Source organism: Thalassobacillus cyri (genome assembly GCF_900107755.1).
Lineage (GTDB): Bacteria > Bacillota > Bacilli > Bacillales > Halobacillaceae > Thalassobacillus > Thalassobacillus cyri.
Genome location: NZ_FNQR01000012.1, coordinates 57,672 through 115,342, shown reverse-complemented (window position 1 = coordinate 115,342; position 57,671 = coordinate 57,672). Strand labels below are relative to the sequence as shown.

The window sequence follows — 57,671 nt, the reverse complement described above, 5'->3', positions numbered from 1 at the left end:
GAAGGGTTGCCGGAAAGACCGAATAACAGCTTGCCATCTTTCTCAGCTACAGTAGTGACACTGCCCGGGCGCATGGCTATTTTATTGAATAACACTTCTGCCCCTAATTTGTCATAAATGTCCGGCATCAAATCAAAATCACCGACAGAAACTCCACCGGTAGTTATTAAAGCATCCACTTCAGAAAAAGCTCTGGAAACAGCCTGATAGCACGTATCGAAATCATCTTCCAGCTTGCCATAATATTTCACATGGCCGCCTGCCCGCTCGATTTGGGCAGCTATCATATAAGCGTTCGAATTTCTGATTTTACCTGGCTGTAGCTCTTCATCAACATCCAGTAATTCCGTACCTGTCGCAAACAAACCGATCACCGGCTTTTTTCCTACCTTCACAGTTGGATAGCCAAAAGTTGCAAGTAGCGCCTTTACGCCAGGATTAATTCGTGTCCCTTTGTTAACGAGCACATCACCGAGTGATGTTTCCGATCCTTTCTCGATGATGTTCTGTCCTTTTTCCATTTGCCGCTTGATCGTCATATAGTCCATACTATCTTCTTCATAGGTCTGACAAATTTCAAACATGGCGACACAGTCGGCGCCTTCCGGGATTTCTGCGCCAGTCATGATGCGAACGGCTTCCCCATGTTCAATCGCACGGCTGGACTGATGCCCTGCCCCCACTTGTTCGATGACGCGGAAAGTCACAGGTTTGTCAGAGCCGGCTTCTGCCGTATCTTCTGCCTTAAGCGCAAATCCGTCATAAGGTGATTTATTAAAAGGCGGGATTGGATGCGAGGCAGTGATTCCTTCAGCTAAGATTCTATTTTCACACTGATCGATGGCCACCTCTTCCCAACCACCGAATCGTTCATACTCCATGACTTTTGCTACTGCATCCGTTACCGGAATCGGTTTGCGATCGAATTTCATTAGTAAAACAATCCTTTCCCTTTGGCCCATCTATTGGTAATTCTTCTTATCTGTCATTCTAACGTAAATCTGCTTTATCTTGTAAAGATATGATTCATAGCAACATTTCCCTCATTATAACAGCCGCTATCTTTCTTCCGAACGGTGAAATTTTAACGTTTCATGAACACTTTAGACCTGTTGGAGCTGTTTTTTCTTAGGCATTTAGGGGTAGATTACTATTAAAAGGATTGATGGAGGGATGGAACATGAACACTACATACGATATGATCGTCATCGGTACCGGTGTAGCTGGCAGTACAGTAGCAACAAAAGCTCAGAAAGCGGGCCTCGAAGTGGCCATTGTTGACGAACGGCAATACGGCGGAACATGTCCTCAGCGCGGATGTGACCCGAAGAAAGTGATGGCGGGAATCAGTAAAATCGTTGATGATGCCAAACGGGTGAAAGGTTTGGGATTAGATGGAGACGTAACATTAAACTGGAAGGACCTCCAGGCATTTAAAAAGAAATTCACCGAACCGGTCCCTGAAGGTACAGAAGAGAAATTCAACTCTTTGGGCATCAGACGATACCATGGCACAGCGAGTTTCCTCGACCCTCACACTTTAAAAATCGGGGAACACAATGTGACAGCTAAATATATTGTAATAGCAACGGGGGCCAAACCAGCTGACCTTCCATTTGAAGGATTTGAACATTTGGTTACCAGTGACCAATTTTTAGAGATGGAAGAATTGCCAGACCGTCTCTTGTTCGTCGGAGGAGGCTATATTTCATTTGAGTTCGCTCAGCTGGCAGCACGTCTGGGAAAAGACGTCCTCATTGTCCATCGTGGTCGTAACGTTCTGGAGAATCATGATTTTGAGATGACTAATAAACTGATCGAGCACACGAAAGATTTAGGTGTGGAAATCCATACCAACACCGAAGTGACAAAAGTTACAAAGCTCGACTCCGGTTATAAAATAGATGTAAAAAAGTTCAATCACGAACATGCATTGAAAGCAGATATGGTGTTCCATGGCGCTGGACGGGCGCCCAATATCGAGCACCTGGAACTTGCCAACGCGGGAATCGAATTTTCGAAACAAGGAATCAAAGTGAACGAAAACCAGCAATCGCTGCCACATCCTCACATATACGCAGCGGGAGACTGTGCGGATACCGTGCTTCCACCACTTACGCCGGCTGCAGGAGAAGAAGGAACACGCCTGGTCAGTCATATTCTGGATGACAAACCCATGGCCCCTGTCCAGAAACCGGTACCTTCCATCGTTTTCACTTATCCTGTACTCGCTTCGGTAGGATTAAGTCAGCAGGAAGCACGGGAAAAGAATATCCCATACGAATCGGAGTCAAAAACGATCACGAAATTTTTCACGTACCAACGAACGAAAGAGCCAGGAGCCTATGTAAAAATATTGCTGAACCCTTCTACAGGGGAAATTCTTGGAGCACACTTTTTATCAAGTGAAGCCGAGCACCTGGTCAACATTTTCGCGTTAGCTATCCAGCAAGGGCTGACAAAACACGATTTGAAGTCTGTTCTCTGGGGCTATCCGACTGCGGAAAGCGATATCCCAAGCTTTTTCTAATTGTATAGTCCTCTCATATAAAAGAAGGCGGGATCCATCAGCATTGGATCCCGCCTTCATATTATCAATAATTAATTTGTTTTAATTTAATATTTTCCAATCGCCGCTGCACTTGTTGCTGATGCAGTTCTTCTTTGACTATCTCATGCTCCGGGCGTTTGACGATAGAGATATTGAAAAATAATATACTTAATTTCATGAGAAAATTCCCCTTCCGATCGTTTCATTATTCCAGCTAAGCGCTATCCTTCTCCACATTTAACCATTCCATAAACCTTATCAATTTCATCATCGTCATTCATCCTTTCTGTTGTTCTTTAGTTTTATAGTTGAAAATGTTTCTGCTTGACATCTTCGATACGCTTACTGATTGCTTGTTGGCGTTGCTCTTTTCTTTCAAGTACTTCCCTTGGTTGTTTTTGAATGATAATCGTAAAAAATAACATATTAAGTCTCATGATTTTACCTCCCTTCTATCAGGGAATATCTAATCCGAATCCATCTCCTCTTGCGACCAGCCTGTGAAATTCATCAAGTATCCGTTCATGTTAGTCACTCCTCTCCCTTGTGGGTTAGAATTTTGATAAATACATCATTTTACGGTCAAACAATTCTTCTTCCGGTGTTCGATGGTACTTCGGATCTTTCGTCCCCTTCACTTTTTTTCTTTTTTCAATTCTAATAGTGAATATGAAAAATGGAATCGTCATAACACTCACCTCCTAAAAGTTGATATTTATAGTAAAAGATGTTTCCTACATCCTTTTACACACGTACAAAAGCGCAAGCGCCTTGCTAATAATTAATTTCCCACACAAGAAAAAGCCACAGGAGAATCCCGTGGCTTTTAACAAGCATCCCCATCAAACTGCCAAAATAGACAGTTGGGCATACTTACATTAAAAAACCACAAGTCAATCCTATGATCGACCTGTGGCTGATATGCACATTTTCATGATAGTCAGAATATTAAAACTTACCGCTCAGCTGAGGTCGATCGTATCGCTTTATTTAATTGATGGAAGTAAAGAGTGATGTTTTTCATTGGATTCGACCTCGCTTTCTGAGAAATTTTTCTTACAAAGGAAATTATATATAAAGACTCAATAAAAGTAAAGCCTATTTTTGAAATAAGTTATACTATTTATCCTGTTGTAGGATGCCTGGCATCTCCTGCCAGGTAATCAGCAATCTTTATATCCAGCTTTCGCAGCAGCTTGATTGCTTCTTGGCGTGACATTTCTTTGTAGTGATGCATCCCGCCGGGCTGTTCGTCCATCGTATCCGCCTCCGCCACCACTTTCTGTAGTTCCGTCCGTTTTCCTTCCACGTCAAATGGCAGATAACTATCCGTGTGAAGAAGTACCGCCAATGACACTTCTTTTGCCACCAGACGATCCTCACCAAGACGAATCAATAGTTTATGGGCGCGCTCTGCTCCTTTGATCGCATGGATATCATGTCGCCGGTATTCCTCATAATCCCATTTTCCATCACGATACCATTCGTAGTGTCCCATATCATGAAGCAATGCCGCTTTTGCGGCTAAATCGACGCTTACTCCCCGCTCTGCGGCAAGATCGAATGCATTATATGCAACGGAGACGGCATGATTGACACCCGATCGTTGCAGATATTTCTGTGTCACGCGATGTTTGAATATCGTCTCTAATGTTACCTTCGACATAGAAACCCCTCCGCCTGAATTTTTTATAGACAAATATAGCATGCTGTTTGCAGTTGAACAAGTTATTTTATCTATGCCCGTGAAACAATACTTTAAACGCTTTTGTGAAAAAGAGAACAAAGGGGGCATTCCCTTCTCCACTGCTTGAATTTTATGCAAACTTGTCAGGAAGGGTTACGGCATCTACCTCTATACGGGCAGATAGTACTATTTGCTGTTATTGATGTTTGACAGCCACTCATGCAGGGTAACTTTTAACCAACACAACAAAAAGCGTTAAATAAAATATGAGGTGATTAGATTGAAAGAACTAACATCCTATCAAGTACATTTGAACCAGGCGGTAACTACATCTGAAATTATAAATATCCATAAATTTGTAAGTAACAGTGATTATGAAATTTATTTGCATCAGGATCAACTGATTGCCGATGTCACCATTATGCCAAAGTTAATGTCCTTCTTTTTACTGGCAAACACAAAGAAGCCGATCAAAATGATTATTGATGGCGACAACACAGAATTTGCTTATCAAAAACTCCAGAATATTTTAAGTAAACATATCAAGCAGTCTGATCAACGTGTGAAGTACAGTGCCTCTACGGCAGACAAACAAATTTCTATTGTGGTATAAATCATTAATTGGTTAATAGGTCGATTACAGTGTAGCAGCTATGAAACATTGATTTACTCGGTATCATATTAATTTATTCTCAGCGATAACTCCTCTGAAGAGGGGATTATCACATAAATCATCCTTTTCTCCATCTTAAGGACAACGCCCGGCTGGATATCCAGTCGGGCGTTGTTCATGTTGCTAAGGGTTAATATTTTCCAAAAAAAACATGGTTCGTTATAATAAGAAAAGAATACGCTTACACAAAGGAGAGAGGTATATGGTTGATATAGCAATTATTGGTGCAGGACCAGCCGGCGCAAGTGCCGCATTGTTTGCAGCAAAAGCAGGAAAAAATACGGTGATGTTCGACCATGGGAAAAGCATCACAGCAAAAGCATGGGTGGAAAACCATTATGGGGTAAAAGAAATGGAAGGTCCGGAACTTTTGAAAACCGGGCAGGATCAAGCAAAGAAATTCGGAGCTGAGCTCAAAGATGAAGAAGTAATTTCTATTGAAGAAAGCGACTCCGGTTATACGGTAAAAACGCAAAACGACAGCTATGAAGCGACACACGTTATTTTTGCAACCGGCATGTCAGCTAAACTCGCAGAAGAATTCGGCCTGTCTATTGAAGAGGGAAGCGAACCACGGGTAGCGAAAGTCATTAAAGCAGACCCTCAAGGCAAGACAGATAAGAAAAATGTCTGGGCAGCAGGTACCGTTGCAGGAGTAAGTGTCCATACCATCATCACTTCCGGACATGGTGCTCATGTTGCTATCAACGTCATTAGTGAATTGAACGGCGAACGCTACGTCGATCATGATATCCTGAAAAAATAATCCGGGCTAAATTGAACGTCCAAGCCTATCAAACATAAATAGACCGCTCTGTTGAGCGGTCTATTTGGATCATCTACCCTTTATATTTCTTCGATATCCCAGTCATGCTCAAATTGGACGCACCCCTTCAGGGTTTGAGCAACCGGACAACTTTGCTCGAATACAGCTAAAGCTCTTTCAGCCGCATCCCGTTTTCCTTCCGGTATCTTTAATTGATAATGACAGCGGATTTTGGTGATTTTCAACACCCCATCTGGTGCTTCGATCACCCCTTCAAAGCTGCCTCGCAGTTTATCAGGAAACGTTGGTATTTTACGCGCCTCCAGCGCGCCAGATAATGTTCCAGTCAGTCAGCCACCTGCTGCTGAAACAATGTGATCCAACGTGGATGGATGTTCTGTTTCAGGGACTGCCTTGTAGAAATCCTTGACTCCGCCGTGTACCCCATAATGGACCGGCTCCTCAAAATCTGCAATATAAGCACGTCGGTTCGGCCGTTCCTCCTGAATGATCGTTATCCTGGAAATTTCGATAGGATCGCTCACTTTTTAGTATACCCCCTTGAACATTCATAATAATAGAAATATTCCCTTTCCAGGTGAGGAATAAACATCCAATTTTCATTCGGATTCCAACGCGTGCAAGTCAATGACATAAGACAGTTATTATGGCACAAAAAAACAGTATCTCCTGTTCAGAAGGTACTGCCTTTTTAGAGATCGCTCTCACCTTTATACCGGCCAGACGACTTTTCTTAAGAATTCATGAAATACAAGTACCACGAAGCAAAATAAAAATAATTTGTTATACGACTCACTATCTTTTGCCAAGGAGATGAACAGCCAGCCAGTCATTAAAATGAAAGAAATCAGCGATAAAATCTCCAGATACTGAACTTTTTCTTCTGTACCTAACATCATCATGACCATCCAGCCCATCAAAGCTGCCATCAACCCGTGCACGATTGCAGGCCACTGCAGGGTATCCTGGAAACCAAAGGCAAGGCTGAGCAGGCCGGCAACCACTCCCCCTATCACCAGCACAACTACGAGGGATGTTAAGAATAAAGATGACAGACTGCTCACATATAAGATGATTACCATGATGACAGCAGTACTGACAGCATGATGGTGACTTTCTGTTTCGAATTTCCTTAATTGAAAAATAACCATAAACGTTACGAGTGATAAGGTTACGATCAACAATATCATTGAAGAATGCATCTGTAATTCCCCCCACTGCATCTTATGCAAGGAGAGTATCGGACATGCACACCGGAAAAACCCACTTGAATATTTATCAAGTGGGCTTCCTGTTATCGGGGACGGCGAGTTTCAACTTGTTTAGAAATTTCATACTCATTGAAATACATAACCTCACATCCTTTTCTTTATTTTTACCAATCAAATGTGCCGTCTTTGCATTTCGATCCAGACATCACGATAGGGGTTAGATTTCGTTTTCTCGATCCATTTTTTTAAAAAGTTCATGCTTATCTCCTCCGTTTGCTTTTCTAAGTCTAAGTATAGGGACTTTTCATCTTTTCCATAACAGTCAGCGGAGTGATTATACTTCAGCCTTTAGACTGAACTTTTTATCGGACCAACAAAAGCGCAAGATCCTTGCTCACCCCCGACAAGCTAAGTCAAGCCTCGCCGTGACGTTCTCTGTCACAGAAAGGATTGACTTAAGACCTCGAGGGGGTAGGCGCTGGCCGATGAAAACGTCACGTCCTCAAAAAAGACTTTGTCTTTTTCTGGGAAGTACTTTCAAAGAAGTAGTTCTAGTGTGGCAACATCGGCACTTGCACGTCCTGTGCGGCGGAGCTGGATGTAACCTGCAAAAAAGGTGCCCGCTTCCTTCTGTAAGGAAACGGGCACCTGGGAGGCATTTGAATTCAGAAGCCGGTTTAACTAAACCAACCTTTGCTTTTAAACCAGATAATCATCGCTATAGACAGCACAATCATGAATATCCAAACAATTGGATAGGCATATCGTTCATCCAGCTCCGGCATGTATTCGAAATTCATTCCATAAACCCCAGCAATAAAAGTCAGTGGCATGAAAATCACGGAAATGACCGTCAGTACCTGCATTGTTTTGTTCTGCTGGTGTGAGGTTAACGATAAGTAGCTGTCCCGGATGTCCTGCGTCAAGTCACGATTGGATGCAATCACATCTGCCAATTTGATCAAATGATCGTGAACATCTGCGAAATACTCTTTCCCCTGCTTCACCCCATCGAGGTGCTGGGAGTTGAGGATACGATACAACAATTCACGCATCGGATGGACAGTCTGCCGCATAGTCAGCAGTTCACTACGCCGGTCGAACATTTGCTCCAGGAGCTTATCAATCGAAAGATTTTTCGTATTTTCTTCAATTTCGTTGATATGGTCTTCAATTTCATAAACAATTGGAAAATAATTATCGACGACGGCATCAAAGATATAATGTAACACATAGTATTCATCCCAGGTCGGCTGTTTTTTCTTGACCATCCGGATGATGTGATCCAATACCGGCAATTCCTGCTTATGGTACGTAATAATAAAGTCTTCGCCGAAAAAGATATCGATTTCCTGTTTTTTAAGTTCTTTGGCATCAATGGCATGGATGACGATCAAGGTATGATCATCATAGTAATCCATCTTCGGCCGCTGCAGGTCATGAATACAGTCTTCGATTGCCAGCGGATGAAAATCAAAATAACTGTCAAGGAGATCCGTCTCTGCTTCACTGGGCTGATCGAAATCGACCCAGTACCAACGGATATCATTTGTTTTCAAAGGTTCAAGCGAATTGTCTTCGATCAGTTCCCCTTGTTTTGTATAAGCGGTCAATTTCAACATATAAAAACCCTTCCTGCTTCTTCCTTTAACTTCTAATTATATTACCCAACTGCTGGTATACAAAACATGATTCCTGGATGGTTAAATACCTGAGCAAGTATGATAGGATAAAGAAGAAGGATTAACCTGGGGGTGGCTGGATGACCGCTAAAGAAAGCTTTCTTATTGGAAAGCGCGTCAAGTTGAGAAGCATCACGGAACAGGATCATGAACAATTATGGAAACTCATTTATAAAGATAAAGACCCGGAATGGAAAAAATGGGATGCCCCATATTATCCCCTCGAACCCCATACCCTGGACAGCTACCGAAGCTACGAACGGGCAAGAAAAGAGCGGCTCTCTCCCGATGAACCAGACTCACGGCTGATCATTGAAGTAGATGGGGATATTATCGGAACAGTTAGTTATTATTGGGAACACAAAGCCTCGCTTTGGCTTGAAGTAGGGATAGGCATTTACCGGCCGGAATATTGGAATGGCGGGTACGGTACTGAAGCATTGATCCTGTGGATCGATCACTTGTTTTCTGTTTTGCCGCTCGCTCGTGTCGGCTTAACGACCTGGTCAAAGAACGAGCGCATGATGCGTGTAGGAGAAAAACTAGGTTTGAAATTAGAAGGCCGGATACGGAAATGCCGTATTTATGAAGGAAAGCATTATGACGCCATCCGGATGGGGGTACTGCGTGAGGAATGGGAAGCGATCCACAGTACAATAGAAAAACAAATAGTTTCAAAGTTGTGAAATCCCGCTGACGCGGGATTTTTTCCTTTTTATTATGGCGGCAGAGCGGAATCTGGTTGCTACGGAGTAAAGCTATTCCTAGCGGGAACTCGCTTTAGAAAAGAACATACTAGACATTCGGTTTATATACTAGACAAACTTCAGTGGTTACTAGACAATAATAAAGATTTACTAGACAATTTCGAGGTTTTACTCGACAAAGTCGAAGTTTTACTAGACAAAATTTAAAATTTACTAGACAACAAAGCTGTTTTACTAGACAAATTAGTTAAGCAGATAGAAATAATCTTTCTGGTAGTCATAATTCAGGAAATATCTTCTACCCTTTATTCCCCCATTATGTTGCAACCCACTTCGCCCCAATATTTTACTCATAACTTGCTGGTCATCTAGCTGGAGAAGCCACCTGGCTTCCCTATTAGAGATTGTATCTTTGAATAACAGCTGAAAATCTTTGAAGGTTTCTAAGTGGCTATTTTTATTTTGATGGCCACACCCCCTGCATTCCCATATGCCATTTTTGCGAATCATAGGTAAGCCGCCACACGACTCGCAAATCACCCCAGGTACTATGTCGCTTGCTGTGAGTTTGTATTTCTTCATCATGTCGAGACGCAGCGGTTGGTTCTGTTTTTTCATACGTATTGCCAATTTTCTAATCTCATGCAATTCGAGGAGCGGGCGCTGATATTTTTGATGCAGGGTCTTAAATACTTCATTGAGTTTACCGGCATGGATGATACGGTCATCTACACAACTCTCTCCCACCCTTGTTAGGTGCACGTTGCTACTGACAAATACGACTAGCGTTTCTATTGGAATGCTCCTGATTTCTTGCTTGATCAGCCAGCTTTGTAATTGGAAAGCCTGGTTGTCAGCCTGGGCGATTGGATCCTTGAACGGACGGTTTTCACCATACCTTTCCTGGGTCATCTGACCGAATCCGTGGTCGAATCGGATAACCCCAGTAAGATTTTTCACTTCTACTATCAGAAAAAACTTATTCGTTAAGACCAGGGTGTCGATTTGAAAAAAGTTGCGGTTTTGCAACCTTACCCCGTGTAAAATGAAGCTTTCTTTCTCGTCCAGAAAATTTAAATGATAATCAAGTGCCAGCTCTCCGCGGTAACCGGACTGATACATAGCCAGGTCAGTTTTCACGCCGGCATATTGTGGATGGTCACTTGCCAATCGACGCTGAATGGCTAATAAATTCAGGAGGGCTTCAGGAACTTCATGGCTTTTGATAAGCATAGGAATCTTCCTTTTTAATAAAAGTAAAACGGACAATCTCCTCAGCGTCAAAAAGCTGAATTTCCAGTTTGGCCGCTTGTACCATCCTAAAAATTCAGCTTTCACCTAAGAGTATTGGCACTTCTCCTAGTCCATCATTCCATGACAAATTTACAATTGCCCATCATACCATTGGAAATATCCCCATCGGACGGAACAATACACACTTACTCCATATAAAGACAGCATCACGCCAAGAAATACCCAATCTTTAGGGGTTACTTTCATATTCCTGTAAAAGGTTCGTTCTTTGCTGCCTGTAAACCCCTTGGATTCCATAGCGATTGCTGTCCGCTCGGCTTTACGAATGGCGCTTGCTAACAGCGGGATGACATAGCGCTTCATCTCCTGCACCCGCCCGCTGATTCCCTTTCCCCTACGCACGCCACGGATGCGGTGAGCCATCCGGATTGCTTTCCATTCGGTCATCATCATCGGCAAAAAGCGATAACCGGCAAGCACTCCATAGGCAATTTTTGGCGACAGTTTCAATTGCTGCATCAGGCTGAGCAGGAATTCGGTTTTATTTGTCGTCAGGATGAACAATAAGGATAACAAAGCAAAACCAAGTACTCTCAATGCCAGTGAGATGGCTACTTGAAAATCAGAGTGAGAAAAAGTTAAAAACCCGAGGTCAACGATAGTTCCTGCCTGGCTGCCGGTATCCGCGAAAATAAGTGTCGTCCAAAAAAAGCCGAAAGCAATAATCAAGAATGGCACAAAATAAAGCGACCAGATCTTCCATGACACACGCCCGAATAAAAATGTGAGGATTACTACCCCACTGGAAAAGAGGAGCGGGGTAATCGGGTCGAATACAAAGGCCAGCAGGAACACAGCCAATACTATCGTTATCGCCTTCATGCTAGGATTGAGTTCCTGTAAATTCATAATTGCCCTCCCTCTTTCTTGCTGCTTCTTCAAGCCTCACGCGAAACGGTTTTTGCAAATGATGCTGTTCCAGCCAATGATTATTTTTTTGCCACAGCTCAGAAGGGCTGCCTTCAAATGCCACTTTTCCCTTATCTACTACAATGACATGATCTGCATGCTGCTCGACGAGCTCCATGTCATGGGTGACCATCACCAGGGTGGTACCGGCTTGATTACGCGCTTCCAGCAAATCGATGATTTCAGCAGCTGCCCGCTCATCCTGCCCGAAGGTCGGTTCATCTAATATCAACAGGCTTTGGTGCTCAACCATCATGGTGGCGATGCTCAAGCGCCGCTTTTGTCCCTGACTCAATGTATAGGGATGACGGTCGGCATGCGTAAGTAAACCGTACCTATCAAGCAGATGGTTTGTTTTTTCAGTCAGTACTTTTTCTGGAATCTCCTGCAAACGCAAGCCAAAGGCAACCTCTTCAAAAACAGTATCAGCGACAAATTGATATTCAGGATTTTGAAAAACATAGCCGATTTCCTGCCATAACAAATGCTCCCGGTAATCAGCCATCGCTTTATTATTCAGCTGGATGTTACCTGTAGAGGAATGCAGCAGCCCTGCCATCAACAGACTCAGGGTAGTTTTCCCGGCACCATTGGCACCAATAATGGCTGCCCATTCCCCCTCTTTGATTTCGGTCGTTATATCTCCAAGGATATGTTTATAACCGATGTTTTGCAGGGACAGATGGGTCTCTCGTGAGGAGTCAATATACTTGGTCTCCGATAATAACTCGGCAGGCTTGTATTCCAGTGTCTCTGGTATATTGCCAGCCAGGGATTCCAGCCGGACAGGATATTCCCCGCCGAGTTCAATCAAGCCTTGATCACTCAACTCCTGAGCTGTCCGGAAAAGCTCAGGAACCCAAATCCCTTCGCTCTTGATGGCTTCGTAATGCTGATAAAAACCTTGAGCAATCGAGCCGTCATAAAATATTTCTCCCCGACTATTTATCAATAGACAACGATCACCATATGGGAGCCATTCATCTAAATTGTGTTCGATAATCAATAAGGCGAAATCATTTTCTTCTTGCAACTTAACTACTGTTTCAATAAACGAACGCCTGGCATGTGGATCGAGTAAGGAAGTCGGTTCATCCAAGATCAATAGTTCAGGTTCCATGGCTAACACACAGGCCAGTGCTAATTTTTGTTTCATTCCCCCGGATAAAGTGGAAATTTCCGCTTCTTTCACGTCCATTAAACCGACCATTTCGAGAGCCCGATCCACCTTTTCCCTAATTATCTCAGGAGCAGTTTTCAAATTTTCCAAACCAAAAGCTATTTCATCTTCGACGGTCAGCATGCAAAACTGGCTTTCCGGATCTTGAAAAACCACTCCAACCCGCTGGCTCAGTTCTCCTGCTTCGAAATTTTCAAAAGGCACACCTTGATAATAGCGTTTACCATTCATGCTTCCATCCAGTTCACCTGGATATAAACCGTTCAGGCAATACGTTAAGGTACTTTTTCCAGATCCGCTTGGTCCAAGGAGCAGTGCGGTTTCCCCGTGTGATAGGCAAAAATCAATCCCGTTTAACGTCGGAGATTTGGCCTCTTCATAATGTAGGGTGAGCTGATGCACTTCTATTAATGGCTTATCATGCGGCGCCATGTTTATTTCTCCTATGCTCTTTGCCAAGCTCAAAGTTGTACAGTACCCCTGTTTTCGCAAGTGCGTCGCTGATTGCTTTTCCAAGCAGTCCGGCGATGACTGCACCACTGATCAAGCGGGCAATAAACATGGCTGCAACATAGGGGCTTGCAAGTGCTGCATAACCAGACAGGAAGTAGCCCCAGACAAAACTGAACACAGCTGACCCCATCCCTGCTGCCATCAACACCCAAACGTTGTACATCCGGTACCTGGTTACAGCAAATACCGCTTCAGCCCCTAGTCCCTGGATCATCCCTGAAATGATCAGCATCGGTCCGACGGCATTCCCGAGCATCACTTCAATGATAGCGGCAATCGTTTCGGATAAAAAAGCGGCGCCCGGCTTCCGGATAATATAGGCAGCGATGATTGATACGATAAACCAAATACCAAAAATCAAATCGTAACCGATCGGACCGAAAAATCCGACCAGCAATTTCCCGACAGGAAGAAATGCTAAATAAACGACTGCGAATACGACAGAAAGTACGGACATGACAACTATTTCTCTCATTTTCCACTTATTCATCGTCTTCCCCCTTTTGATGGGATGGACTATTCGCAGAAATGGATGCCGTCATCACGACATGATCGTTATGTTCCTGGGTTGCAGTGAAGGCGTTTTCCAGTGTCGTAAAAATGTCATCCGCTTCCCCTTTCAGCTTAGTAGCATAATGGATGCCCTCAACAGTGAGTCCTCGTTGTTTGGCAGCTTCAATTTGTTCCATGATCTTATCCATGTAACTGTCAGAACCAAGCGGATACAGCGCAAAATCACAAGCGGCATATTGGTTTATCGCTATTGGGGTGTTTAATTTACGATTGTTTTCTGCCATATAGACATCGCCATCCGTATCACCCGGGCAGCCGATGGAATATGTGCCTGAAAAAGCTACATGATGGCCGGTCTTTGCAGCATGGGAAAAAATAGCTTCGGTGACATCGAAGACATGCGCAATTTTTCCTCTCACACACGTACTGACATCATCCGTTTCTAACCAGACCTTTGAGGTATCGACTTCCTTAAGAGCCGATAAAATGACATTCACGAAATCATCCGTCATCGGGTGTACCGAAAAGCGGCACCCTGCAATCCTGCTTGTTCCTTTACATACGTTATTTGACACGACATTCCCCTCCTTTTTATGCAACAAAAAAACTGCATCCACGGGGAATGCAGTTCAAAGGTTATCGTTGATAAAAAGGATACGTGTCACCTTGTCTCTGCACTTCCCCACGCTGGTATTATCCAGTTCGGGTTCTAAGGGTCAGAGTCTTGTGACTCCTCTCAGCTCAATCGCACCCCTAGTGCTCGAATCTTGCTATGCAGTTTTTTCATCTACTAGTAGCTTAATAGATTTCCAAACCTTTGTAAACATCTATTTTACAGTAATACGTCCCACCAGATTTTGATGGCTGTTCCGACAATTAAAGCTGCCAGAATACCCTGTAGTAACTTGGTATTCACTTTCTGTCCTGCTTTTGCTCCAAGCGGAGAAGCGATCAGACTGGCAATAATCATGATAATCGCTGGTACAAGAACTACCTGACCGGTCATCACTTTACCAATAGTGGAACCAATCGAAGAAAGGAAGGTTACTGCTAAGGAAGTTGCGATGGTGACGCGAGTTGGGATTTTCAGTACCGTCAACATGATTGGAACAAGCAGGAAAGCACCTGCCGCACCGACTATTCCTGCTGCAACCCCTACTGAAAAACCGGCAACGGCTGCAATAGTTTTATTGAAGGTCACCTCTTCAGGTGGTATGTCATCCACATTTTTACGTGGAATAAACATCATGATGGCTGCAAGTAAGGCAAGCACACCGTAGACTATCTGGATTCCATTTTCCCCCATGAACCTGGAACCATAGCTTCCGATGAAACTACCGACTAAAATACTGGCCCCCATATAAATGATGAGATCTTTATTCAAGTAACCGCCTTTACGGTACGCCCAGGCCCCGGCAATGGTAGCAAAGAACACCTGAACAGCACTGATTCCGGATACTTCGTGGGCAGTGAATGCAGCGAAACCTAACATCGGTGGTATATATAAGAGCATTGGGTATTTAATAATTGATCCGCCGATTCCTACCATACCTGATACGTAAGAACCTGCGAAGCCGATAAGAAAAATCGTGACGTAAAACCATAAATCCATTCTTTCTTCCTCCCTTATCTATAATGAAAGCCTTTCCAATTGGAAGGGGACAGCCATCCATTTACTGGAATGTCTGTCCCCCTTATTCTTTCTTAGCCTTTCTTGATCCAGAACTTAAGAACTTCCTCTTCTTCTGTTTGATCGACGAGTTCGTGTCCGCTGGAATCTGTCCAGGCTGCTAAGTCTGCTTTTGCACCTTTGTCTGTTGCGTGGATCTCAAGGATATCTCCTCTGTTCATTTCATCCATCGCTTTTTTCGTCTTTACGATTGGCATTGGGCATGCCAGACCTTTTGCATCTAGTACTTTATTTGCTTCCATGTTAGTACACTCCTTTTGTAAAATTAATGAGGGTTTCCCTCCGGAGTCCGGAGGGTTAAATTCTCAGGATACCGCGCAGCGGTTTGGTCCGATTTCCATTTCACGCTTTTCTTCTTCTTCAGGCGTTAGTTTACCCATGTTTACTTGGCGTATTTCCTGGTATGCGTTTGGTTGGGGCGGAAGATTTTCTGTAACCATCTTACGGAATTCGCCCTCGTCTTCCACATTCAAGCCTGTATTCACTTTGTAAAGTTCACCAAGTGGTGCGGATACTTTTCCGTCATCCTGTACTTCACTCATGTTAGCGAAGTGAGCTGGCAGCACTTCCAAGTCATCAGAAAGCTCTTTGTAACGGCTGTAAAGTGTCTCACGCAAGTCGCCTACCCAGTCTTCTGCAAGACCGGCAAGGTCAGGACGACCGATAGATTCTACGAATAGGATGTCACCAGTCAACAAGTATTTGTTGTCGACGATGAAAGAAGTAGATCCGATGGTGTGGCCTGGTGAATATACTGCCTGAGCAGCAACCTTCGTAGTACCGACAGTGATTTCATTGCCATCTTCAAGCTTGTTATAATCGAATTGAACTTCTGTTGCATCTTTCGGTGGCAGCCAGTATTGGGCACCAGTTTCTTCACGAAGTGCGCGGCCGCCGGAAATGTGGTCCGCGTGCAAGTGAGTGTCGGCTACCTGAACGATCTTCGCATTCTTTTCTTTCGCAAAATCAAGGTATGGCTGAATCATACGGTTCGAGTCGATGACCATTGCTTCACCATCAGAAATGACCATATAGGATAGGCAGCCTTTACCCAGACGGACGAACTGGTAAAGTTCACCGCCATCAGACATGTCGCCTACTTTAACCGGCTCCAGGTACTCACTCCAGGCTTTCATACCGCCTTTCAAGAAAGAAACTCCTGTCACGCCAGCTTCTTCAAGCAGGTCGGCAACCATCATGGAAGATCCTTCTTTTGCACAAACGACCAATACGTTTTCATTTGGAAGTTTATCCATGATGCTTTCTACACCATCTAATAGATCAAAGTAAGGTACGTTGATGACTTCAACACTGTCACCTTCGATTTTCCAGTCTGCGAATTCTTTTTGGTTACGAACGTCCAAAATGAACAATTCTTCTTTATCAATAACTTTACGCGCAATTTCTTGTGCCTTCATTGCCTTTGGCATCAATGACCCTCCAATTAGAATTTATTTTTCTACGTTTCCGTTCCAGTCTTTCATTCCCGGCGTCACGTTAAATACGTTGTAGCCTTTTTCTGCAAGTTTCTGAGCTGCCATGTCACTTCTGCTTCCTGTACGGCAGATAACATAGACTTCTTTATCTTTATCGATTTCGTCCGCTTTTTCGTCGAGTTCTCCAAGCGGTACAGATACGGCACCAGGAATGTGGCCGAATTCATATTCCGCCGGTTCACGGACATCCAGTACGGTAATATCGTCATTCAGTCTGCCTTCCAAATCTTCATTGGAAACTACCTGGTCATGTTTTTTCTCTGGCTTATTTTCTGAGTCTGTGCTTTTGCGTACATAGTGGTACAATACATCGCCATCTTCTTTATGACCGAGGTATTGGTGACCCATGTTTTCAGACCATGCTTCCAGGTCTGCGATTGAACCGCGATCCGTTGCCTGAATTTCAAGCACGTGGCCAGGTTCGAGATCAGTCATTGCTTTTTTCGTTTTTACAATCGGCATTGGGCAAGCTAAGCCCTTGGCATCTAGTACTTCATTTACTTTCATTGGAAAATACCTCCTATTTTAGGTGAAAGTTTATTAAAAGTTTACATGACGGGATTATTCGACATCCCCAGTCCAGGACATCATTCCGCCTTCCATATTGGTAACATCGTATCCATATTGATCAAGGAACTGTGTCGCTTGACCGCTTCGGCCGCCGGAACGGCAAACCATGATATAATCTGTGTTTTTATCTAATTCATCTTTACGGAACTCAAGCAAGTGAAGCGGGATATTCACCGCACCAGGAATTTTACCCTGGCTTACTTCGCCGACTTCACGAACGTCAACGATATTCAATTTTTCGCCTTGTTCCATTTTTTGTTTTACTTGTTCTGCAGTTAAACTTTTCATCTGTGAATATCCTCCTTTTAACCTCTCCAGGCGTTCATGCCACCTTGGACATTAATCACTTTTTCAAAGCCTTTCTTTTTCAGCATGCGAGAGGCTGCTGATGAACGGCCGCCACTCTGGCAGATAACATAGACAGGCTTTTCCTTATTGAGTTGATCTGCTTGATTTCCTAATTGCTGAAGCGGAAGGTTGTTGAATCCTTTAATGTGATTGGATTTGTATTCCCCAGGCGTACGGACATCAATGAACTGTTTATCCTTCTTCTGTTTCATTTCATCCTTCAATTGGGAAGTTGTAATCTGATCGACACCTTTTGCCGGCATCAGCCTTTTTGCCAGGAATCCAATCAGAAATGCTACTGCTATTATCGTTATTAATGTTTCCATTTTCTCATTACCCCTCTTCATCATTACCATAACCCCTAAGGGTATAGTGTAAACTTATTTTTTTAAAAGTCAACCCATGAAATTCTTGGCAAACTTTTAAAAAAATAAGTGGAGCGGGTGGAGGAAGCGGTTTGCTCCCTCGTACCCTTATTTATTTAGTGGCAACAATAAAGTATACATCCTTATTGAGCTTGCCGACTTTTACAGAAAAACCGGCTTGCTCGACTTCATGGGCCAAATCCTGTGACGGAATCCGCTCATGGAGTGGTGGTCCCTGATCCCCTTCAACCTTTTCCCAGTCCAACACTACAAACATACCGTGTTCCGGAAGAATTCGGTAGACTTCCTGCAGCGTTTGATCCAGCTTTGGAACTTCATGAAGAACAAATGCTGCAACGGCACGTTGAAATGAACCATCAGGGAAATTGAGACGATCCACTCCACTTGGCATGCGATCAATATTCGCAATACCAGCTTCTTCCGAACGTTCTGCCAGCATCTCCAGCATTTCCGGCTGGATGTCAACCGCGGTTACGCGGTCACTTGTTTCTTTTGCTATCGGTATTGTCAAATACCCGTTTCCTGCTCCCAATTCAATGACTTTTTCATCGCCATTCAAATCAAGAAGCCTGATGACCTCCTCAACAGGAACGGTTTCCTGTCGTTTTGGATCGAGCAATTTTTCGGCTTTCTCATGTGAAAACATTTTACCGGCCATACAAATCTCCTTCCATCACGCCGAAACGGGTAATCGACATGGTCCAATTACTGCTCTTACTGTTTCGGCAAATATTTCAAGAATGTTTCTGGATCGAATCCGATAATCCATTGACCGTCGATATTGGTTTGTGGTACGCCCATTTCACCAGTCGTTTCCACTAACTTTCTCGCAGCCTCTGGATCTTTTTCCAGATTGACTTCATCATAATTGACACTCATCTGATCAAGAAATTGTTTGACCATGGTGCAATAAGGACATGTGCTAGTTGTATATACTGTTACCATTTACTCCACTCCTTTAAACCTTAGTATAATTAGAATGTTAGAGAAACATCCGCGTCTTTAGCAAAGTTTAGGAAAGTTGCTGCGCCGCCAACTTCGATTCCGTCAACGAAGTCTTCTTTAGTAAGACCCATAACGTCCATGGTCATTTGGCAAGCGATGAAGCGTACGCCCATCTCTTGAGCCATTTCAACTAGTTCAGGGATGGATGGTACATTTGCTTTTTCGAAACCTTCCTGGAAGTGTTCTGTTCCTTCTGGCATTGGAAGCTGCTTATGAGCATCCTTGTGGATCAAGTTCAAACCTTCGAATGTGAAGAATACAGCAGTTTCCCCATCGTAAGTTGCAGATGCGTTTGCAATATTCAATACCTTGTAAGCGTCGAACGCTCCACCGTTTGCTGCGATAATAGCTGTTTTCATTTAAAATTCCTCCTTGAGAATGTTATTAATATTTTCACCGTCTAGAAGTTGAAAACCTCTAATACCCCGGCGGGTTTAATACCCTGATATGTATATTAAATCATATCACCAAAATAGTCAAGGGGGTATGCTTGAACTTTTTTAAAACTTTTTTAAATGGCTTTTAAAGCTTGATACAAAGCGGTTTTTCATTAAATTCTCCGAGGCAGGCACATAAGAAACAGGTACCCAACCACGTATATAAAAAGGATAACAGAAGAACTGTTATCCCTCAAACATTTTACTTTTTACTATTTGGACGATGAAGAATTCTGTTAGCTTTGTGGGTCCCATACTTGGCTTTAAGGTCCAGGCGTTCAATCTCCCGCTGCATTTTCCAATAATTCTTCAGCCTCTCTTCCGTTAATCTGCCATCCTTTATCGCTTGTTGGACTGTACACCCTGGCTCGCTCCCATGGCTGCAATCCCGAAACTTACATTGACTGCTATAGGCTTCGATATCGTAAAACGTCGAATGCACACCATCAGCTTCTCCCCATAACTGCAGTTCACGCATCCCCGGTGTATCTAGAATGAGCGGCCCTCCCGGAACTAAAAACATTTCCCTATGGGTAGTCGTATGCTTTCCTTTATGATCTTCTGCCCGGACTTCCTGGGTTTTCTGGACCGTTTTTCCGACTAGACGATTAATCAAACTCGATTTACCAACACCGGAGGAACCGATCAATGCAATCGTCATCCCTGGGGTGAACTTTTCGATCAAAGAATCGAATCCAACTCCCTGAAGTGTGTCGACAGGATATACCGATACTCCCGGAGCTATCTGTTCCACCTCAGCTGTCTGCCTGTCAGGATCGGATGCTAAATCTGCTTTTGTCAATACAATAATGGGTACCGCTCCGCTTTCATACACCTGCATCAAGTAACGTTCGATCCTTCGCAGGTTAAAGTCCTGATCCATACTACTGACAATCCAGACATCATCAATATTAGCAGCCATCACCTGCTCCTGATAGGTATTTCCCGCGGCATGTCTTGTCAATAACGTCCTCCGTTCAAGCCGCTGGTGGATAACCGCCTTATCCTCGCCTACCTGTGGTTGAAATAGAACCCAGTCTCCAACACAGGGATAATCTCCTTGCACCTCTGCTTCAAAACGATACTTACCAGAAAGTTGGCCTGAAAAGGCTTTTTCCGGAGTCTGGATGGTATAAAACCCTTTCCCTGCTTTGGTAATTCGACCGACAGGAGTTTCTTTTCCTATTGTTTGTGTTTGAAAGAAGCTTTCGTAACCAAGTGTTTCCCATGTGATTTTTTCCAATAAAGTTCCTCCTAGGTTGGGAGGTTACTGTATCAAGTACCCCCCCTGGTTGTTTTGTTGTTTATTATTGTGGTGGTTGTACGCTCCAAATTTGCTCATAAAACATCACGCTCCTTTACTTGTTATTTTCATTATATCAGAACCTTTATATGAGTTAATGTCTCCTTGCTTTCTAATATATAAAGGAAGGGATTCTTTCTACAGGAGGTTACTTTTCTTATAGATTGCATTTCCTTTGCTGAGAGCGCATTCCCCTCGTTCGTAAGCGCATTTCCTTCGCTGAGAGCGCATTCCCCTCGTTCGTAAGCGCATTTCCTTTGCTGAAGGCGCATTCCCCTCGTTCGTAAGCGCATTTCCTTCGCTGAGAGCGCATTCCCCTCGTTTGTAAGCGCATTTCCTTCGCTGAAGGCGCATTCCCCTCGTTTGTAAGCGCATTTCCTTTGCTGAAGGCGCATTCCCGCTCGTTCGTAAGCGCATTTTCCCCACACGTCTGTTAGAGGACTATTAGGACGTATAGTCGAAGACTTGATTCCGAGTCTTCTGATAGTAATGGAGCTCAGTTGAAACAGCACTTAGTAAACAAAGCCCCATTTAAATAGTCCTTAAGCATTATGCAGCTTTACAAAAACGTAACGAAACATCTCAAGAATCACCCCGTATTTCCCTTTTATTGTCATAATGGGTTACCGTCTGCATATTTCGGGAACTTGATTAACATACTAAAGCAAGGAGGGTTGAACATGATCTGGTTAATGTTTTTAGTACCCCTTGCCCTACTCATCGCTATTGCCATCTATATTGAGAAAAGAGGCAACAAAGCAGTCGCAGATGCTGATATGACGATCCAGGATAAAGAAATGCTGACCGAAGAATACTTGGATCGCAGCGCACAAAGTGAAGTCCACAGTCCCAAAAACAAGAATATATAAACAAGGAACGCCCTGCATACAGGGCGTTTTTTTCTTTTACATAAAGCGAAACTCTATGTAATGAAGAGAAGGAGGCGAAATATGGTACGAAAAAGGAAAAATCATACCATCCTAACACTAAGGAAACATCGGCTATATTTCGAAAAACCAGATGAGCTATTTTATTTGTTTACGCAATTTTTGATGGGGATATGCTTTTTGGCAGGTAGTATTCTGTTTTATTTTGAAGCTCCTATTAAACATGCAGGTACCTCATTATTTGTACTGGGAAGTATACTTATACTGCTCCACCCTTCACTCCATATCTTCCGCAAAATCCATCTATCTAAAAAAGACCATGATGAACAAAAATAATAAACCGGGCCAACTTCTTTCCTATAATATAGAGGCTGGTTTTTCTACTTGGAAGTTGTTGTAATTCCCCCTTGGTAGTGGTAATTTTTAATAGAGAAGAATAATAGAGGAGCTAAAAAATGAAACATGTGTTATTTTTCATGGTGTTGGGTATGGTGTTGGTATCCGCAAGCTGCTCACCCGATCAAGGGCAAGCCACGGAAGAAAAGATGGACGTGAAACAAGAAGAGGTCAGTCCCAAGGTAGAAGAAGAAAAAAGAGACGACGACGAAGCACCGGAAAAATATCGAATCCAGCTCGGAGAAGAAACATTTACGTTCGATTTAAAAAAACATCCGATTTTGAATAATTTTTTAAGTGCTTCATCAAACCCTGGAGCGAAGCTTGCGACAATGACCTTCATTCCAATCACGATGAACGAACATTCTGATAAAGCCCTGATCGAGTTCGCTTGTCATGAAGGACGCTGTTCCTACTTATTGATCGACTTCTCCGAGGAAGTATCAATCTTGATGGCCGATTTAGCCAAATTGGAACAGGTTCAAGTATCACACGACAGCCTGATCGCGATGAAATTCAGCAGGAATAATCAGCAAGGGGTTACGACCAACCACGTTGAAGCAGCTGATTTAAAGACACTGTCTGAAAAGAACTTCTCTATCGATTCGGATGCTTATCCAGGGGTAAGCTACGAAGCTTATCTTTTTCCAATTGAGAATATGAAATGGACCGAGTCCGGCGAATTGGCGATTCATATTCCGAAAGTGGAGAATTACGCTTCCTATAATCTTGAAAACTGGAAGTCCAAGGGATCACCTACTACCGAACTCATAATGACTATCAATTAGCTATAAAGGAGAATCACCATGAATGAAATGATCGAAAACTTATTAAGCCACCGCTCCATACGTAAGTTCAAATCCAAACGACTGAACCAGCAGCAAATTGAAACGATCGTTTGCAGCGCACAGCACGCATCCACTTCCAGTTATATGATGGCTTACTCCATTATTGGTGTTACGGATGATAGTAAAAAAGAACGATTAGCCGAGATTACCGGGCAATCCTATGTGAAACACAACGGACATTTCCTGATTTTTTGCGCAGACTTGAACCGGGTGACCATCAAAGCAACAAATGATGAGTACGAAAATATGCTGGATAACCTGGAAAACAGTGAACATTTTCTCGTTTCAGCCATTGATGCGGCACTTGCTGCCCAAAATGCTGCCATAGCTGCTGAATCCATGGGACTTGGCATCTGTTATATCGGAAGTATCCGCAACAATATTGCTGCAGTGGATGAACTTTTCCATTTGCCAAAACATGTCATCCCTTTATTCGGCATGGCCATCGGCTACCCTGCCCACCATCCAGAATCCAAACCACGCCTTCCGATCGATGCCGTCTATTTTGAAAATGGCTATCAGGACCATGAAGATGCGTTGGATCGATTCGATGAAAAAATCGGAAATTATTATGCGAAGCGTTCTGAAAACAACCGAAAAGACACGTGGACCGATCAGATGAAGCGGCGTTTCCAGAAGACGATCCGGATGGATGTCACAAATCACGTGAAAAATAAGGGCTTCAATAAAAAATAGTAACCCAATCAGGTCTCCTTACTTACAAGGGGACCTGTTTTTATAGCCATAGGAATTTATAATATAATACAGCTACGAAGATGCATTCAGGAGGGATTTATGGTGCAACAACTTAAACGAATCGCTGAAAAATTACAGCAGGCAAATTCAATCGCCGTACTTACAGGCGCAGGAGTATCTACTGCCAGCGGCATTCCTGACTTCCGCTCCAGTCAGGGATTGTGGACGGAGAATCATGCACGTGAGTATTACATGTCGAATCGGTACTTTTACAAAGACCCCGAAGACTTCTGGGATAAGTATAAAAGCATCTTCCGACTGAAACTGCTGAAAAATTATCAACCAAACCACGTCCATGACTTTTTAAAAAAGCTGGAAGACCACGCCAAAGATGTGGCTGTCATTACTCAAAACGTGGACGGTCTTCATCAGCTTTCGGGGAGCAGTCGTGTGATCGAATATCATGGAACCTTGAACCAGGCAACCTGCCCTGCTTGCGGCACGTCTTATTCATTGGATTACGTGATGGCGTATGACATCCCCCATTGTCAGGAAAGTGGATGCGGAGATGTCCTGAAGCCTGATGTCGTACTGTTCGGCGATATGATTACAGCCCATGATCAAGCGGAAGCGGTAATCGACAAGGCCGAGGTCCTGCTTGTTATGGGCACGTCTTTATTCGTCACTCCATTCAACCTGCTTCCAGAATACGCAGCTTATCTCGGAAAACTGGACACGATTATGATAAATGGGGAACCCACAGACAAAGATTATTTATTCGATTATGTCGTTCACGATGATCTGAGCAGGACAGTGAAAGAGCTTAACAAGTTGATGGAATAAATCCGCTACGATTAAAGTGCTCCTATAACGGGAAGAGCGTAAGAGAGACTTGCAGTATGGGAGTGATAAGCTTGGATAGAATTCAAATCAGCAACACAGACATGAAAGCAAGCCGGATCGGTCTTGGCACATGGGCGATCGGCGGCTGGATGTGGGGTGGCACGGATGAAGAAGAATCCATCCGCACCATTCATACCGCACTAGATAAAGGCGTGAATTTGATCGACACAGCACCGGTCTATGGCTTCGGCAGATCTGAAGAAATCATCGGGAAAGCGGTGAAGGAACATGGAAATAGAGATGACATCATTCTTGCTACCAAAGTGGGATTAGACTGGAAAGATGAACAGCCATTCCGTAATGGAAGCAAGGAACGGATCCATCAGGAAATCGAGGATTCTTTGCGTCGGTTACAGACGGATTATATCGATATCTATCAGGTCCACTGGCCGGACTCCGTAGCTCCGATTGACGAAACAGCGGAAGCGTTGAATTACCTTTATAAACAAGGAAAAATAAGAGCGATCGGAGTCAGCAACTTCACACCCGAACAAATGGATTATTTCCGTGAGGCCGCACCACTACACACATTGCAGCCGCCATATAATCTATTTGAACGGGAGGCGGAAAATGACCTCCTCCCTTATGTGCAGGAAAACCATATGACTTCCCTATTATATGGATCGTTATGCCGCGGCCTATTGTCCGGCAAAATGACGAAAGAACGTAATTTTGAAGGCGATGACTTAAGGAAAGAAGATCCAAAGTTCCAGTCCCCGCGATTTGACCAATACTTGTCTGCAGTAGACGAGCTCGATAAACTGGCGCAGGACCGCTTCGGGAAACGTGTCTTACACTTAGCATTGAAATGGGTAATCGAGCAGCCTGGCGCCAATATTGCCTTAATGGGCGGTCGTCGCCCCGACCAGATGGCTCCAATTGATGAACTGGATTTTGAAATCGACGACGAAAGCATGCATGATATTGATGAAATCTTGATGAGACATATCAAAGATCCAGTGGGTCCTGAATTCATGGCTCCCCCTGATAGACAACAACTTGGAATCAAATAACGAGGTACAGAAGGTCCGGTGTGAAACCGGCCCTTTTTATATTCTCAGTTCGTTCTGGAAAGAGGGGATATACTAACGATATATTATTTCTCCTGCCTGACCTTCTCTTCTGACGGCCTGAACTTTCTACCTAACGTACCTTCCTTCTATACTAACGCCCTGAACTTCTCCCTTAGCGCGTCTGCTTTCTGCCCTAACGAGCAAAACTTCCGACCTAACCTTACCGCCTTCCTCCCTAATGTTTGAACAGTATCTCTAAAATATAGGAAAAAGTAATGTTCGACTCTGGTTATAATATCCTATCTTTCAAGATTTTTATTGTATTGGTTACTTTTGTATATTACGATGGTTTTGTTATACATTCAAGGATGTATTTGTCAAATGGAATGCTTAGCATAAAATTTTACATACATAAGGAGTAATGTTAGTTGCATCGTACGCCTATTTTAATCATATGTTTGCTAATGTTTGTTGTTGGCTGCAGTTCTGCGAAGGAAGAGGGTAATCATACAGGAAGCGTAAATGCGGAAGGAAATCCTGATTCTACTAATAAACGAGAAACGGAAGAAAATACACAAGCCCCGGCACCAGAACCAACCGAACAGGAAAAAACGGGAACGACACCGATGACCCTCACCTTCACTGGGGATGTCCTGTTTGCCTGGTCATTGGAACAGACCGTTGCGGAAAAAGGCTATGAATATCCATTCCAGCATGTGAAGGAGTACTTTTTACAGGATGACTTTACGTTCGTAAACTTTGAAACTCCTGCAACGGAACGAGGCACCAAAGAAGATAAAATCTACAATTTCCGGACCCATCCTGATGCGATGGATGCATTGGCGAATGTCGGCGTTGATGGCGTCGCGCTCGCCAACAATCATACGCTTGACTTCGGAATTGACGGGTTGCTGGATACACTTCACTTTGCTGATGAGGCGGGGTTGGCTGCTATTGGAGGCGGCGCCAATGAAAGCCAGGCTTATCAAGGCTATGAAACTACCATCCAGGATAAAAAAGTTGCATTCTTGAACTTTTCCAAAGTACTTCCCTATATCGATTGGTATGCTGTCGGGGATCGGCCTGGGGTAGCCAGCGGCTATCAAATGGATCGTGTGATCAGGATCATCGAAGAGACAAAGCAGACGAGTGACTATGTCTTCGTTCAAATACACTGGGGAAAAGAAAAAGACACCCAGTTCAATGAATCTGAACAAGCTTATGCTCATGCGATGATTGATGCGGGCGCTGATGGGATCATCGGCAGCCACCCCCATGTGCTCCAAGGGTTTGAAATCTATAAAGGAAAATTAATCGCCTATTCCCTTGGCAACTTTTTATTTCCGGACTATGTAAAAGGGGAAACTGCTCAGACAGGTGTGTTACAGCTTGAGATAGATGAGAACGAAGAACTGACTTACCGCTTCCTTCCCCATTTTATTAAAAATGATGTCATCCAACCCCACCCGGATGCAAATGGTTTGGCACAGGCATTGGAACAACGCTCGGCACCCGGGATTAAGATTAATGAAGCATTTGAAATAACTGCACAATGATTGGCTGGCGCATAGGGAGTAAACCTGTGCGCCATTTTTCCTTATCGTGTAGGATAGAAAATAACAACGATTTTTATATTTATCGGTGATTATCCCCAGCAAACAGGAGGAAATTCAATGGAGTTTATACTATGGACAATCATTCTCGTGTTATTTCTATTAAGTTTTGCCAGCCTTATTTTCCCGATCATACCAGGAACGGTGGCACTCTGGGCCGGATTCCTGATTTATCAGTTTTTCATCAACAGTGATGGACTCTCCTTCTTCTTTTGGACAGCCATGGTATTGCTTACACTGGTTCTGATTGTTTCAGACATTATTGCAAACAGCTTTTTTGTGAAAAAGTATGGCGGCACGAAGTGGGGAGAAAGGTCGGCTGCGATCGGTGTCATCGTCGGTTCCTTTATCATTCCTCCGTTCGGGCTTATCATTATTCCGTTCCTTGCAGTTTTAGTAGTAGAACTGCTGCAACAGCGCTCTCCAAAAGAATCCATGCGTGCCAGCATCGGCTCGTTGTTCGGCTTTCTCAGCGGCTCTGTTGCCAAAATAGTAATCCAATTAATCATGATCATCTGGTTCTTTATTGCGATATAAGAAAAGCGTAAGCGCCCTGAGAGACACGACACGCATAAGCAAAACGGCTGGAGGATGGTGACCTTTCCTTCCGCAAGACGGGTTGCTTATGTCGCGAGGATCGGGGCGCTGGAGCTGGCCAACACTTCGCGGAAGAGTCCGTGTTATACACTTTCTTATTTATATAGAAAATCCAGCACCGTTTACGGTGCTGGATTTTTTCGCTATTCTCTTCCCATACCTTTTAAAAATTGCATCAGCATCGTTACACTTCGATTGATTTCCGGGTCCTTCAACGCTTTGGCAAGATCAATAAAACCAGTTTTGGACTCGGGTTCTTTCTCTGTTTCTTCCATCCCTCGATTGATGCGATCGGATAAATTCCGGATCGCATCGACATCGAGATCCCCGAGTAGAAACATGAAACCGGTAAGGTTTTCAATGACACCAGAATACTGGTCTTTGTTCAGTTCAGTAGCCAATTTCCCCATCGCTTCTTTTCGGTGGTTCGTTAAGGCGTACATCGCTTGCAGCATGTCCGCATCATCGAGAGATTTGAGAAGCTTGATTCCCTCGAGTATCGCGTGTTTATTTTCAGATAAGGCTTCCTTGATCTCTTCGACATCTTTCTCCACTTGTACTTCCTTCGGTATTTCCATCCGTTTGATATTTGTCATTGATTTAGCCATTGTTCTTCACCTTGCTTCCTGGGAATTCATAGTCTTCACGCTGCCATTTTCTTTCCACTTGGACGCTGAGTTGTGGCTGGCGGTTGCCGCGACGATGATTATTCGGCGGAATTGGTGATTTTTCTCCTTTTTTCGTGACGACTTCCATCTTAGCCGCGATTTCTTTATAAGCAGGCGTATCGGTGTCTTTATCGACACGGTTGTCCGTCAGGAAGTTGACAGCTGATTTTCCGTTTGCGCTCATTGGAATGAACAGCTCTTTTCCTTTGACGCGTTCCGTAATCGTGACGATTCCTGTCGCTTCCCCTGCATCAGAAATAAGTTTGATTTCAGCTCCTTCTTTCAACCCTTTCTCTTCTGCAAGTTCATGAGAGATTTCAACAAATGCATTCGGTGTCTTACGGACAATCCCTTCTGATTCGTACGTCATATTACCTTCATGGAAATGCTCCAATAGACGACCGTTATTGATGTGAAGATCGTACTCTTCTGTCACATCATATTTTAGTTCAAAGTCCAGCGGATAGAGCTTCGCTTTTCCGTTATCAAAATTGAACCCATCCTGGAAGAGCAGAGGCTCATCTGTACCATCTTCATGAACTGGCCATTGAAGGGAGTTAAAGCCTTCCAGCTTTTCATAGCTTACGCCGGCAAAAAGTGTAGCCAGGCCGGCAGCTTCTTCCATGATCTGTTCTGGATGGGTGTAGCCCCAATCAAAACCAAGTTCTTTAGCGATAAGCTGGATGATTTCCCAATCCGGCTTTGTATCATACATTGGTTCAATTGCCTTATAAAGTCGCTGAATTCGACGTTCTGTATTCGTGAATGTGCCATCTTTTTCAAGACTCGCCACTGCAGGCAGAACCACATCGGCGTATTCAGCAGTTTTGGTAAGGAACAGATCCTCAACTACCATGAACTCCAATTTTTCAAATGCAGAAGTGACATAGTTGATATTGGCGTCTACGATTCCAGTATCTTCTCCTTTGACGTAGAAAGATTTCAACTTGCCTTCATGCATCGCTTTAATCTGCTCATGGTTATCCATCCCCACTTCTTTCGGCAGATCTACGCCCCAGGCTTTTTCGTAACGCTTACGGACGTCATCGTCGGTGACAAATTCATAGCCCGGGAAATAATTCGGCATGCTTCCGAAGTCACTGCAGCCCTGGACATTGTTATGACCGCGAAGTGGATAAGCACCTGTACCCGGCCGGCGGTAGTTTCCTGTAATCAATAGCAGATTGGAAATCGCCGTACTGGTATCACTACCAAGCATATGCTGCGTGACACCCATCGCCCAACAGATAGCTACTTTATCTGTTTCGGCAATTTCTTTTGCCAAATCCTTTAGTTCTTCCTGGGATATGCCAGTCATCTCTTCTGCATATTCTAACGTGTATTTTTCCAGGCTTTCCCGGTATTCTTCAAAACCGTCCACCCATTCATCGAGGAAGTTCTTGTCTTCCCAGCCTTGATCCAAAATATATTTAGTGACCGCAGATAACCATACCAAATCGGTACCGGACTTAGGCTGATAGAAGCGGTCGGCACGGGTAGCCATTTCGTGCTTGCGTAAATCGAATACGAATAACTTCTGCCCATGCAGCTTATGGGAACGTTTGATCCGGGAAGCTAATACCGGATGAGATTCTGCCGTGTTTGAGCCGACAGTAATCACCAAATTGGCTTTTGCAATATCCTCGATAGATCCAGAGTCACCCCCATGACCCACGGTACGGAACAGCCCCTTCGTCGCTGGTGACTGGCAATACCTGGAGCAGTTATCCACATTATTCGTACCAATTACTTGGCGGGAAAGCTTCTGCATCAAGTAAGATTCTTCATTTGTCGCTTTGGAAGAAGAGATGAAACCTAATGCATCCGGGCCATGCTCCGCTTTAATTTCCTTGAAGCGTTCTGCTACGTATTGGATAGCTTCATCCCATTCTACTTCTTCGAAATGATCTCCCCGGCGGATCAAAGGTTTTTTCAGGCGCTTTTCACTGTTGACATAGTCCCAGCCGAATCTTCCTTTGACACATGTTGCGATTCCATTAGCAGGGGACTGTGCGTGTGGTTCTACCTTCAATACCTCACGATCCTTCGTCCAAACATCAAAGCTGCAGCCGACACCACAATACGTACATACCGTTTTCGTTTTCTTGATACGGTCTTCCCTCATGGCAGCTTCTGTATCGGAAACAGCCAGCAATGGACCGTAGCCGGATTCAGCTTTTTTCGTCAAATCGATCATGGAACGGAGGAGTCCAGGTTCCTGATCGGTCAGGTATCCTGCTTCCCCTTCCATATCCTTCTCCAATAGGGCATTACAAGGACAAGCGGTTACACATAGGCCGCAATTGACGCAGGAGGATTGGTCGATCGATACATCATTATCCCAGATGACACGGGGCTCTTTTCGCTCCCAGTCTATCGTCAACGTTTCATTGACGACCACATCCTGGCAGGCTTCCACACAGCGCCCGCAAAGAATGCACTGGTTCGGATCATAACGGTAAAATGATCCGGATCTGTCCGTTTCATAGGAAGTAGGCTTGAACTCACGAGATTGATGTTCTAAACCAAAGTCTGCGACCGCATTATGTATTTCACAGTCGCCGTTATTGTAATCACAGACCGTACAATATAGTTCATGTTTTTCCAGGATAGTATCTAATGCTTCTTTTTGAGCATCATGTACTTCTGCAAGGTTGGTCATGACTCGCATGCCAGCTTCTACTTTCATGCCACAGGCGCGTTTCAGTTCCCCGTTCACCTGAACGATACAAGTGTCACATGTTTCGATAGGTCCAAGCGATTCGTTATAACATATTTGAGGGATATTTTCTCCCGTCGAATTGATAAGATCCAATAGGTTCTGCCCTGGATCCGCTAAGTACTCTTTTCCGTTGATGGTAACTACGGTATGGTCACGCTCTAGCATACTATCTTCCCCCTATTTAAGTGATGAGATGCAGGTTAGAATATTCGCATTATATAAACTAGTAACCTGTTTAGGGGGAGACAAAACCTATTTTTCGATAACAATTGGCCAAATTTCCTTAGGATTCAGTTGGTATCGATTATTTTCCCGGAACATGAATTGTTGCATCACCCATTCTCTACGAATGGTGGCAAAGTCTTCATGGAAGGTTTTAATATACGCATTGACCTCTTTTTCTTCATATACTTTCCCGAGTTCAAAATGCTCGACAAAGTAGCTGAGAATAACGAGTTTCTTCTTCAGCTGGCTGGGAATCTGCTTTAATTTCCCTTCCTTCGTTACAAAATTTTTGATGATTTTCTGCTTTTCTGCTTCAGTCATTTCTAATTCCTGATTCTTCACAAAATTCTCCTCCCCGATTCGTATGATTGCTGTAGCCATGTATTCCAGTTTCTTTTCATCAAGGTGAAAGTAAATCGTATTTTTTTCCCTTCTCGCATAAACCATGCCGGTGTCTTTCAATTTTGCGATATGATGGGTGATCGTTGGCGGCTTGAGGCCAAGCTTACTCGCTATTTCCTGTCCATGGCGTGGTCCTTTTTTCAGTAATGCCAGGATTCTTATCCTGGTCACATCCCCTACCGCTTTATGAAATTGGACCATTTTATCTAATTGCATGTTTTCACCACCTAATTAAATATATATCTAATTAGATATTAATCTAATCATCTTCCGTTGTCAACGTATTAGAGGTTTGCATAGCCCGATTTAGGGTTATAAGGATCATGAATATCTTTAAAGGAGTGCGTATAATGAAACCATTTATTCGTGAATATACCAACGATGAAAAAGTAATCGAAGATGTGAAAAAGTTAAAAGATCGCGGTATTGATAGCGACAATGTCTATGTCCTGACCCATGATGACGATCGCACAGAGCGGCTGGCCAGCAATGCCAGTGCGAACACGATCGGATTTTCTGAGCAGGATTTCAAGAATGCGATTGGAAACCTGTTTAGTAAAAAAGGGGACGAACTGCGTACGAAATTACAGGAAATGGGCTTTAGTGAAGAGGAAGCCGATAGTTATGAAGCAGAAATGGATCAAGGGAGAGTATTGCTGCTGGTAACTGAGACCGAAGATGTCGAGTCAATTTTAGTCTAAATAAAAGAGTGTGAAGCCTTTTCGGCTCACACTCTTTTATTTATTTGGTCCTATGCCTCGATTTTTATGTGTCTAGAAAAAGCATTTTTTGTCTAGTTAATTATTGATTTTGTCTAGTATTTTCCTAAAAGTGTCTAGTAAAATCGTGAAAATGTCTAGTAACTTTCTAACATTGTCTAGTTAGAGCTAAAGTTGTCTAGTATAAAGGGTTTTTATCCAGTAAAATAGCTGAATCCTAGTACCTTCCATTACAGGAGGGACAAGGATTCAGTCATTTTTTCAGTCTTGTTCACACCGCACATGACATTCAACCATGAATGATTAGGCGAGCTTAATAGGTAGTAAACCAGATCAGCTTTTGCAAGCGGTACGTCAGGCTGAGTAAAAAGTTCAACTCACTTTCATTTTCTTTGTAGTCTACGGTATACGCGCCGCCTTGGTTCGTCCACATATTTTCGAAATAATCCCTTACCTCCTGAATTACTTGCTCCTTTTGTGGCGCCTGGATCCTTACATCTGCTTCCAGATTCAAGTTAGCCAGGTTACGTCTCGTATAGTTTGCTGATCCGCCAATAATCACATGGTCTCCTTTGGCTTTATCGATGTAAAGCATTTTTGTATGGAACTGTTCTTTACCGACGTTATACCAGCGTATGTTCATATTTGGATGATCAAGCTTTTTTAATTCTGCCGCGACCGGGAGATTCGGCAGTCCTGTCTTTGTATTGCCAAAAGCTGTCTTATTCGGGTCGAGAATGATATTGACCATTGCACCATGATCAGCCGCTTCTTTTAAACGGCCTAGTATTTTCCGGTCAGCCAGGTAGTACATGCCAAGCCAGACCGTATCATTTTCTGAAGCTTTTTCTAAGTCAGCTAATATAGCTTCATAAATTTTACGTTCAGTAAGAAACTGGGCATTGATGCTGCCGGTTTGTTCCTCAAACTGATAGCTTTCCATATCAGGATAATCGACTTCCTCGTCTGCCGAATAGTCGACGACCGCTTTTTCTGCTTCTAAAATATCTCTTTGTATCGGCCCTTTCATCTTGAACGCTACATTTTCATGATAACCGCTGGCATCATGAGGGTTGGCAGTAGATACAATTGCTGCATCTTCTGTTACTACCAGCTTACGGTGATTTGCCTTGATATTCATCATTTTCACATAAGAACGGAAGGTGATATCAGGAGCCTGCTTCGCCATGGGGTTGCCTATCCAGCCATCCCCTTTTTCTCCAAACCATTGGAAAAAGGTCCGGTAAACCGATGAATACAGCGGATTGGAATCTCGCAGCTCGCTCAGGCTGGTCATCACGACGTCCACATCATTAGCGCGCAGCCGCTCAATCGCTTTCGGCTGGTAAGAATTATAGACCGTATTGACCTGGTCGGTAATAAATACAGCCTTCATGTCAGGGTGTTTTTCTTTTTGCTTGATGATAGCATCGGCTAGCTCTTTTGATATTTGGGGGAAGTCTCTCTTTCCATCCGTATACCCGTTGAATAGAAACATGTCTATTACGACGAACTCTTCCGCTTCTCCGATCAAATCATTGATTTCCTGGAATATCTCGAGTTCATGGACGGTTTTTCCGTTTTCGTCCGGGTAGGTCAAATCACGAAAGAATTCAACCTGTTCCATATCGTGTACATTGCCTTGGTATGACAGTCCTTCGGGTAATGTTTTATAGGAAGTATGGTAAAATATCACGCCGGATAACCATAGCACCACCACTATAAATAGCCAGCTTCGTTTTTTCTTAAGTAAGAATTTCATTCTGGTTTGGATACGAGCAAATTTGTTTTTCACTTTTCCTGATCCTCTGCTCTTTCATAGCAGTCATTACAGTACAATTGGTTATCTTCATAGATACCATTCAAAAAGCCGTCTTCACAATAAACATTTTTCCCACACTTACTGCAGCGGCCTACTAGTTCTCTCATATTCCCTGCCCCCTTTTCTCCATCATACTATATACCACCATGACAAAAAGAAAAACCTTGCCGGAAGAAATTGGCAAGGTTGGTTATTCAGTTCAATTGTTCTTTAGGTCTTGCTGCCGCCCGGTAGGAAGCCTGTTCCTGATCGTTTAAAAGAATTCGCGGCTGTTTGTGGAATAAATATCCCAAGCCGAGCGCACTGATGATTGCTGCCGGCACCATATAAGAAGCATTATAAACCAACGAGTAAATCCATACATTTTCTGCATCGGTATATTCGGCAAAAAATACGACGCCTGCAATGAAGTGTCCCATGAACCTTAGCGTACTTCCAAGCAGAATACCGAGCGTCACATACGTGAAAAACTTCTTCGTGTTATGGTTGATCAACGCCTGTTTAACAGTGTGGGCAAAAATGCCGGCTAGTCCTAACAGGGTGAACGCCAGTCCGTATTCAATCACCGCCTGCACGGGCGTCAGAATATAAGCCTGTCCGACGATGATTTGGAAAATCCCGTAAAGCAATCCGGTCAGCAGTCCCCCTTTTAATCCCCAGCGGAACGCAATTAGAAAGACTGGCACCATCGCAAGCGACACCGAACCACCCTGTGGCATTTTGAAAATCGGGATGAAGTCCAAAAGCGTCGCAAGCGCTGCGAAAATAGCTACCTCTACCATAAATAACGTACGTTTGTTTCTCATGAATCAATCACTCCCCTTGTTTTTTGGCAACAAAAAAAGCAATGCCAAGGGGGAAGCTTCCAGATGGACGGATTCCGTTTGCATTGCACCATCATAAAAGCCACCATTCCTACGCTAGTATTAACTAACAGGTTCAAAGGGTAAGGACACGAGCGCCCACTCTCAGCCAAAATCGGCTCCCCTTGGAAGGCTTTGAATCTATGCTTTTTTTGTACTGCATCTATTATAAAAAACTATCACAAATTTAGCAACAAGCGACCGGTTCATTCCATATTCTGGAATAATCCCGCAGCCTGCATGACGACGTCCCCGCTTTTGGCATTTTCTTTCATCATTGCAAGTACTATATCCGTATTTTCGGTCGGATAAACGACAAACCAGCCGTTTTCCTTTCCTTCCTCATCTTTCGTGCGTTTTAGTTCAGCTGTCCCTGTCTTGCCAGCTAACGGAATTCCTGAAATGTTGGCGGCACGTGCAGATCCTGCTTCATGAGCAACCACCTGTCGCAGCGCATTTTTAATGACATCGTTGTATTGTGGGTCGGTCACGCCCTCTTTCCAAATTTCCCGCGGATTTTTACTTTTTACAATCGTCGGCTTCAACAGATCGCCTTCATTGAAAAATGGGGTATAAGCGGTCGCGAGATGGATCAATGACATTTCCATTTGCCCCTGTCCATAGGCTGTATTTGCCATCAGCAAATCATCGGAAAACGTATCTTCATTGGAAATCTGCGAGTTATATACCGGGTATTCGATCGGAATTTCCTGATTGAAACCAAACGATTCCAAGCCGGAACGGAAGGTTTCCTGTTCCATCTGCAAGGCTGTTCTCGCAAAGAAGATATTATCGGAGCGAATCAGTGCATTGGTGACATCGACAGGTCCATTAAATTCTGTGACCCGGCTGATTTCATAATTACCCCATGATCCATCTTCTTTTGCCCACGTTTTGCCATTAATATCAATTGTTTCTTCTGGTCCGATGGCGCCATTGGTCAATGCGATCGCTGCTGTAACCGGTTTGATAGTTGACCCTGGTGCATAGGTATACATGGAACGATTCAAGCTGGGCTGTCCTGAATCATCAAGCTCCTTATTCGTACCATAAATACGCAGGTTCGGATCGATAGCGGGTGAACTGACCATTGCCAATGTTTCACCAGTAGTCGGATGGATGGCCGCTGCAGCACCTGCTCCTCCTTCGTAAGATTGATAGATTTTCTTCTGGAGATCAGCATTAATCGTAAGATGTACATCCTCCCCGTGCTCTACCGGAGTTTCAGCGATCGTCGTTGTTCCTTCCTCCGATTTAGCATAGATGGTAACCCCAGGTGAACCGCTTAAGGTCTCTTCCATCTTTCCTTCGATACCGCCATGACCAATCATACTATTGGCATGATATTTCTCGTCATCTAGTTCTTCTAAATCCTCGGCGGTCACCTGGCGGATATAGCCAGTCAGATGGGCGGCCGCTTCCCCATAAGGATAGTCCCGTCCGGTAGTTGCCTGGGTAGAGACCGGTTCCATGTCAACCAGTTCTTCTATTCTCTCCGTCTCATCCGCGGGTACCTTTTTCAGTGGTACGAATTGATCAGGATTTTCTTGCACCCAGCCGGCACTCAGTTTTTTATCAATATCTTCCACAGCCATATCCAGCAGTCCGGCAATTTCCTGTTTTATCTCTGCTTTCTCCTCCCCAAGCTGTTCCGGGATCACACCGATATTCAGAAATTCAGCATTAATGGCCAGACCGTTCCCATTACGATCATAGATTTCGCCTCTGACAGGATTAGTTGTGGAGAGTCCAACTTCCTGCCCTTCAGCTATCTCCGGAAAAATGAATCCCGGATTCCAGTTGACATACCAGTTTTCTTTCGTTTCATCGCCTGCTTCCCGTTCTTCTTTCGTCAACGTCGCCTCATAATCAAACGCTATTTCACCTGCAACCGAGGTCATGGAAACATGGAAAGGAATGGTTTCTTCTGTCTTCTCCTTATCCTCTTCCTCCTCTTTTTTCTCAAAGGTCACTTCTACATTTTTAATAGAAAAATCCTGATAGATTTTCTCAAAACGATCGACCGCTTCTTCTTTTGTATAATGTTCTTTAGAGGAAGCAGCAGTCATTTCGTACATTTCTTCAAACTTCTGATCCTGCCATAAATCTATGTATTTGGTAAAACGCTCTTCCGCCGTAGGCTCATCTTTATTACTGCATGCTGTAGTGATAAAGATAAGTGCTATGATCATCAGGACACCTGGTAATTTCCTCATAATATCCTCCTTTTGGAAAGTTATTAGCTCTTTTATCTTATCATATTTGCATCTAATTCAGGAATCAGCCGATTGGGATTTTCACTGAGTCAAAGGTCATACAAGGATAATGTGCGGCGCTGCCTGTAAAGTGAGTCAATTCCCTTTTCTATTCGTATTCCAGGCCAGGTTAAAACATGTTACCGTTTGCTTGTATGGAAGAAATAGAAAAAGCCTACCTTGTATGCCAAGGAAGGCGGCTGATCATTTTTTTTAAGGAACGACGGTGACTGGCACATCAGCAGTATGCAGGACGCTGTAACTGATGCTTCCTAATACAGAACCCTTCACCCGCCCGAGACCACGGGAACCCATGATGATGCCTTTCACTTTTTCCGTTCGTGCCAAACGGCAAATCTCATCGCTGGCAATACCGGTCAACATCACTTTTTCTGCTGGAACATCACTTTGTGCCAATAGCGGTTCGGTAGCTCGGAATGCTTCTTCCGCCATTTCCTGCTGGTACTCTTTAATTTGCTCTTTCGTAATGAACCTGCGGATATTATGCGTATTATATTCAGGCTGTACGTGCACAAGTAAAATTCCACTGCCAGTCTCTTTTGCATGCTCAATCGCATATTCTAACGCACGCAAAGAATGATCGGAACCATCTACTGGTACTAAATACTTTTTCTTCACCTAATCCAGCCCCTTTCCACTCTCTCTAACCATACTTTCCGTTTATACTTCTATTATACCACGAATATATTCACCGTCCGCTTTCAACTTTGACATATTTAGGGCTGGCGGTAATATAGTAGACTACCCCTTTACTGTTTTTCACACGGTACTGATAACCTGCACCCACTTTCACCTTTGCTATTATAATCGGGAAACCATAGCCTTGTTTCACGGTGCCCGCAACATCGACATCCTTCCATGAGGGGCACGCATAAAATCGTAAAAGTCCAGGATAAATCGACTCTAGCCGCTTTCCAAGATAGAAATTCCCCCTCGGGATGAGATTGTTGTTCCCGATTTTTTCTATAAATTCATTCCATACTGGCAAAAGAGCCCGCGGGCAATTTTTGCCGCTCCATTTTTTATGAGGGACGATTCGACTTAACGGAATTCCGTGACGCTTCTGTAACGTGCGAACCAGCAGGACTGCCCTCTTTACCGCCTCTTCAAAATTACCATCTTCATGCTCGCATATTTCCACTCCGATCGAATTTCGATTTCCCTCCCCATTGCCATCACCGGCATGCCAGGCACTTTCATAGTCAGGCAGATGCTGGATGATCAAGCTATCGTCTACGGTATAATGCCAGCTGACCAGCCGGCTGCCATTCAGGTTCCTCATGTACCTGCCATGCATTAGAGCATCTGCACCCCATGAACGGTTTCCTGTTGTATGGATCGTTATGTAATCTGGTCTCATGGCATAACCAGGGCGGCAAGGATGATTTTTCGGCAGGACCATCGGTTTGATTTCAAGTAACATCGGCACTCCCTCCTCACCGCTATAATCGAATCTGGTGGCAGGAATAGTGTCGAAGGAATATAAATTCACAGTCGCAATAGGAAGATTACATAGGAATTCAATTTTAAACTAGCATAAACCGTCTGGAGGGCTCATGTTATTGAAATAAATCAGGTGGATAAATTTCAGTATTGTTTTTGTCGTACAAGGTTACCCTGGCAGGAAAAGGCTTTTCAATATCTGGAGGCAGCTTATGGTACTTTACATACGTTTTCTCGCCAGAGACATTGGATGTGAATTTAAATTCTTCATCATCTAGATCAGCTATAATGTGGTCTATCTTCCTATCAGGATTTCGACCTACTAACACACCGTATATCCCATCACTTGTTTTTATTTTTTGATAATCAGCCACATACTCCCCGTCTCCATGCCCAGCGAGAACGATTTTAAATTTGCCATTCCACCCTTTGATTAATTGAGCATATCCAATATTACCGCTTTTTGTCTGGAATGAAACGATATAAGAACTTGTATCATCTAATTGAACCTTCTTTAAAACTTCAAGATTAATAAGCCCTGAACCCCTATTTATCCATTCTTTTAATTCCGATTGAATGGAGGTTGTTTTATCCTCGATATGGTATTGGTTAAAATAATTAACCGAATAAATTATAAAAATAATGGAGACAAATAACAGCAAAAAAATAATTCTTTTCAATTCGCTCCCCCCCCAAGAAGATTGAAAGCCGTTCTTAACACTATTGCTGCCCTCCCTCCCCCTCTATTCTTAAGTAAATAACAGATTATATCTTATTAGTTGATTGCCCCTTATATTTAAAGAAAAGTCAAACTTCCGTGTTCCTACTGAAAAGTATCGGCCACTATATTGCTGAATTCTTTTAGGTAATATAGATAATTCTTACTTCCGTAGTTGTATCTTTTGTTATACATTTTCGCCACTCCCACGTTGTATTTTGGAATCACTATTTTATCCTCCGTAATCAAACTGAAATTAAATCAAACAAACTTTCTGAAAAACGCTTATAGCAGAACCTGTCGACGCCCTCGATTGTTGAAGAAATGAAATTGAGATATACTTTACCGTATGTGGAAAATACGTTTTGCTTAAGAACGTTTGTTTTAATAGTTGATCACCAATACCTTATTTTGAACATTTGTGTTGTTATTTGGGGGTGAGATCATGCAAAAAAACTCAACATTGCAAAAGCCATGGATCTATAAGGTAGGAATGATTCTTATTATTTCTTCTATTCTCATATGGGTGATTTCCCCTGTTTTAATCCCCTTTTTACCACTTACTAATGGAGTGAAGGCTATTAGTATAACTACCAGCCTGATTATAGGTGAGGTGATTTTTTGGATAGGTGCTTTGATGGCGGGAAAAAAAGTAGCAAATAACATTAAAAAATCATTTAACCCAAAAAATTGGAGGAAGAAATTTGTTCATAAGGAACAAGACAGAGAATAGTCTATAGGAATAAATTTCTGAGAGTGAAGATCTTTTATAGAATCTTAAATCATCTTAAATATTATCGCTAAATTGCCACAAAATCCCCTTTAACACAATGAAGCAACTATTCCTTTTGTAGGTGTGGGTCCTGAAAAATCTTAAAATCATTTTTATTCACCTGGAAGTTCAGCAATTACTTCCTTTGTTTGAGGATCCACTACTATTCTTGGATACGCCATCCGCTCTGTCTTAAATAAGGGGGTAACTAGAAATACCGTTTCATTATGGAACTTCTCTTCTACATATTGGTAACTGTCTATGTCATCTGTCATCTTTATTTCTTCAACTTTTCCGTTTAACCAGGCACTTTTCCATTCTTCATCCTGAGGCATGTCTGTTGTTTGCACATATTCCCAAACATTTTCAAGAACCTTATTACTTTCTTCGCTTTTATTATTACTTGAATCCACAACATTACAACCTGTCACAAAGGCTAACAGGAAGAACGCCAGGACGTTTATCCTTCTTCCCATTTCATCACCTCCTGTTTTTACAATAGTAAATTTTTGTTTTATTTCATTGATAGTAATTTGGTAGTTCGTAGTTTACTTATTTCCTCTTTTACTCCATCTCTTCCCCTAATAGCACAACGATCCGGCTCGCATATAAGAAAACTTCATGTTAACAATAACATATTATTCCAATTTAATCCCTCAGAAATCCTCAGAATGTACATTCGGCATAGGACGCAGTGGTTACTATTTCTATATAAAATAAGCGGGCTAAAATCCATAGGATTCAGCCCGCTTACTTTTTTCTGTGTACAAAATAGTTAATTCCGTTTGATCTCTGCCAAAAACTTATAGCGGTCAGCTCGATATGCCGACTGGACCAATTCGAACGGCGTATTATCAGTAGTAAATGTCAGACGTTCGATGCCAAGCAGAGCAGCATGTAACGGAATAGCCAGTGCGTCTGCCTCTGCTTCATCAGCCAGGGAAGCTTCAATCGCTTGTTCGGCGCGACCGATGGTAAGTCCGAGTTCTGATTCGACGTAGGCATAAAACGATTGTTGGATATGCGCCTGTGTCAATCCCGGCATCAATGCATATGGGATAAATGTCGTTTCCAAAGCCATGGGGACTTCATCGGCAAGGCGGACACGTTTCACTTCAAATACCCGTTCACCCGCTTCAATCTGAAGTTTCGCTGCAAGCTTGGACCCTGCCTCTTTCACATCGAAACTTAACAGGTTATTTCCCGGTTTCAATCCTCTTCGTTTCATATCTTCTGTAAAACTGGTCAAGCCGGTCAGCGGCTGTTCCATTTTGGTTTCAGCAATGAACGTCCCTTTACCTTTTTCCCGGTACAGCAGTCCTTCCTGCACCAGGTTATTGACCGCCTGGCGTACCGTCATTCTGCTGACATCATAGGTCTCGGTCAGAGACCGCTCAGAAGGGATCGCCTCACCAGGAAAAAATTCCTGTTTGGCGATTCGCTGCCTGATATCTTCCTCTATTTGATAATACATAGGGAGAGGAGACTGTTTATTCAGCATGGCTTCTACTCCTTCCATGAACCACACCCTGATAGGCGCTTTCGTCGACAATCAATGTCACATCGGGGTGATTCTTCAGCGCAGAAGCCGGAAATTCTTCGTCTATTTCCCCTTCAAGCAAACGTTGAATTGCTGGTGCTTTATCCTCCCCGGATGCAAGCAGAATAATCTGTTTACTTTTCAAAATCGAGCGGATCCCCATCGTTATGGAATGTTTTGGTACATCTTCTGCGGTCGGGAAAAAGCGTGCATTGGCTTTTCTCGTTGATTCCGTCAATGTAACGACGTGCGTGGTCGAATCAAATGAAGTACCGGGTTCGTTGAAGCCGATATGACCATTTATCCCAATTCCGAGCACTTGTAAATCAGGCGGACCAATTTCATCTATCAACCCTTCATAGCGCTGGCATTCATGATCGATATTTTCAGCATTTCCATTTGGCAAATGGGTGTTGGACGCATCTATATCGATATGGTCAAACAGCTTTTCCCGCATGAAATAATGATAGCTTTGCGGATGGTCTTCTTCTAAACCGACGTATTCATCGAGATTCAGCGTACATGCCTGACGGTAACTTACTTTTCCTTCCTTATATCCCTTGACCAGCTCTTCATAGGTAGCCAGAGGCGTTCCCCCTGTAGCTAATCCTAGTACGGCACCTGGTTTTTCAACAATTTTACTTTCTATGAAATGGGCTGCCGCACAGCTCATTTCATGGTAGTCTTCTTTTACAATCACTTTCACTGTCATCAGCCCTCCCGTTCAAATGCGACATATCCATTGCAAATCGTCATAGCTACATCGAAATCCTCATCCAAAACTACAAGGTCAGCATCTTTCCCGGTGCTGATGCTCCCTTTCCGGTCAAAAACACCAAGCTCTCTGGCGGCATTTTCTGAAGTGAGGCGAATGATATCCAGCCATGTCGGTGCTACGATTTCTTTCATATTGGCTACCGCCTGCTTCAGGGTCAGAATACTGCCAGCCAATGTGCCGTCCTCGAGACGAGCTTCATTATTTTTAACCGTAACCTCTTGCCCGGCAAGGTCATAATCCCCTTCCGGAAGACATTTAGCGCGCATGGCATCGGTAATCAGTATCATACGTTCGGGACCTTTCGATTGGTAGGCAAGCCGCACTGCATCCCTGTGGGCATGGACCAGGTCCACGATGATTTCTGTCGTTAATTCCTTGTGTAAAAGTGCCGCTCCAAGAGCCCCAGGCTCACGGTGATGGAGGCCACGCATCTGGTTGTATAGATGGGTGACATGGGAAGCTCCATTCTCCACGGCGTCCGTCACTTCCTGGAAAGTCGCATTCGTGTGCCCGATCGAAGCAACAACACCTGAATCATGTAAATGTCTGATCAGCTGCAGCGCCCCTGGTTCCTCCGGCGCAATCGTAACCAGACGGATGTGACTATTGCTTTCTTGCTGCCACTGATCAAACCGAGGGATGTCAGGGGCAATAATATGCTCCAGCGGCTGTGCGCCTGCTTTATCTTTTGAAAGGAATGGCCCCTCCAGATGGATGCCGATAACTTCAGCACCTGAACCTGCTGTCTGCTCTTTGATATACCCGGCCGCATTTTTCAAAGCTTTAGAAATCGCCTGGTGCGACTGGGTCATCGTCGTGGCAAGAAAACTCGTGGTCCCTTCCTGTGGCAAAGCCTCTGCAATTCCCGCCAGTGCTTCCGGGGTAGCATCCATGGTGTCATGGCCGGCTGCTCCATGAATATGGACATCGATGAAGCCAGGAAGTACGGTCCAATGCTTCCCTTTTCCATCAATCACGACATCAGCCTTTTGGTCAGACATGTCTCTCTCAGTAACCGTTGAAATTTTTCCATTCTCGATCCAAAGGGAACCGGTGATTTCTTTTTTATTTTCAACAATGATTTGGATATTTTTCATCAACAATGTGTGGGGCATGTTGTTCCCTCCTTCGGTGTTACTACTAGCTCTATTATAAAGCGTGCATATATAGTTGTCTATACCAGCAAACAATTTACTTAAATGTTCTGGGACTTAGTATCACCAAAGGAAAGAATGTTATTTAGTCATCGTGTACTGTTGAAAAAATTCCAGACTCCTTTCAATGATCAAGTCGAAATCATAATCCAGTGTGGCGACATGATAACTATTTTCCAAATGGACAAGCTCCGTATGTTCAGAAAAAATCGTATCAAAGATGTACTGTGCATTATCCGGTGGTACGACATGATCTTCATCCGACACAAAAATTAATGCTGGACAGTGGACATTGGCCAAATCAGCCCGGACCCCGTGCAGCAAATCCAGCAATTGAATGACAGAAGCATAGGGAACTTTGTCATAAGCAAGCTCTTTAACTCCTTCTTTTTGAATATCAGAATGAATCGACTCCAAATACCTGGATTGATTCTCTTCTTCTCGCAGCGCTTCCATCTGCTGTATTTCAATAGCTGCATTGATCAGCACGATCCCTTTGAGGTCGTCATGTTGTTTAGCCAGGTGTAAAGCCAGCGTGCCGCCCATGGAAAGTCCGACCACAAACTGAAACCTCGTCCTTTTTTTCAACCAATCAAGCGCTTCTTCTACCGACGCTACCCAATCCTTGTAAGAGGTTTTTTCCATATCTTCATAATGGGTACCGTGACCGGATAATCTCGGCATTGCAACTGTATATCCCGACTTGGCATATGTTTCAGCAAGCGGGCGCATACTCTGCGGCGAACCTGTAAAACCATGTATGACAAGAATCCCCAAATCATTACCTTCTTGATAAAATGCTTCCGCTCCAGAAAGCACAGGATAGTTCTCTTCCATATTATCTTCCTCCTCTACTTATCGTGGACTTTAAAGCCTGATCTTGAGAGCTGTCGTAATACCAGCCTTTCCCATGCCTTCCATGGAAGGATGCGTTTTACAGCCATGGTGGTACGTACGCCTTTACCAATCGGGTAGCACACCTTCCTCCAGTGAGAACGCTCCGCAAGCTTGCTCGTAAATGTGGCTACCAGCGCGGGATCAGCCATTTTTTCCCGGCTTACTTCCATATAATCCTTGATATTTTTCATGTAATCCGCGTATGGGGAATCCGGGTGTCTTGCTTCTTCTGGTATGTATGTCCCTTTTGTCCAAATATTCGTTCGGAATGATCCAGGTTGAATGACTGCTGCGTCAATTCCATACGGTTGCAATTCCAAGCGGAGACTTTCTGTAAATCCTTCCACAGCATGCTTGGAAGCAACATAAGGAGATAGCCCCGGAAATGCTACTTGCCCACTGATACTGCTTACATTAAGCACTTTTCCAAAACCTTGCTTTCGCATGATGGGAAGCACCATCTGCGTAACAGCAATCATTCCGAAAAAATTGGTTTCAAATTGCTTTCGATAGGTTTCCACCGGAACTTCTTCCGCAAAGCCACCGACTGCAAATCCAGCATTATTGATTAACACATCAACACGATCAATTGTCGTCAGGCTTACTTGGAAGGAACGGAGGGAATCATGATCGGTTACATCCAGCTGCCTTGGGATGATACGATTCCGTACGACAGGGTCCTGGATTTCTTCTTCAAAACGATTGGCATACTTCATGTTCCGCATCGTTGCAATCACCCGGAATCCTTTTTCTGCACACTTGACTGCTGTCAGGTACCCAAACCCATTGGAGGCCCCTGTGATCATTACCGTTTTTGTCATGGCAGACTCCTTTCTAACCGCTTTTTTCCATAGTACCACGCTGGCATACCGTGTAAACCCCTTGTACAAGAGCGGCAAGGCATAATTAATCCTCTTCATAAAAAAGGTCGCTTTCCGAGGGGACAGGACTGAAAGCTGGTAGCCCCATGCTTAATCGCAGGGAGATCGTTCATCTGTCATTGGTTTAATGAAACACAAAAGACTGTCGATCGTTTTTCGACAGTCTCGCTGTGAACTTCTTCCTATAATTCCTGTTTAGAAATCATCCGATTCACTTTCGTTATTTCTTCCGGTGATACCTGCAAATAATAGATGTCATTAACATAGCTGTCTTTCCCTTCTATTTGGTACATGTTGATATTTTCAAGTCCGCTGCGATAATGAACGGCCAGTGTTCTCAGCTCATCCAACGTGAGGTTGGTCTCCATATTCTCAGCCAGGACATTGAAAATCCCGTCCAAATTGACAACTGCATGCAAACTCAATCCCTGGGCCATCAACCCTTCTACCACCTCACGCTGTCTGTGGTTCCTGCCGATATCCCCTTTGGGATCCTCATCACGCATTCTTACATAAGCAAGTGCCTGCTCACCTGAAAGTGTCTGGGGACCTTTTGGGTAGTCGAAACCACCTTGTACAAATGGAAACTCGTTAACTACTTGCACACCACCGACCGCATCTACCATTTGTTTCAAACCAGCCATGTTCATCGTGGCGTAATAATCAAGCTCGATATCCAGCAACTCTTCCACTGTATTTATGGTCATGTCCACTCCGCCGAATGTATAGGAATGATTAACTTTATCATAGCTTCCATGCCCTGGAATCCAGGCCATCGTATCCCGCGGAATACTGATTAAATGCATTTTTTCCTTTTTTGGGTCGATATTCATTACGATAATCGTATCAGGTCTTCCCACATCTGCTTCCCGTTCATCAATTCCCAGTAATAGAAAATTCAACGGATCGTCTTCATTCATCTTATGCTTACTTTCCTGACTGTCAATAGCGGTGACAGGCTCGAATAGTTCACCGGATACTGTGTGATGGACTTTCTGATAAAGAAATAATAAGTAAGCACTCATGCCGCCGATTATCACAAGCATCGACATTCCGACAACCAACAGCCATTTACGTTTCCGATTTAAGTCCTTCCACTGTTGTTTCATTATCGCACCCCACCCTTACCGCATTATATGTCGTTAAGGCAGCCGGTATGTCCAGGCATTAGAAAAGGACACCTCCTTTAAAGGGAAGTGTCCTTTCATCTAGATAAATAACAATAGACTGAGTGCCATGACCATCATTCCGCTTATGATACCGTATATCGATAGATGAGCTTCATCATATTTTTTCGAGGCAGGCAGCAATTCATCAAGCGAGATAAATACCATGATCCCTGCTACACCAGCAAAGATGATACCGAACATGATATCATTCAAAAACGGCATCAGTATTAAATAAGCTGCTAAAGCACCGACAGGCTCTGATAAACCGGAAAGAAAGGAGAGCTTGAATGCTTTTTTCCGATCCCCGGTGGCAAAGTAAATCGGTACAGAGACAGCGATACCCTCAGGAATGTTATGGATGGCAATAGCGACAGCAATGGCGATCCCAAGACTCGGATCCTGCATAGCGGATGTGAACGTAGCAATCCCTTCCGGAAAGTTATGGATAGCGATCGCTAACGCAGCAAATGTACCCATTTTTAACAATGCAGGATCCTTCACACCATTTTCCGGCTTCTCCATATCCTCTACTTTCTTGACCTCGTGAGGGTTTGACTTTTTAGGAATGAACTTATCTATCAAGGCAATGAACAGCATCCCGCCGAAGAATGAACCGACTGTTACCCAGTTCCCGCTTTCAACCCCCATCGCACTTACCAGTGAGTCTTTCGCTTTAAAGAAAATTTCGACCATCGAGACATAAATCATCACTCCTGCAGAGAAGCCGAGTGCAAAGGATAGAAAGCGGGTATTGGTGCTTTTCGTGAAAAATGCCAGCACACTACCGATGCCTGTGGCCAGACCGGCCATTAAAGTTAACCCGAATGCTAATAATAAATCTGAACCCAAGTTTCCAGTCTCCTTTCTACCTCGCTAAAGTAATCATACTGCACATTTTTACCAAGGGAAACTTTTTTTGTTTAAGTAATAATATATTCACCAACGAAAAACCCCCTTGCCACAATATTATGTAGCAAGGGGGCGGCATGTGCCTATTTTAACAATATAATTATTATCGGATTTTAGCATAAATACAAGTATTTCGCAGACCCTCTCCCGTGACAGATAAATCATCGTTTCGCAAAACACCTTCCAAATCAAAACCTAAGCGTTCCGGAATTGCCCTGCTCGCTTCATTTCCTGAATCGCAGCGGATCTCCACACGTCTTGCTTTCAATTTATCGAAAGCAAACGCAGCAATTCCTTCTACTGCCTCGGACATATAGCCTTTTCCAGCATACCTTGTATCGATCCAGTATCCGATTTCAAACTTCGGTATCTCCCAATTTATCCGATGAAGGCCAGAGGACCCGATGAATGTGCTGGACTCCTTTAAAAAGATATGCAAGCGCAAATCTTCGCGAGTCAGAAATTTGGCATGTGCTTCTCGTACATTCGCTTCTGTCTCTTCCAGGGTGCCTCTGTTTTGTGCAAAAGGCATCCATTCCTTCAGTTCTTCGTGAGAAGCTTCCTTCGCTTCATGAACCGCCTCTCCGTCTCCAGGCAGCGGCATACGCATTTGAAGCCGCTCTGTTTCAAACGCTGACGGAAAATCAATTAAGACCGGATCCATCCTGCATCACCACCCTCTGTATATTTGCTAAGATGACTGATAAGAAAGTTGAAAAATATCTTATCATAAGAATGGAAATATTTCACTATCTTTTAGAATAATTGCAATTTATTTTTTTGATTCGTGAATCTGATCATTACTTGAGATGCTTGCTGGTTTACAGTCTCTGTTAAACGTTATTGTTTTTCATAGAAGGCTATCCAACAATAGGGCCGAAAAGTCGAAGACTTGATTTCGAGATATTGAAGGAGATTAGGGTCGTTGGGGAAGGATTCGCTTTCCGCGGGGAAGACGGCAAGCCTCCTCGAGCTAAAGCTCTGCGGGGTCTTGCCAGTCTATCCTTTCCCGCAGGAGTCTCAACCTTCCCCCACGCCCCTTACCACATAAGATTATCGAAATCGCTCTTAAATTTACGTACCTTAATTTGTTAGGAGAATACTATTACAATGCCAGATTGATCCGTTCTTATTGCTTCAAAAGTATGTCATTCATAACAGAAGTTTCGAGATTCTTACAATTATATGGTGGCTGGAAAAACGGTGAGACTCCTCGAAAATGCTATGCATTTTCTTCGTGCGGTGTTTATTCAAGGAGGAAATTCAAAGTCCTGTGGGATGAACCTGATTGGTGAGATCCCGCAGGGCTTTAGCCCGAGGAAGCTCACCGTACTCCCATGGAAAGCGAGTGATTTCCCGGACATCCAGAGATTCTCAACCGTACCGGAAACAGTTTCTCTCGAAACTGAATCTTCAATAAAAGGGAGCTTCAACTGTAAAAGGAACAATGAGATTTAACAGAGCTTATACAAAAAAGCCGGAAGCCGGCTTTCCTTAAGGATATCTACAACTGCATATATTAGAGATAAACGTTCATTGTTTAATTCTCAAATCATTAGACACTCATGTTCATAAATGAAGGAATATCGAAGATCAATGAACAAAAAATGCTGTTCGGTCAAAGGGAAACTGAACGTACGGATGGTTTCTTTCGTCTCGATATCGGAATAGAGCTCGGATAGTATTCCTTTGTGCCATGTTTTCATCAGCATCACATTCTCCAGAAAGTATGGACGGAATGCCCAGTTGGATCCTTTCTTCTGTGATTCGACCACCCATTTATCGCCTCTTTTTCTGAAGTTGGCTGAGACTTGCTGGCCATCGCTGTTACAAATGAATGTACGAAAACTCTCTTCATTGAATTGGTCCGTGATCCATTCGATAAATCCATTTACCTTTTTTGGGCCATCCCATTTCGGTAACACTTTTTTCACCTTGTCTTCCCACTGGAGAATCAATGATAACCGTTGCTCGATCAAGGACTTTTCCCTAGTGATATACTTGTAAACTTTTTCAGATATATTTGAAGCCAAAGCGCTTTTAGCCAGGAAGCTGGAATCCGGTTCTGCTAAATAGCTGCCCTGATAAAAACGCCCCCCGTGCTTCCAGGCGAATTGGAGCTGAAAGTCATCCTCGATGTGCTCAAACAATAATGCAGCGCCAATACGACGGGCTAACATGGACAGGGAATAAATAATATCTTGAAAGCTATCAGCATTTGCCTGGCGAATGATCGTCGTATCAATCTTTAAGAAATGAGGTTCCAGCTGCCGTATCCGATCAATATTCGAGCTTTTAGCTCCGACATGATCGACAGCAATTTGGATGCCGTAGGTTTTATAGTAGAGAAGCAGATGACTCAGCGCTTCAAAATCTTCGTCAAAATCGTGCTCGGTCACTTCAATGACAATCCGGTCCATCGTAAATCCTTTACTTTTGTATAATTGCAGTGTCTCAAGGAGATCTTCCCCATTGTTCACCATCAATTGTTTCGCATTTCGATTGATAAACAAGTAACCTTGTATGTCCGAATGGATCATCTCTGTCAAAGCAAGCTGCAACAAATGCTGTTCCACTTCTGCTTTGAATTCTTCAGGAACATCCGGGTCCTGAAAAAAATCATCCAGGCTGATCCAATTCTCCCCATCAAAACAACGGCCAATCAATTCATAACCAATTACCGTATATCTGACAGCACTGAAGACCGGCTGGTAAACAGGCTTTATTTTGCTTAAATCACTGATAATATCTAATGGATCCACAACGCCCCCTCCTTTCTTTCATCCTACCATAATAGGGAGATATGATTGACGGAAAGTTCAATTTTATTCTCTCTCACCCTAGTTATGTTAGCGTTAACAAATTGTTCATAATTACTGGTTTCACTCATCTGATATGGTGGTATAATAAAAGTGTAAACAAGATAACAACAAAACAAGCAGCTAGACAACTTAGGTGGCTCAACCATCGCGAGTTCGTTTCCAAAACGAACAGAGACGCCGGACCAAACAAGGGATAGCACTTCCTGTGCAAGGTGAAAAACAGCCCTGAAATTTGACCGGGCAGTCGGGTCTGCTGACACGATAGCTGTACGGCAGATAGAGTAAATGGTTTTGAGCTTTAAGTAGATTTAAAAAATTGGACTTAACCAAGAGGTAGAAGGAAACGAATTCATCAAAAATTATCCTTCTGCATAAGCTTTCAAATGTGGAATCACGGATGATTCTAATATGGTTGGGTCACCTAAGTTGTTTACCACTTTTCCTAACACATGATGTGTTAGGTTTTTTATATTTTAAGAAATTGAAATATAAAAAACGCTTAGGCTTTCGCCATAAGAACCTGGCGATAAGCCTAGTTTCTTTTGGATTGAAATCTAACCAGCATCATTTCTATCTTTAAGCAGTTCATCTAACTTTTCTTCTATTCTTTCTAAACGCTTATTCCTTTTTGTAAAAGTACGGATAAAAACTGAAATCCCTATAATGATCAGAATTAATATCATGAAAAATAACAATTGGGCTATCATATCTCCTACCATCAGTCCGCCTTCAGCTAATAAATATATAAAATGCTCCTTTCAGCTTTATCTACTATTCTTTCTCTTACTGCCGATAAGTTGTTAACATTCATTTGAAAACGGTATGACGTTGCCCCTTTCCTTTTCAACCTACATTTATATACCAAAAGCCCGAATAAAATTAAATTCGGGCTTTTGATCCTGAAATATTATTGCGCTTCTCTTAATCGCGCTTCAATTTCTTCCATGATGGTGCCAGCTTCTTCCCAGTTACCGTTCGAAAGGGCCTGCTGATACTGGTTAAATAAGTCTGATACTTCTTTCAGAATCTCTTCTGACTGGAGGAGTTCTTCAGCGTTTTCTCCATCCTGTCCGGCTTCATCTTCCTCTTCACCTTCTTCTACTTCAGGGTCGACTAATACCAACATTTTTTCCAGCGCTTTATCAAATGTAGGTTCCATCACTATATGGTCACCATAGGCAAGAATGATCTGCTTCACTTCTGGCAAGGATGTTTCATTCGAGGATTCAATATAGATAGGCTCTGCGTACAATACCGTATCTTCAAATGGAATCGCCAGCAGATTGCCACGAATTACTTCTGAACCACCTTGTGACCAAAGATTAAGCTGTTGAGATATATTACTGTCCTGATTGATCCTGTTTTCAATTTGCTGTGGTCCATAGATATTCCTTTGTTTAGGGAATCGGTAGACGATAGTTTCACCATAGTTCTCGCCGTCGTTCCGGACACCCATCCACGCAATCATATTCTGCCGGTTCCTTGGTGTGTATGGCATCATTAAGACAAATTCCTCTGTGTCATTCTCCGGAAGCTTCATGGTAATGTAATAAGGTTCCATTTGAATATCTTCATTGAAATATTTCTCTGTCGGAAACTCCCACTTATCTTCCCTATTGTAAAAGACCTCAAGATTTGTCATATGGTAAGTTCCATATATGGATGCCTGGACCTTGAATAGATCCACCGGGTAGCGGAAATGGGACTGGACATCTGCTGGTATCTCCTCGGTGAACATATCCGGGAACATTTTCTGATAGGTCTGCAGTAATGGATCTTCCTGGTTCACAGCATAAAAGTCTACTTCTCCGGTGTAAGCATCAACTGCGACTTTCACCGAATTCCGGATATAATTTATTTCTCCGTTAAACGGCTCTGAGTATGGATAACGCTCTGCGGTCAAATAAGCATCGATCAGCCAGGATAGACTTCCGTCTTCCCGCACAAAAATATATGGATCTTCATCGTATTGAAGGAAAGGCGCGATTCTCTCCACACGGTCCATAATATTACGGGTATCCAGCAGTTGACTCTCTTCGTTCAATTGGTTCGATACAAACATTCGGAAAGAACCTGCATCCAGGCTGAAAATCAACCGGTTTAAGCCTGATAAGGGAATACCGCTGTCAGCTTCATAGCGTGTCGATTTATTTTCATCCCCTGACGGATAATCAAATTCATCGATACCGCTGTTTACAATGACATTTTGATAGTTTTCCTCACCGAAATAAATTTGAGGACGGGTAATATCGATAACACCCTGGGAGGGAACATTTTTAAGCATATATTCCGGCTGTCCCTGGGAAGTGATTTTGTTGACATCACTCATCGCAACACCATAGCCATGAGTATAGCGCAGGTTTTCATTGACCCAGGTCTTTGCCTGGGACGGGAGATCTGTGGTATTCAGTTCCCTGGCACCTAAGAAAACCTGCTGGTACGTGTCATCAATGACATAGCGATCGACATCGATATCATTGAACTGGTAATAGGTCCGGAAAGTCTGGAGCTGATTATAGATATCAAGTATCGGCCGTGCATCGTTGATACGAACATTATTGATCGTCAGCTGATTATTTTCGACCATCGACTCATCCAGTGACTGATTACCCGGGTGTTCCCGTTCTTCAATTGTATCCAAATCATACGCTGCACGTGTGTATTCCAGGTTTTTCTCCAAGTACGGGCTTTCTTTAGAGAACTCATTTGGTGATACCACATAGTTCTGCACGATGACTGAGGCACCTTGCGCAATGATTACGAGTGCGACATAAGCGACCACCGGAAGCAGCATCGAATGTAAACGCCCACGGATCATGGCGATAATCATCCAGACAGCACCCAGGACTGCCACGCCAGCTAATACATAAGAAGCCGGGTTGTTGATCAACTTATCCGTATAACTCAACCCATGCACCACACTGGTCTGGAAAATGTTCACCTGGTTAGTCAATAGGGTGGCATAAGGTTCCAGCACATGTACCGCCGCCAGCAGCAAACCAATGACACCAAGCGTTACTCCCATGTGAAGCTGTGCAAATCGACTTTCCCTGTACATCGAAAATACGGAATAAAATCCGAGTTCAATCAGCAGTAAAAAGACACCTAATCCCAATAAAGTATTGAGTGCGAAATTGATAAATGGCAGTACGAACATATAAAAAGAGATGTCCATATCGAAATGAGGATCACTGATGCCGAAAGAACTATGGTTCAGAAACTTAAGCCATAATTCCCAGCCAATCCCTTGTACAATGCTGCTTCCAAACAACCCAACTAATGCAGAGATCCCTATAAGTATCAGCCGCGACCATTTCTTGTTCAGAAGGATGGCAGGAAGACGTTCCCGATCAAAAAAGCTGATATACGTCCTTCTCACCGAAGCCAGTGTCACATACATCAATAAAAAGAAGATGAGGAAGCCAGTGACCCCAAGCATGATTTTACTCGTAAATATCGTCATATAAACTGATTGAAAACCAAGTGAATCCATCCAAATATAATCCGTGATCCAGTTCAACGTAAGTGCCAGCAAAACAGCCAGCACCACAAACACACCGAAAATCCTGCCCAATAAAGACCCGAATTTTTTCAGTTTTTGTTTCTGTCTTGTTGGCATATTAATTGTTCGATTATCCAATTTTCTCCCCCTTAGTTTTGCTCTATGTAATCCTCTCTGTGAAACAATAAGGTTTTACAGTTATTTGTTTATACGGATGAAACAACGATTTCGTTTCATCTGTTAACGATTTCCTTGCAAAATGTTGAGAAATAACAGGTTTACTATAGCTTTTTGCATCGGGGCAAAGCTCACCGTCTTCCCCACTCCAAACGAGTTGTTACCCTTTCCCGTTTCTCCCTATAAAAATCCAATACTAATCTATATGGGCTTTTTTACATATTTACTAAGGATACTCCTCTCTTTATTTTACTCTAAACCCCATCCAATGAACACACGATTTCCTTGACCAAAGAAAAAACCGGCAGCTATTACTCTGCCGGGAACTGATTAAGAAGAAATTTCTTCTCCTTTTCCTGCTAATATTTTTAATTGATCGTTCTCCAAACCTACCGTGTAGATCAGCTTATATTTTTTCAACTTCACTTCGCCGCCTACCGTTTCTTCTACTGTAATAAAGGCAGTGACCTCGACATTTTTACCTGCTTGCTTCGGTATCAAGTCATCGATTGTTACCGATAACGTATTAGAATAACCTTTACGGAAATTTTCATAGGAATTGTTCCCTTGCCAGCTGCTTCCAATCAAGGAATAGGCAGTGACGAAATCACCTTGATTTATACTTTCATAAAAGTACTCGACAATATAAGTAGCCTGATCGATCGGTGTGACATTATAGCCTTCCCCTGGCCCACCGACTGTATCCTGGATTTCCGGCAGGCTTTCCATTGGGTTTTCCGACCATCTTTCCACCAGATTAATGATGTCTGGGATTGGAATACTGAAACCGATCGCTTCTTTATCTAATTTAGCCGAGTTGATCCCGATCACTTTTCCGGTTTCTGCATCGACTAACGGACCTCCGCTGTTACCTGGCTGGATCGGCGCTGAAATTTGATACAAGCCGCGATATTCAAATGGGGCGATATCAAATTCCCGGTCAAGTCCTGTAATTTCACCGGTCATTACCGTATTCTGTAAGCCAAGGGGGCTTCCCAAAGCCAGAACTTTATCCAGCATACCAGCTTTTTTATCCCGCTCGAGCGGTAATGGTTCGGAATCTTCAAGCGCAGGCACACGTACGACAGCAACATCCGTGGTGGTGCTGATACCAATGACCTCCCCTGACACTTCTTTGGAATCCCCGGTAGTGATTGTGACTTGTTTCGCATTAGCCACCACGTGGGCATTCGTGAGGATATCCCCTTTGTCGTTATACAGGAAACCGGACCCCTGCTCCCCATCACTTTTTGTAATCTGTACGACGCGCTCTTGCGTCGCATCTATAATTTCTTCTTGCTCTCTTGTAACCGGCTCTTCCACAGACTGGTCATTACCAGTCTGCACCAATGCGGAGGCTTCTGTAAGCTTCGTCGGCATTATGTCCTGGATGTAAAAAACTCCCGAGACGCCCGCAATGGCAATAATTACAGAAAGTATGATGCTGATCAGCCATCTACGATTCATGCTGCGTCCCTCCTACTCGACATACCATTCGATATTTTTAACTTTCACATCGACTTCTTCATTGATTTCAAAAAATTGTTTTTCAAATTTACCTGTATCCCCCGGGTTTAAGTACATCGGGTAAACGGTGACTGTATTTTCTTCCGTCTCGATTGGTTTTCCCTCTTTATCGAGGATTTCTAACTCCACGGTTACGGAACTGATGATTTTAGTCGCAACACTTTTCACTTCCCCGGTGACGGTAAGATCACCAAGGTCATCCAGTTTTGCATTCACGTTCTGCACTTCAATAGCTGCAGTCTGGTTCTTCAAATCTTCCTGTGCGGCCTGCTCTGCCGCGCGCTCAATCCGTTCTCTCTGTGCCTGGACAAATGCGCCTTGCTCTTGCCGGATCCGCTTTTTCAATTTCAGCAATTTATCATTATTTACCGCAAATTGCAAGGCATGGTCGACAGCCGCTACCGCTTTATTGAACTCTTTGCCAGCAATATGGTTTTCCGCATCATTGGAAGCAATGGTAACGATCTTTTCCATAATTTTCGCCTTCACTTTTGTCGCTTCCTCTAAGTTATATCGGGATAAGGTGGACAGTTTGGCTGCCAATTGATCCACTGTCGTTAGCTCAGCCAGTTCACTGTTAATACGCTTAATTTTGATTTGAGAATCCATCGTATCCAGTTTTGGCAGGAATTCAGGGACCAGCTTGCTCTCGCTGGCCTTCACATCTTCCCGAAGGGCAGCGATATGGTCTGTCGCTTTACCCAGCTGGTCACTCTGGATCTCTTCTTCAATTTGCTGCATTTCTTCTTGGAAGTTGTCCGCCTCTTCGATGAAGGCCAGGTCTCTTTCCAATACAGCAAAATCTTCCCTTTTATCCATCGCTTTTTCCAGCATGGATGCTGCTTCACCATACTTTCCTTCTAAGGCAGAAGCCTCCGCATCCCTTTTTAACTTAAGCACTTCTTCGTTTACATTCTTTTCATGGGCATAGGTGTAGCCGACACCCCCGGCAGTCAGTAATAATACGATGACTGGAAGCAAAATCATCTTCCAGTTTTTGTTCCCTTTCGGCTGCCTGTGGTCGATACGGGAAGAAGGCTCTTCTGCTACTGTAGCTGATATTTCGTCATTATGTAGACTGTTTTCTTCATCAAGCCTTGTGCCGCAATTGGGACAAAAACGAGAGCCCTCGTTCACTTCTTTCTGACAGCCTGGACACTTCTTCATGGGCTCACTCCCTTTTACTATAATTATAATCTGCTAGATTTAAATGGGAAATAAATGGAACAAAAACATACTTTTTCAATTATAGCATGTTTCGGCAAATTTTCGGATATAAATGGTAGATTTTCGGTTTTGAACTACCCCCACTTAATTTCTCCGAAATTTGAAGTGGGGGATTCCTGGGTTGACCGTCCTGTTGGACAGTAATCGACACAGGCTATCCCCGTCGTCCCGACGGTTGGTGCGCTTACGCACTTTTAGATTTTGTCAAGAGTCGTTCCGCCTCTTTTTTTATATTACAAGCAGCGTTGATATCCCGATCGTGATTAGTATGACAATTAGGACATATCCATGCCCGAACGGTATCATCTTTGACGCTCTTTTCCTTGTGGCCACAGACAGAACACAACTGTGTAGACGGGAATAATTTTCCAATCTAAACAATGGTGGATCCATACCATTCTGCTTTGTACTTAATCATTGTTGTGAACTCGCTCCATGATGCATCGGATATGGACTTGGCTCGATCCGGGCTTTTCAGCATTTTGGCCACACTTAAACTTTCTATGCCGATGACATCGAATTGGTCCACTAGTTGGCGAGATA

The 57,671-nt window shown here is 43.5% G+C and carries 62 protein-coding genes, 2 pseudogenes and 2 riboswitches (2 of these 66 cut by a window edge); of the genes and pseudogenes, 14 read left to right on the top strand and 50 right to left on the bottom strand.

Annotation, left to right across the window (positions count from 1 at the left end):
• Positions 1–932 carry the 5' portion of a molybdopterin molybdotransferase MoeA gene (locus tag BLV00_RS14625; RefSeq protein WP_093045707.1) on the bottom strand. Its footprint begins 334 nt before the window's first position, so only the first 932 of its 1,266 coding nucleotides appear in the window; it begins with the start codon at positions 930–932; its stop codon lies off the left edge, out of view.
• Between the two features lie 248 nt (positions 933–1,180).
• Between BLV00_RS14625 and BLV00_RS14620 the strand changes: the two genes are divergently transcribed.
• Positions 1,181–2,530: a dihydrolipoyl dehydrogenase family protein gene (locus BLV00_RS14620; RefSeq protein WP_176791579.1), complete on the top strand. Its 1,350-nt coding sequence runs from the start codon at positions 1,181–1,183 to the stop codon at positions 2,528–2,530.
• A 64-nt stretch (positions 2,531–2,594) separates the two neighbouring features.
• Here the strand turns inward: BLV00_RS14620 and BLV00_RS21725 are convergent, their stop codons facing one another.
• The 4 genes from BLV00_RS21725 to BLV00_RS14615 all read right to left on the bottom strand — a co-directional run bounded on the left by BLV00_RS21725 (position 2,595) and on the right by BLV00_RS14615 (position 4,217).
• Positions 2,595–2,729, bottom strand: a complete 135-nt coding sequence (locus BLV00_RS21725; RefSeq protein ID WP_143030732.1) for a YrzI family small protein — start codon at positions 2,727–2,729, stop codon at positions 2,595–2,597.
• 124 nt (positions 2,730–2,853) lie between these two features.
• Positions 2,854–2,988 (bottom strand): hypothetical protein, encoded by a 135-nt coding sequence (locus BLV00_RS22565; RefSeq protein WP_281243047.1) that lies wholly within the window; start codon positions 2,986–2,988, stop codon positions 2,854–2,856.
• A 114-nt stretch (positions 2,989–3,102) separates the two neighbouring features.
• Positions 3,103–3,240 carry a hypothetical protein gene (locus BLV00_RS22045; RefSeq protein ID WP_176791576.1) on the bottom strand — a complete coding sequence of 46 codons (138 nt, stop codon included), beginning with the start codon at positions 3,238–3,240 and terminating at the stop codon, positions 3,103–3,105.
• A 434-nt stretch (positions 3,241–3,674) separates the two neighbouring features.
• A complete protein-coding gene (locus tag BLV00_RS14615; RefSeq protein WP_093045705.1) occupies positions 3,675–4,217 on the bottom strand; it encodes an HD domain-containing protein in 543 nt (180 codons plus the stop codon).
• Between the two features lie 301 nt (positions 4,218–4,518).
• Between BLV00_RS14615 and BLV00_RS14610 the strand changes: the two genes are divergently transcribed.
• Positions 4,519–4,851: a hypothetical protein gene (locus BLV00_RS14610; RefSeq protein ID WP_093045704.1), complete on the top strand. Its 333-nt coding sequence runs from the start codon at positions 4,519–4,521 to the stop codon at positions 4,849–4,851.
• 262 nt (positions 4,852–5,113) lie between these two features.
• Complete coding sequence (locus tag BLV00_RS14605) at positions 5,114–5,677, top strand: FAD-dependent oxidoreductase (protein ID WP_093045703.1); 564 nt, start codon at positions 5,114–5,116, stop codon at positions 5,675–5,677.
• 80 nt (positions 5,678–5,757) lie between these two features.
• Here the strand turns inward: BLV00_RS14605 and BLV00_RS14600 are convergent, their stop codons facing one another.
• The 4 genes from BLV00_RS14600 to corA form a co-directional block, all read right to left on the bottom strand.
• Entirely contained in the window at positions 5,758–6,027 is a 270-nt protein-coding gene (locus tag BLV00_RS14600) for an OsmC family protein (RefSeq protein WP_093045702.1), read from the bottom strand.
• Positions 6,028–6,222 carry a hypothetical protein gene (locus tag BLV00_RS14595; RefSeq protein WP_093045701.1) on the bottom strand — a complete coding sequence of 65 codons (195 nt, stop codon included), beginning with the start codon at positions 6,220–6,222 and terminating at the stop codon, positions 6,028–6,030. It abuts the gene before it with no gap.
• Positions 6,223–6,408: 186 nt separating this feature from the next.
• Complete coding sequence (locus BLV00_RS14590) at positions 6,409–6,900, bottom strand: hypothetical protein (RefSeq protein WP_093045700.1); 492 nt, start codon at positions 6,898–6,900, stop codon at positions 6,409–6,411.
• A gap of 686 nt (positions 6,901–7,586) precedes the next feature.
• Positions 7,587–8,531, bottom strand: a complete 945-nt coding sequence (gene corA, locus BLV00_RS14585; protein WP_093045699.1) for a magnesium/cobalt transporter CorA — start codon at positions 8,529–8,531, stop codon at positions 7,587–7,589.
• Between the two features lie 140 nt (positions 8,532–8,671).
• Between corA and BLV00_RS14580 the strand changes: the two genes are divergently transcribed.
• Positions 8,672–9,277 carry a GNAT family N-acetyltransferase gene (locus BLV00_RS14580; protein ID WP_093045698.1) on the top strand — a complete coding sequence of 202 codons (606 nt, stop codon included), beginning with the start codon at positions 8,672–8,674 and terminating at the stop codon, positions 9,275–9,277.
• A gap of 264 nt (positions 9,278–9,541) precedes the next feature.
• On the opposite strand, the gene BLV00_RS14575 is transcribed toward BLV00_RS14580, so the two are convergent.
• The 15 genes from BLV00_RS14575 to rsgA form a co-directional block, all read right to left on the bottom strand.
• A complete protein-coding gene (locus BLV00_RS14575) occupies positions 9,542–10,531 on the bottom strand; it encodes a nuclease-related domain-containing protein (RefSeq protein WP_093045697.1) in 990 nt (329 codons plus the stop codon).
• A gap of 150 nt (positions 10,532–10,681) precedes the next feature.
• Positions 10,682–11,461 carry an energy-coupling factor transporter transmembrane component T family protein gene (locus BLV00_RS14570; RefSeq protein WP_093045696.1) on the bottom strand — a complete coding sequence of 260 codons (780 nt, stop codon included), beginning with the start codon at positions 11,459–11,461 and terminating at the stop codon, positions 10,682–10,684.
• A complete protein-coding gene (locus BLV00_RS14565; protein WP_093045695.1) occupies positions 11,436–13,133 on the bottom strand; it encodes an ABC transporter ATP-binding protein in 1,698 nt (565 codons plus the stop codon). Before BLV00_RS14565 ends, BLV00_RS14570 begins: the two co-directional genes overlap by 26 nt.
• Entirely contained in the window at positions 13,120–13,704 is a 585-nt protein-coding gene (locus tag BLV00_RS14560; protein WP_093045694.1) for an ECF transporter S component, read from the bottom strand. The genes BLV00_RS14565 and BLV00_RS14560 overlap by 14 nt, the downstream gene beginning before the upstream one ends.
• The gene (locus BLV00_RS14555; RefSeq protein WP_093045693.1) at positions 13,697–14,302 is read right to left on the bottom strand and encodes a YkoF family thiamine/hydroxymethylpyrimidine-binding protein; all 606 of its coding nucleotides are present in this window, start codon (positions 14,300–14,302) and stop codon (positions 13,697–13,699) included. The genes BLV00_RS14560 and BLV00_RS14555 overlap by 8 nt, the downstream gene beginning before the upstream one ends.
• An 87-nt stretch (positions 14,303–14,389) precedes the next feature.
• Positions 14,390–14,492, bottom strand: a riboswitch (TPP riboswitch).
• A gap of 67 nt (positions 14,493–14,559) precedes the next feature.
• Positions 14,560–15,339, bottom strand: a complete 780-nt coding sequence (locus BLV00_RS14550) for a sulfite exporter TauE/SafE family protein (RefSeq protein WP_093045692.1) — start codon at positions 15,337–15,339, stop codon at positions 14,560–14,562.
• Between the two features lie 92 nt (positions 15,340–15,431).
• Positions 15,432–15,659 (bottom strand): sulfurtransferase TusA family protein, encoded by a 228-nt coding sequence (locus BLV00_RS14545; RefSeq protein ID WP_093045691.1) that lies wholly within the window; start codon positions 15,657–15,659, stop codon positions 15,432–15,434.
• A 63-nt stretch (positions 15,660–15,722) separates the two neighbouring features.
• Complete coding sequence (locus tag BLV00_RS14540; protein WP_425441686.1) at positions 15,723–16,850, bottom strand: MBL fold metallo-hydrolase; 1,128 nt, start codon at positions 16,848–16,850, stop codon at positions 15,723–15,725.
• An 18-nt stretch (positions 16,851–16,868) separates the two neighbouring features.
• A complete protein-coding gene (locus tag BLV00_RS14535; RefSeq protein ID WP_093045689.1) occupies positions 16,869–17,420 on the bottom strand; it encodes a sulfurtransferase TusA family protein in 552 nt (183 codons plus the stop codon).
• Positions 17,421–17,474: 54 nt separating this feature from the next.
• Positions 17,475–17,771, bottom strand: a complete 297-nt coding sequence (locus BLV00_RS14530; protein ID WP_028782538.1) for a rhodanese-like domain-containing protein — start codon at positions 17,769–17,771, stop codon at positions 17,475–17,477.
• Positions 17,772–17,788: 17 nt separating this feature from the next.
• The gene (locus BLV00_RS14525; protein WP_093045729.1) at positions 17,789–18,157 is read right to left on the bottom strand and encodes a rhodanese-like domain-containing protein; all 369 of its coding nucleotides are present in this window, start codon (positions 18,155–18,157) and stop codon (positions 17,789–17,791) included.
• A gap of 151 nt (positions 18,158–18,308) precedes the next feature.
• A complete protein-coding gene (locus tag BLV00_RS14520) occupies positions 18,309–18,875 on the bottom strand; it encodes a class I SAM-dependent methyltransferase (protein WP_093045688.1) in 567 nt (188 codons plus the stop codon).
• A gap of 56 nt (positions 18,876–18,931) precedes the next feature.
• Positions 18,932–19,162, bottom strand: a complete 231-nt coding sequence (locus BLV00_RS14515; protein ID WP_093045687.1) for a glutaredoxin family protein — start codon at positions 19,160–19,162, stop codon at positions 18,932–18,934.
• Between the two features lie 29 nt (positions 19,163–19,191).
• Positions 19,192–19,581 (bottom strand): DsrE/DsrF/DrsH-like family protein, encoded by a 390-nt coding sequence (locus tag BLV00_RS14510; protein ID WP_028782534.1) that lies wholly within the window; start codon positions 19,579–19,581, stop codon positions 19,192–19,194.
• 280 nt (positions 19,582–19,861) lie between these two features.
• On the bottom strand, positions 19,862–20,902 hold the full coding sequence (rsgA, locus tag BLV00_RS14505) for a ribosome small subunit-dependent GTPase A (RefSeq protein WP_245728981.1): 1,041 nt from the start codon (positions 20,900–20,902) through the stop codon (positions 19,862–19,864).
• Between the two features lie 740 nt (positions 20,903–21,642).
• Between rsgA and BLV00_RS14495 the strand changes: the two genes are divergently transcribed.
• The 8 genes from BLV00_RS14495 to BLV00_RS14460 all read left to right on the top strand — a co-directional run bounded on the left by BLV00_RS14495 (position 21,643) and on the right by BLV00_RS14460 (position 27,855).
• Positions 21,643–21,831 (top strand): hypothetical protein, encoded by a 189-nt coding sequence (locus BLV00_RS14495; RefSeq protein ID WP_093045685.1) that lies wholly within the window; start codon positions 21,643–21,645, stop codon positions 21,829–21,831.
• Between the two features lie 81 nt (positions 21,832–21,912).
• Entirely contained in the window at positions 21,913–22,185 is a 273-nt protein-coding gene (locus BLV00_RS14490; protein WP_176791573.1) for a YrhK family protein, read from the top strand.
• 119 nt (positions 22,186–22,304) lie between these two features.
• Positions 22,305–23,033, top strand: a complete 729-nt coding sequence (locus BLV00_RS14485; RefSeq protein ID WP_093045683.1) for a hypothetical protein — start codon at positions 22,305–22,307, stop codon at positions 23,031–23,033.
• An 18-nt stretch (positions 23,034–23,051) separates the two neighbouring features.
• Complete coding sequence (gene nfsA, locus BLV00_RS14480) at positions 23,052–23,789, top strand: oxygen-insensitive NADPH nitroreductase (protein WP_093045682.1); 738 nt, start codon at positions 23,052–23,054, stop codon at positions 23,787–23,789.
• 99 nt (positions 23,790–23,888) lie between these two features.
• Positions 23,889–24,632 carry an NAD-dependent protein deacylase gene (locus tag BLV00_RS14475; RefSeq protein WP_093045681.1) on the top strand — a complete coding sequence of 248 codons (744 nt, stop codon included), beginning with the start codon at positions 23,889–23,891 and terminating at the stop codon, positions 24,630–24,632.
• A 71-nt stretch (positions 24,633–24,703) separates the two neighbouring features.
• A complete protein-coding gene (locus tag BLV00_RS14470; protein ID WP_093045727.1) occupies positions 24,704–25,705 on the top strand; it encodes an aldo/keto reductase in 1,002 nt (333 codons plus the stop codon).
• A gap of 428 nt (positions 25,706–26,133) precedes the next feature.
• Positions 26,134–27,261, top strand: coding sequence for a CapA family protein (locus tag BLV00_RS14465; protein WP_093045680.1), 1,128 nt, complete (start codon positions 26,134–26,136; stop codon positions 27,259–27,261).
• A gap of 117 nt (positions 27,262–27,378) precedes the next feature.
• Positions 27,379–27,855, top strand: a complete 477-nt coding sequence (locus BLV00_RS14460; RefSeq protein WP_093045679.1) for a DUF456 domain-containing protein — start codon at positions 27,379–27,381, stop codon at positions 27,853–27,855.
• Between the two features lie 203 nt (positions 27,856–28,058).
• Here the strand turns inward: BLV00_RS14460 and BLV00_RS14455 are convergent, their stop codons facing one another.
• The 3 genes from BLV00_RS14455 to BLV00_RS14445 form a co-directional block, all read right to left on the bottom strand.
• The gene (locus BLV00_RS14455; protein WP_093045678.1) at positions 28,059–28,523 is read right to left on the bottom strand and encodes a helical membrane plugin domain-containing protein; all 465 of its coding nucleotides are present in this window, start codon (positions 28,521–28,523) and stop codon (positions 28,059–28,061) included.
• On the bottom strand, positions 28,516–31,470 hold the full coding sequence (gene fdhF, locus BLV00_RS14450) for a formate dehydrogenase subunit alpha (RefSeq protein ID WP_093045677.1): 2,955 nt from the start codon (positions 31,468–31,470) through the stop codon (positions 28,516–28,518). The genes BLV00_RS14455 and fdhF overlap by 8 nt, the downstream gene beginning before the upstream one ends.
• Positions 31,471–31,557: 87 nt before the next feature.
• Complete coding sequence (locus tag BLV00_RS14445) at positions 31,558–32,148, bottom strand: DUF2087 domain-containing protein (RefSeq protein WP_093045676.1); 591 nt, start codon at positions 32,146–32,148, stop codon at positions 31,558–31,560.
• 134 nt (positions 32,149–32,282) lie between these two features.
• On the opposite strand from BLV00_RS14445, the gene BLV00_RS14440 reads away from it, so the two are divergent.
• Entirely contained in the window at positions 32,283–32,633 is a 351-nt protein-coding gene (locus BLV00_RS14440) for a YflT domain-containing protein (protein WP_093045675.1), read from the top strand.
• Positions 32,634–32,964: 331 nt separating this feature from the next.
• Here the strand turns inward: BLV00_RS14440 and BLV00_RS14435 are convergent, their stop codons facing one another.
• The 8 genes and pseudogenes from BLV00_RS14435 to BLV00_RS21720 form a co-directional block, all read right to left on the bottom strand.
• Entirely contained in the window at positions 32,965–34,278 is a 1,314-nt protein-coding gene (locus tag BLV00_RS14435; protein WP_245728980.1) for a phospholipase D family protein, read from the bottom strand.
• Positions 34,279–34,442: 164 nt separating this feature from the next.
• A complete protein-coding gene (locus BLV00_RS22040) occupies positions 34,443–34,580 on the bottom strand; it encodes a hypothetical protein (RefSeq protein WP_176791570.1) in 138 nt (45 codons plus the stop codon).
• 87 nt (positions 34,581–34,667) lie between these two features.
• Positions 34,668–35,279 (bottom strand): energy-coupled thiamine transporter ThiT, encoded by a 612-nt coding sequence (gene thiT, locus BLV00_RS14430; RefSeq protein WP_093045674.1) that lies wholly within the window; start codon positions 35,277–35,279, stop codon positions 34,668–34,670.
• Between the two features lie 89 nt (positions 35,280–35,368).
• A riboswitch (TPP riboswitch) is annotated at positions 35,369–35,472 on the bottom strand.
• Positions 35,473–35,542: 70 nt separating this feature from the next.
• Positions 35,543–37,552, bottom strand: a complete 2,010-nt coding sequence (locus BLV00_RS14425; RefSeq protein ID WP_093045673.1) for a penicillin-binding transpeptidase domain-containing protein — start codon at positions 37,550–37,552, stop codon at positions 35,543–35,545.
• A 252-nt stretch (positions 37,553–37,804) separates the two neighbouring features.
• Positions 37,805–38,230 carry a universal stress protein gene (locus BLV00_RS14420; RefSeq protein ID WP_093045672.1) on the bottom strand — a complete coding sequence of 142 codons (426 nt, stop codon included), beginning with the start codon at positions 38,228–38,230 and terminating at the stop codon, positions 37,805–37,807.
• 70 nt (positions 38,231–38,300) lie between these two features.
• Complete coding sequence (locus BLV00_RS14415; RefSeq protein WP_093045671.1) at positions 38,301–39,035, bottom strand: peptidoglycan recognition protein family protein; 735 nt, start codon at positions 39,033–39,035, stop codon at positions 38,301–38,303.
• Positions 39,036–39,171: 136 nt separating this feature from the next.
• A complete protein-coding gene (locus tag BLV00_RS14410) occupies positions 39,172–39,735 on the bottom strand; it encodes a hypothetical protein (protein ID WP_093045670.1) in 564 nt (187 codons plus the stop codon).
• Between the two features lie 143 nt (positions 39,736–39,878).
• A pseudogene (locus BLV00_RS21720) lies at positions 39,879–40,004 on the bottom strand (penicillin-binding protein); the annotation flags it as partial.
• Between the two features lie 214 nt (positions 40,005–40,218).
• On the opposite strand from BLV00_RS21720, the gene BLV00_RS14405 reads away from it, so the two are divergent.
• Positions 40,219–40,506 carry a transporter suffix domain-containing protein gene (locus BLV00_RS14405; RefSeq protein WP_093045669.1) on the top strand — a complete coding sequence of 96 codons (288 nt, stop codon included), beginning with the start codon at positions 40,219–40,221 and terminating at the stop codon, positions 40,504–40,506.
• A 152-nt stretch (positions 40,507–40,658) separates the two neighbouring features.
• Here BLV00_RS14405 and BLV00_RS14400 read toward each other — a convergent pair whose 3' ends face one another.
• The 15 genes and pseudogenes from BLV00_RS14400 to tnpB all read right to left on the bottom strand — a co-directional run.
• Positions 40,659–41,021 carry a hypothetical protein gene (locus BLV00_RS14400; protein ID WP_093045668.1) on the bottom strand — a complete coding sequence of 121 codons (363 nt, stop codon included), beginning with the start codon at positions 41,019–41,021 and terminating at the stop codon, positions 40,659–40,661.
• A gap of 299 nt (positions 41,022–41,320) precedes the next feature.
• Complete coding sequence (locus BLV00_RS14395) at positions 41,321–42,046, bottom strand: GntR family transcriptional regulator (protein WP_093045667.1); 726 nt, start codon at positions 42,044–42,046, stop codon at positions 41,321–41,323.
• The gene (gene nagB / locus BLV00_RS14390) at positions 42,036–42,797 is read right to left on the bottom strand and encodes a glucosamine-6-phosphate deaminase (protein ID WP_342722796.1); all 762 of its coding nucleotides are present in this window, start codon (positions 42,795–42,797) and stop codon (positions 42,036–42,038) included. Before nagB ends, BLV00_RS14395 begins: the two co-directional genes overlap by 11 nt.
• Positions 42,797–43,978 carry an N-acetylglucosamine-6-phosphate deacetylase gene (gene nagA / locus BLV00_RS14385; protein ID WP_093045666.1) on the bottom strand — a complete coding sequence of 394 codons (1,182 nt, stop codon included), beginning with the start codon at positions 43,976–43,978 and terminating at the stop codon, positions 42,797–42,799. The genes nagB and nagA overlap by 1 nt, the downstream gene beginning before the upstream one ends.
• Positions 43,979–44,098: 120 nt before the next feature.
• Entirely contained in the window at positions 44,099–44,854 is a 756-nt protein-coding gene (locus BLV00_RS14380) for an alpha/beta hydrolase (RefSeq protein WP_093045665.1), read from the bottom strand.
• 14 nt (positions 44,855–44,868) lie between these two features.
• Positions 44,869–45,735: an SDR family oxidoreductase gene (locus tag BLV00_RS14375; protein WP_093045664.1), complete on the bottom strand. Its 867-nt coding sequence runs from the start codon at positions 45,733–45,735 to the stop codon at positions 44,869–44,871.
• A gap of 242 nt (positions 45,736–45,977) precedes the next feature.
• Complete coding sequence (locus tag BLV00_RS14370; RefSeq protein WP_093045663.1) at positions 45,978–46,904, bottom strand: LCP family glycopolymer transferase; 927 nt, start codon at positions 46,902–46,904, stop codon at positions 45,978–45,980.
• A gap of 99 nt (positions 46,905–47,003) precedes the next feature.
• A complete protein-coding gene (gene zupT / locus BLV00_RS14365) occupies positions 47,004–47,813 on the bottom strand; it encodes a zinc transporter ZupT (RefSeq protein WP_093045662.1) in 810 nt (269 codons plus the stop codon).
• Between the two features lie 163 nt (positions 47,814–47,976).
• A complete protein-coding gene (locus BLV00_RS14360; protein ID WP_093045661.1) occupies positions 47,977–48,537 on the bottom strand; it encodes a GNAT family N-acetyltransferase in 561 nt (186 codons plus the stop codon).
• Between the two features lie 883 nt (positions 48,538–49,420).
• The gene (locus BLV00_RS14350; protein ID WP_093045659.1) at positions 49,421–50,635 is read right to left on the bottom strand and encodes an EAL domain-containing protein; all 1,215 of its coding nucleotides are present in this window, start codon (positions 50,633–50,635) and stop codon (positions 49,421–49,423) included.
• A gap of 614 nt (positions 50,636–51,249) precedes the next feature.
• Positions 51,250–51,414, bottom strand: a complete 165-nt coding sequence (locus BLV00_RS21715; protein ID WP_143030730.1) for a DUF4083 family protein — start codon at positions 51,412–51,414, stop codon at positions 51,250–51,252.
• A gap of 188 nt (positions 51,415–51,602) precedes the next feature.
• Positions 51,603–54,335: a UPF0182 family membrane protein gene (locus BLV00_RS14340; RefSeq protein WP_342722792.1), complete on the bottom strand. Its 2,733-nt coding sequence runs from the start codon at positions 54,333–54,335 to the stop codon at positions 51,603–51,605.
• 369 nt (positions 54,336–54,704) lie between these two features.
• Entirely contained in the window at positions 54,705–55,841 is a 1,137-nt protein-coding gene (locus BLV00_RS14335) for a S1C family serine protease (protein ID WP_093045657.1), read from the bottom strand.
• Positions 55,842–55,853: 12 nt separating this feature from the next.
• Positions 55,854–57,068 (bottom strand): FxLYD domain-containing protein, encoded by a 1,215-nt coding sequence (locus tag BLV00_RS14330; RefSeq protein ID WP_093045656.1) that lies wholly within the window; start codon positions 57,066–57,068, stop codon positions 55,854–55,856.
• 244 nt (positions 57,069–57,312) lie between these two features.
• Positions 57,313–57,671: pseudogene (gene tnpB / locus BLV00_RS14325) on the bottom strand (IS200/IS605 family element RNA-guided endonuclease TnpB); it runs 747 nt beyond the window's last position.

Coding starts and splice junctions, on each gene's coding strand:
- BLV00_RS14620 (WP_176791579.1), top strand. CDS start 1,181: ATGAACACTACATACGATATGATCGTCATCGGTACCGGTGTAGCTGGC.
- BLV00_RS21725 (WP_143030732.1), bottom strand. CDS start 2,729: ATGAAATTAAGTATATTATTTTTCAATATCTCTATCGTCAAACGCCCG.
- BLV00_RS22565 (WP_281243047.1), bottom strand. CDS start 2,988: ATGAGACTTAATATGTTATTTTTTACGATTATCATTCAAAAACAACCA.
- BLV00_RS22045 (WP_176791576.1), bottom strand. CDS start 3,240: ATGACGATTCCATTTTTCATATTCACTATTAGAATTGAAAAAAGAAAA.
- BLV00_RS14615 (WP_093045705.1), bottom strand. CDS start 4,217: ATGTCGAAGGTAACATTAGAGACGATATTCAAACATCGCGTGACACAG.
- BLV00_RS14605 (WP_093045703.1), top strand. CDS start 5,114: ATGGTTGATATAGCAATTATTGGTGCAGGACCAGCCGGCGCAAGTGCC.
- BLV00_RS14590 (WP_093045700.1), bottom strand. CDS start 6,900: ATGCATTCTTCAATGATATTGTTGATCGTAACCTTATCACTCGTAACG.
- corA (WP_093045699.1), bottom strand. CDS start 8,531: ATGTTGAAATTGACCGCTTATACAAAACAAGGGGAACTGATCGAAGAC.
- BLV00_RS14580 (WP_093045698.1), top strand. CDS start 8,672: ATGACCGCTAAAGAAAGCTTTCTTATTGGAAAGCGCGTCAAGTTGAGA.
- BLV00_RS14575 (WP_093045697.1), bottom strand. CDS start 10,531: ATGCTTATCAAAAGCCATGAAGTTCCTGAAGCCCTCCTGAATTTATTA.
- BLV00_RS14570 (WP_093045696.1), bottom strand. CDS start 11,461: ATGAATTTACAGGAACTCAATCCTAGCATGAAGGCGATAACGATAGTA.
- BLV00_RS14565 (WP_093045695.1), bottom strand. CDS start 13,133: ATGGCGCCGCATGATAAGCCATTAATAGAAGTGCATCAGCTCACCCTA.
- BLV00_RS14560 (WP_093045694.1), bottom strand. CDS start 13,704: ATGAATAAGTGGAAAATGAGAGAAATAGTTGTCATGTCCGTACTTTCT.
- BLV00_RS14550 (WP_093045692.1), bottom strand. CDS start 15,339: ATGGATTTATGGTTTTACGTCACGATTTTTCTTATCGGCTTCGCAGGT.
- BLV00_RS14545 (WP_093045691.1), bottom strand. CDS start 15,659: ATGGAAGCAAATAAAGTACTAGATGCAAAAGGTCTGGCATGCCCAATG.
- BLV00_RS14535 (WP_093045689.1), bottom strand. CDS start 17,420: ATGAAAGTAAATGAAGTACTAGATGCCAAGGGCTTAGCTTGCCCAATG.
- BLV00_RS14530 (WP_028782538.1), bottom strand. CDS start 17,771: ATGAAAAGTTTAACTGCAGAACAAGTAAAACAAAAAATGGAACAAGGC.
- BLV00_RS14525 (WP_093045729.1), bottom strand. CDS start 18,157: ATGGAAACATTAATAACGATAATAGCAGTAGCATTTCTGATTGGATTC.
- BLV00_RS14520 (WP_093045688.1), bottom strand. CDS start 18,875: ATGGCCGGTAAAATGTTTTCACATGAGAAAGCCGAAAAATTGCTCGAT.
- BLV00_RS14515 (WP_093045687.1), bottom strand. CDS start 19,162: ATGGTAACAGTATATACAACTAGCACATGTCCTTATTGCACCATGGTC.
- BLV00_RS14510 (WP_028782534.1), bottom strand. CDS start 19,581: ATGAAAACAGCTATTATCGCAGCAAACGGTGGAGCGTTCGACGCTTAC.
- BLV00_RS14495 (WP_093045685.1), top strand. CDS start 21,643: ATGATCTGGTTAATGTTTTTAGTACCCCTTGCCCTACTCATCGCTATT.
- BLV00_RS14490 (WP_176791573.1), top strand. CDS start 21,913: ATGGTACGAAAAAGGAAAAATCATACCATCCTAACACTAAGGAAACAT.
- BLV00_RS14485 (WP_093045683.1), top strand. CDS start 22,305: ATGAAACATGTGTTATTTTTCATGGTGTTGGGTATGGTGTTGGTATCC.
- nfsA (WP_093045682.1), top strand. CDS start 23,052: ATGAATGAAATGATCGAAAACTTATTAAGCCACCGCTCCATACGTAAG.
- BLV00_RS14475 (WP_093045681.1), top strand. CDS start 23,889: ATGGTGCAACAACTTAAACGAATCGCTGAAAAATTACAGCAGGCAAAT.
- BLV00_RS14460 (WP_093045679.1), top strand. CDS start 27,379: ATGGAGTTTATACTATGGACAATCATTCTCGTGTTATTTCTATTAAGT.
- BLV00_RS14455 (WP_093045678.1), bottom strand. CDS start 28,523: ATGGCTAAATCAATGACAAATATCAAACGGATGGAAATACCGAAGGAA.
- fdhF (WP_093045677.1), bottom strand. CDS start 31,470: ATGCTAGAGCGTGACCATACCGTAGTTACCATCAACGGAAAAGAGTAC.
- BLV00_RS14445 (WP_093045676.1), bottom strand. CDS start 32,148: ATGCAATTAGATAAAATGGTCCAATTTCATAAAGCGGTAGGGGATGTG.
- BLV00_RS14440 (WP_093045675.1), top strand. CDS start 32,283: ATGAAACCATTTATTCGTGAATATACCAACGATGAAAAAGTAATCGAA.
- BLV00_RS14435 (WP_245728980.1), bottom strand. CDS start 34,278: ATGGAACAGGTTGAATTCTTTCGTGATTTGACCTACCCGGACGAAAAC.
- BLV00_RS22040 (WP_176791570.1), bottom strand. CDS start 34,580: ATGAGAGAACTAGTAGGCCGCTGCAGTAAGTGTGGGAAAAATGTTTAT.
- thiT (WP_093045674.1), bottom strand. CDS start 35,279: ATGAGAAACAAACGTACGTTATTTATGGTAGAGGTAGCTATTTTCGCA.
- BLV00_RS14425 (WP_093045673.1), bottom strand. CDS start 37,552: ATGAGGAAATTACCAGGTGTCCTGATGATCATAGCACTTATCTTTATC.
- BLV00_RS14415 (WP_093045671.1), bottom strand. CDS start 39,035: ATGTTACTTGAAATCAAACCGATGGTCCTGCCGAAAAATCATCCTTGC.
- BLV00_RS14405 (WP_093045669.1), top strand. CDS start 40,219: ATGCAAAAAAACTCAACATTGCAAAAGCCATGGATCTATAAGGTAGGA.
- BLV00_RS14400 (WP_093045668.1), bottom strand. CDS start 41,021: ATGGGAAGAAGGATAAACGTCCTGGCGTTCTTCCTGTTAGCCTTTGTG.
- BLV00_RS14395 (WP_093045667.1), bottom strand. CDS start 42,046: ATGCTGAATAAACAGTCTCCTCTCCCTATGTATTATCAAATAGAGGAA.
- nagB (WP_342722796.1), bottom strand. CDS start 42,797: ATGACAGTGAAAGTGATTGTAAAAGAAGACTACCATGAAATGAGCTGT.
- nagA (WP_093045666.1), bottom strand. CDS start 43,978: ATGCCCCACACATTGTTGATGAAAAATATCCAAATCATTGTTGAAAAT.
- BLV00_RS14380 (WP_093045665.1), bottom strand. CDS start 44,854: ATGGAAGAGAACTATCCTGTGCTTTCTGGAGCGGAAGCATTTTATCAA.
- BLV00_RS14375 (WP_093045664.1), bottom strand. CDS start 45,735: ATGACAAAAACGGTAATGATCACAGGGGCCTCCAATGGGTTTGGGTAC.
- BLV00_RS14370 (WP_093045663.1), bottom strand. CDS start 46,904: ATGAAACAACAGTGGAAGGACTTAAATCGGAAACGTAAATGGCTGTTG.
- BLV00_RS14360 (WP_093045661.1), bottom strand. CDS start 48,537: ATGGATCCGGTCTTAATTGATTTTCCGTCAGCGTTTGAAACAGAGCGG.
- BLV00_RS21715 (WP_143030730.1), bottom strand. CDS start 51,414: ATGGTAGGAGATATGATAGCCCAATTGTTATTTTTCATGATATTAATT.
- BLV00_RS14335 (WP_093045657.1), bottom strand. CDS start 55,841: ATGAATCGTAGATGGCTGATCAGCATCATACTTTCTGTAATTATTGCC.
- BLV00_RS14330 (WP_093045656.1), bottom strand. CDS start 57,068: ATGAAGAAGTGTCCAGGCTGTCAGAAAGAAGTGAACGAGGGCTCTCGT.